At 42.5% G+C, this 53,801-nt stretch carries 47 protein-coding genes, 15 tRNA genes, 1 rRNA gene and 1 riboswitch (2 of these 64 only partly in view); of the genes, 5 read left to right on the forward strand and 58 right to left on the reverse strand.

Annotation, left to right across the window (positions count from 1 at the left end; genetic code table 11):
* The 4 genes from BIV16_RS10165 to BIV16_RS10180 form a co-directional block, all read right to left on the reverse strand.
* Positions 1-108 carry the start of a methionyl aminopeptidase gene (locus tag BIV16_RS10165; RefSeq protein WP_075680701.1) on the reverse strand. It extends 768 nt beyond the left edge of the window, so 108 of the gene's 876 nt are visible here — the first part of the coding sequence; its start codon is at positions 106-108; the stop codon falls past the left edge of the window.
* A 48-nt stretch (positions 109-156) separates the two neighbouring features.
* Positions 157-813 (reverse strand): hypothetical protein, encoded by a 657-nt coding sequence (locus BIV16_RS10170; protein ID WP_075680702.1) that lies wholly within the window; start codon positions 811-813, stop codon positions 157-159.
* 10 nt (positions 814-823) lie between these two features.
* Entirely contained in the window at positions 824-1,261 is a 438-nt protein-coding gene (locus BIV16_RS10175) for a GatB/YqeY domain-containing protein (RefSeq protein ID WP_075680703.1), read from the reverse strand.
* 157 nt (positions 1,262-1,418) lie between these two features.
* On the reverse strand, positions 1,419-2,690 hold the full coding sequence (locus tag BIV16_RS10180; RefSeq protein ID WP_075680704.1) for a C40 family peptidase: 1,272 nt from the start codon (positions 2,688-2,690) through the stop codon (positions 1,419-1,421).
* A gap of 175 nt (positions 2,691-2,865) precedes the next feature.
* Here BIV16_RS10180 and BIV16_RS10185 point away from each other — a divergent pair, with 175 nt between their 5' ends.
* On the forward strand, positions 2,866-4,440 hold the full coding sequence (locus BIV16_RS10185; RefSeq protein ID WP_075679506.1) for an IS1182 family transposase: 1,575 nt from the start codon (positions 2,866-2,868) through the stop codon (positions 4,438-4,440).
* A 131-nt stretch (positions 4,441-4,571) separates the two neighbouring features.
* Here the strand turns inward: BIV16_RS10185 and BIV16_RS10190 are convergent, their stop codons facing one another.
* The 4 genes from BIV16_RS10190 to BIV16_RS10205 all read right to left on the reverse strand — a co-directional run bounded on the left by BIV16_RS10190 (position 4,572) and on the right by BIV16_RS10205 (position 8,458).
* On the reverse strand, positions 4,572-5,834 hold the full coding sequence (locus BIV16_RS10190; protein WP_075680705.1) for a hypothetical protein: 1,263 nt from the start codon (positions 5,832-5,834) through the stop codon (positions 4,572-4,574).
* 170 nt (positions 5,835-6,004) lie between these two features.
* A complete protein-coding gene (locus tag BIV16_RS10195) occupies positions 6,005-7,564 on the reverse strand; it encodes a DUF3794 and LysM peptidoglycan-binding domain-containing protein (protein ID WP_242940386.1) in 1,560 nt (519 codons plus the stop codon).
* Between the two features lie 67 nt (positions 7,565-7,631).
* Entirely contained in the window at positions 7,632-7,874 is a 243-nt protein-coding gene (locus BIV16_RS10200) for a Veg family protein (protein WP_075680707.1), read from the reverse strand.
* Positions 7,875-7,996: 122 nt separating this feature from the next.
* Positions 7,997-8,458 carry a protease complex subunit PrcB family protein gene (locus BIV16_RS10205; RefSeq protein WP_143524752.1) on the reverse strand — a complete coding sequence of 154 codons (462 nt, stop codon included), beginning with the start codon at positions 8,456-8,458 and terminating at the stop codon, positions 7,997-7,999.
* A gap of 187 nt (positions 8,459-8,645) precedes the next feature.
* Here BIV16_RS10205 and BIV16_RS10210 point away from each other — a divergent pair, with 187 nt between their 5' ends.
* The gene (locus BIV16_RS10210; RefSeq protein ID WP_075680708.1) at positions 8,646-9,380 is read left to right on the forward strand and encodes a lysophospholipid acyltransferase family protein; all 735 of its coding nucleotides are present in this window, start codon (positions 8,646-8,648) and stop codon (positions 9,378-9,380) included.
* Between the two features lie 159 nt (positions 9,381-9,539).
* On the opposite strand, the gene BIV16_RS10215 is transcribed toward BIV16_RS10210, so the two are convergent.
* Positions 9,540-10,961 carry a UDP-N-acetylmuramoyl-tripeptide--D-alanyl-D-alanine ligase gene (locus BIV16_RS10215; protein WP_075680709.1) on the reverse strand — a complete coding sequence of 474 codons (1,422 nt, stop codon included), beginning with the start codon at positions 10,959-10,961 and terminating at the stop codon, positions 9,540-9,542.
* A 44-nt stretch (positions 10,962-11,005) separates the two neighbouring features.
* Positions 11,006-12,061, reverse strand: coding sequence for a D-alanine--D-alanine ligase family protein (locus tag BIV16_RS10220; protein WP_075680710.1), 1,056 nt, complete (start codon positions 12,059-12,061; stop codon positions 11,006-11,008).
* Between the two features lie 208 nt (positions 12,062-12,269).
* On the opposite strand from BIV16_RS10220, the gene BIV16_RS10225 reads away from it, so the two are divergent.
* Positions 12,270-13,202: a carbohydrate kinase family protein gene (locus BIV16_RS10225; protein ID WP_075680711.1), complete on the forward strand. Its 933-nt coding sequence runs from the start codon at positions 12,270-12,272 to the stop codon at positions 13,200-13,202.
* On the opposite strand, the gene BIV16_RS10230 is transcribed toward BIV16_RS10225, so the two are convergent.
* From BIV16_RS10230 to hisC, 13 genes are all read right to left on the reverse strand, one after another.
* Positions 13,199-14,338: an AI-2E family transporter gene (locus BIV16_RS10230; protein ID WP_242940387.1), complete on the reverse strand. Its 1,140-nt coding sequence runs from the start codon at positions 14,336-14,338 to the stop codon at positions 13,199-13,201. The genes BIV16_RS10225 and BIV16_RS10230 overlap by 4 nt on opposite strands.
* 88 nt (positions 14,339-14,426) lie before the next feature.
* Complete coding sequence (locus BIV16_RS10235; RefSeq protein WP_075680713.1) at positions 14,427-15,137, reverse strand: ion transporter; 711 nt, start codon at positions 15,135-15,137, stop codon at positions 14,427-14,429.
* Positions 15,138-15,245: 108 nt separating this feature from the next.
* Positions 15,246-15,326: transfer RNA gene (locus tag BIV16_RS10240), tRNA-Leu, on the reverse strand.
* A gap of 70 nt (positions 15,327-15,396) precedes the next feature.
* Positions 15,397-16,281: an ABC transporter permease gene (locus BIV16_RS10245; RefSeq protein ID WP_075680714.1), complete on the reverse strand. Its 885-nt coding sequence runs from the start codon at positions 16,279-16,281 to the stop codon at positions 15,397-15,399.
* Entirely contained in the window at positions 16,265-17,275 is a 1,011-nt protein-coding gene (locus tag BIV16_RS10250; protein WP_075680715.1) for an ABC transporter permease, read from the reverse strand. Before BIV16_RS10250 ends, BIV16_RS10245 begins: the two co-directional genes overlap by 17 nt.
* On the reverse strand, positions 17,262-18,269 hold the full coding sequence (locus BIV16_RS10255; RefSeq protein WP_075680716.1) for an ATP-binding cassette domain-containing protein: 1,008 nt from the start codon (positions 18,267-18,269) through the stop codon (positions 17,262-17,264). Before BIV16_RS10255 ends, BIV16_RS10250 begins: the two co-directional genes overlap by 14 nt.
* Positions 18,259-19,275, reverse strand: coding sequence for an ABC transporter ATP-binding protein (locus tag BIV16_RS10260; RefSeq protein WP_075680717.1), 1,017 nt, complete (start codon positions 19,273-19,275; stop codon positions 18,259-18,261). Before BIV16_RS10260 ends, BIV16_RS10255 begins: the two co-directional genes overlap by 11 nt.
* Before the next feature lie 78 nt (positions 19,276-19,353).
* Positions 19,354-20,928 carry an ABC transporter substrate-binding protein gene (locus BIV16_RS10265; RefSeq protein WP_075680718.1) on the reverse strand — a complete coding sequence of 525 codons (1,575 nt, stop codon included), beginning with the start codon at positions 20,926-20,928 and terminating at the stop codon, positions 19,354-19,356.
* Between the two features lie 196 nt (positions 20,929-21,124).
* Positions 21,125-22,021: an acetamidase/formamidase family protein gene (locus BIV16_RS10270; protein WP_075680719.1), complete on the reverse strand. Its 897-nt coding sequence runs from the start codon at positions 22,019-22,021 to the stop codon at positions 21,125-21,127.
* 53 nt (positions 22,022-22,074) lie between these two features.
* The gene (locus BIV16_RS10275) at positions 22,075-22,908 is read right to left on the reverse strand and encodes a dimethylarginine dimethylaminohydrolase family protein (protein WP_075680720.1); all 834 of its coding nucleotides are present in this window, start codon (positions 22,906-22,908) and stop codon (positions 22,075-22,077) included.
* 55 nt (positions 22,909-22,963) lie between these two features.
* A complete protein-coding gene (locus tag BIV16_RS10280) occupies positions 22,964-24,619 on the reverse strand; it encodes a M20/M25/M40 family metallo-hydrolase (RefSeq protein ID WP_330546280.1) in 1,656 nt (551 codons plus the stop codon).
* Positions 24,616-25,617 (reverse strand): NAD(P)-dependent oxidoreductase, encoded by a 1,002-nt coding sequence (locus tag BIV16_RS10285; RefSeq protein WP_075680721.1) that lies wholly within the window; start codon positions 25,615-25,617, stop codon positions 24,616-24,618. The genes BIV16_RS10280 and BIV16_RS10285 overlap by 4 nt, the downstream gene beginning before the upstream one ends.
* A gap of 12 nt (positions 25,618-25,629) precedes the next feature.
* Positions 25,630-26,700, reverse strand: a complete 1,071-nt coding sequence (gene hisC, locus BIV16_RS10290) for a histidinol-phosphate transaminase (RefSeq protein ID WP_075680722.1) — start codon at positions 26,698-26,700, stop codon at positions 25,630-25,632.
* Positions 26,701-27,141: 441 nt separating this feature from the next.
* Here hisC and BIV16_RS10295 point away from each other — a divergent pair, with 441 nt between their 5' ends.
* Complete coding sequence (locus BIV16_RS10295; RefSeq protein WP_075680723.1) at positions 27,142-28,317, forward strand: PucR family transcriptional regulator; 1,176 nt, start codon at positions 27,142-27,144, stop codon at positions 28,315-28,317.
* A gap of 2 nt (positions 28,318-28,319) precedes the next feature.
* Here BIV16_RS10295 and thiC read toward each other — a convergent pair whose 3' ends face one another.
* The 7 genes from thiC to BIV16_RS10330 form a co-directional block, all read right to left on the reverse strand.
* Positions 28,320-29,627: a phosphomethylpyrimidine synthase ThiC gene (gene thiC, locus BIV16_RS10300; protein WP_075680724.1), complete on the reverse strand. Its 1,308-nt coding sequence runs from the start codon at positions 29,625-29,627 to the stop codon at positions 28,320-28,322.
* A gap of 69 nt (positions 29,628-29,696) precedes the next feature.
* A riboswitch (TPP riboswitch) is annotated at positions 29,697-29,805 on the reverse strand.
* A 101-nt stretch (positions 29,806-29,906) separates the two neighbouring features.
* Entirely contained in the window at positions 29,907-31,103 is a 1,197-nt protein-coding gene (locus BIV16_RS10305) for a serine hydrolase domain-containing protein (protein ID WP_075680725.1), read from the reverse strand.
* A 135-nt stretch (positions 31,104-31,238) separates the two neighbouring features.
* Positions 31,239-31,592, reverse strand: a complete 354-nt coding sequence (locus BIV16_RS10310; protein WP_075680726.1) for a hypothetical protein — start codon at positions 31,590-31,592, stop codon at positions 31,239-31,241.
* Positions 31,593-31,712: 120 nt separating this feature from the next.
* Positions 31,713-33,299, reverse strand: a complete 1,587-nt coding sequence (locus tag BIV16_RS10315) for a potassium/proton antiporter (protein ID WP_075680727.1) — start codon at positions 33,297-33,299, stop codon at positions 31,713-31,715.
* 112 nt (positions 33,300-33,411) lie between these two features.
* A complete protein-coding gene (locus BIV16_RS10320) occupies positions 33,412-33,912 on the reverse strand; it encodes a gamma carbonic anhydrase family protein (RefSeq protein WP_075680728.1) in 501 nt (166 codons plus the stop codon).
* Positions 33,913-33,982: 70 nt separating this feature from the next.
* A complete protein-coding gene (locus tag BIV16_RS10325; RefSeq protein WP_075680729.1) occupies positions 33,983-34,504 on the reverse strand; it encodes a DinB family protein in 522 nt (173 codons plus the stop codon).
* Between the two features lie 66 nt (positions 34,505-34,570).
* Complete coding sequence (locus BIV16_RS10330) at positions 34,571-35,896, reverse strand: MATE family efflux transporter (protein WP_075680730.1); 1,326 nt, start codon at positions 35,894-35,896, stop codon at positions 34,571-34,573.
* Positions 35,897-36,529: 633 nt separating this feature from the next.
* Here BIV16_RS10330 and BIV16_RS10335 point away from each other — a divergent pair.
* Entirely contained in the window at positions 36,530-37,729 is a 1,200-nt protein-coding gene (locus tag BIV16_RS10335) for a tyrosine-type recombinase/integrase (RefSeq protein WP_075680731.1), read from the forward strand.
* Between the two features lie 56 nt (positions 37,730-37,785).
* Here BIV16_RS10335 and BIV16_RS10340 read toward each other — a convergent pair.
* The 28 genes from BIV16_RS10340 to BIV16_RS10475 all read right to left on the reverse strand — a co-directional run.
* Positions 37,786-37,858 (reverse strand) — tRNA-Lys (locus BIV16_RS10340).
* Between the two features lie 13 nt (positions 37,859-37,871).
* Positions 37,872-37,943, reverse strand: a tRNA-Gln gene (locus tag BIV16_RS10345).
* A gap of 30 nt (positions 37,944-37,973) precedes the next feature.
* Positions 37,974-38,047: transfer RNA gene (locus BIV16_RS10350), tRNA-His, on the reverse strand.
* A gap of 66 nt (positions 38,048-38,113) precedes the next feature.
* Positions 38,114-38,187, reverse strand: a tRNA-Arg gene (locus BIV16_RS10355).
* A gap of 51 nt (positions 38,188-38,238) precedes the next feature.
* Positions 38,239-38,309 (reverse strand) — tRNA-Gly (locus BIV16_RS10360).
* A gap of 6 nt (positions 38,310-38,315) precedes the next feature.
* Positions 38,316-38,390, reverse strand: a tRNA-Pro gene (locus BIV16_RS10365).
* Positions 38,391-38,537: 147 nt separating this feature from the next.
* On the reverse strand, positions 38,538-39,017 hold the full coding sequence (locus BIV16_RS10370) for a metallophosphoesterase family protein (protein ID WP_075680732.1): 480 nt from the start codon (positions 39,015-39,017) through the stop codon (positions 38,538-38,540).
* A 70-nt stretch (positions 39,018-39,087) separates the two neighbouring features.
* Entirely contained in the window at positions 39,088-39,708 is a 621-nt protein-coding gene (locus BIV16_RS10375; RefSeq protein ID WP_075680733.1) for an XTP/dITP diphosphatase, read from the reverse strand.
* Complete coding sequence (locus BIV16_RS10380) at positions 39,708-40,781, reverse strand: N-acetylmuramoyl-L-alanine amidase family protein (RefSeq protein WP_075680734.1); 1,074 nt, start codon at positions 40,779-40,781, stop codon at positions 39,708-39,710. Before BIV16_RS10380 ends, BIV16_RS10375 begins: the two co-directional genes overlap by 1 nt.
* Positions 40,782-40,800: 19 nt before the next feature.
* Positions 40,801-42,507 carry a lectin like domain-containing protein gene (locus BIV16_RS10385; RefSeq protein WP_075680735.1) on the reverse strand — a complete coding sequence of 569 codons (1,707 nt, stop codon included), beginning with the start codon at positions 42,505-42,507 and terminating at the stop codon, positions 40,801-40,803.
* 10 nt (positions 42,508-42,517) lie between these two features.
* The gene (locus tag BIV16_RS10390; RefSeq protein ID WP_075680736.1) at positions 42,518-43,675 is read right to left on the reverse strand and encodes a THUMP domain-containing class I SAM-dependent RNA methyltransferase; all 1,158 of its coding nucleotides are present in this window, start codon (positions 43,673-43,675) and stop codon (positions 42,518-42,520) included.
* Positions 43,676-43,758: 83 nt separating this feature from the next.
* Positions 43,759-44,073 (reverse strand): rhodanese-like domain-containing protein, encoded by a 315-nt coding sequence (locus BIV16_RS10395; protein WP_075680737.1) that lies wholly within the window; start codon positions 44,071-44,073, stop codon positions 43,759-43,761.
* A gap of 133 nt (positions 44,074-44,206) precedes the next feature.
* Positions 44,207-44,377 carry a hypothetical protein gene (locus BIV16_RS10400; protein ID WP_159435938.1) on the reverse strand — a complete coding sequence of 57 codons (171 nt, stop codon included), beginning with the start codon at positions 44,375-44,377 and terminating at the stop codon, positions 44,207-44,209.
* Between the two features lie 237 nt (positions 44,378-44,614).
* A complete protein-coding gene (locus BIV16_RS10405; RefSeq protein WP_075680738.1) occupies positions 44,615-46,924 on the reverse strand; it encodes a cyclic nucleotide-binding domain-containing protein in 2,310 nt (769 codons plus the stop codon).
* A gap of 225 nt (positions 46,925-47,149) precedes the next feature.
* The gene (coaBC, locus tag BIV16_RS10410) at positions 47,150-48,343 is read right to left on the reverse strand and encodes a bifunctional phosphopantothenoylcysteine decarboxylase/phosphopantothenate--cysteine ligase CoaBC (RefSeq protein WP_075680739.1); all 1,194 of its coding nucleotides are present in this window, start codon (positions 48,341-48,343) and stop codon (positions 47,150-47,152) included.
* Positions 48,344-48,420: 77 nt separating this feature from the next.
* Positions 48,421-49,044: an ECF transporter S component gene (locus tag BIV16_RS10415; RefSeq protein WP_075680740.1), complete on the reverse strand. Its 624-nt coding sequence runs from the start codon at positions 49,042-49,044 to the stop codon at positions 48,421-48,423.
* A gap of 212 nt (positions 49,045-49,256) precedes the next feature.
* Positions 49,257-49,442 carry an aminotransferase class-III gene (locus tag BIV16_RS10420; protein ID WP_075680741.1) on the reverse strand — a complete coding sequence of 62 codons (186 nt, stop codon included), beginning with the start codon at positions 49,440-49,442 and terminating at the stop codon, positions 49,257-49,259.
* Positions 49,443-49,677: 235 nt separating this feature from the next.
* Complete coding sequence (locus BIV16_RS10425; protein ID WP_075680742.1) at positions 49,678-50,487, reverse strand: motility protein A; 810 nt, start codon at positions 50,485-50,487, stop codon at positions 49,678-49,680.
* A gap of 107 nt (positions 50,488-50,594) precedes the next feature.
* Entirely contained in the window at positions 50,595-51,248 is a 654-nt protein-coding gene (locus BIV16_RS10430) for a helix-turn-helix domain-containing protein (protein ID WP_075680743.1), read from the reverse strand.
* Positions 51,249-51,371: 123 nt separating this feature from the next.
* Positions 51,372-51,445: transfer RNA gene (locus BIV16_RS10435), tRNA-Arg, on the reverse strand.
* A 25-nt stretch (positions 51,446-51,470) separates the two neighbouring features.
* Positions 51,471-51,554, reverse strand: a tRNA-Leu gene (locus tag BIV16_RS10440).
* A gap of 19 nt (positions 51,555-51,573) precedes the next feature.
* Positions 51,574-51,646: transfer RNA gene (locus BIV16_RS10445), tRNA-Val, on the reverse strand.
* Between the two features lie 36 nt (positions 51,647-51,682).
* A tRNA-Asp gene (locus tag BIV16_RS10450) sits at positions 51,683-51,756 on the reverse strand.
* A gap of 18 nt (positions 51,757-51,774) precedes the next feature.
* Positions 51,775-51,848: transfer RNA gene (locus tag BIV16_RS10455), tRNA-Ile, on the reverse strand.
* Positions 51,849-51,869: 21 nt separating this feature from the next.
* A tRNA-Thr gene (locus tag BIV16_RS10460) sits at positions 51,870-51,942 on the reverse strand.
* 49 nt (positions 51,943-51,991) lie between these two features.
* Positions 51,992-52,063 (reverse strand) — tRNA-Glu (locus tag BIV16_RS10465).
* A 19-nt stretch (positions 52,064-52,082) separates the two neighbouring features.
* Positions 52,083-52,155: transfer RNA gene (locus BIV16_RS10470), tRNA-Asn, on the reverse strand.
* Positions 52,156-52,231: 76 nt separating this feature from the next.
* Positions 52,232-53,801, reverse strand: a 23S ribosomal RNA gene (locus BIV16_RS10475); it runs 1,318 nt beyond the window's last position.

The following is a 53,801-nucleotide window of genomic DNA, read 5'->3' on the forward strand; positions in this document are numbered from 1 at the left end:
TTTTGACGCATACATTGCAATCTTTTCATCAAATGCCTGATGACACGCCTTATATTTTTTGCCACTTTTACACCAACATGGATCATTTCTTCCTAATTTTACTGACATAATACGCTCCGTTCTTGTGATGCCTCCTGTGCAGCACAAGTCTCTATTCTAATGATTTAATGTGATATTTCCAAAATCCAGACGGTCCCATACTTTTTCATTGATTACCACCTGGTGCTGTTCCTTCAGCTTTAAGTATGCGTCACCCTCAAAATCATAGTCCTCATAGCCTGCCCCTTGCATACCTGCATAAATATTCTGGTATTTCTGGGCAAGTGCCATGCGTCTCATAACCTCGTTGATTTCGTCTTCACTGACGGTAAGACGCTCCTTCGCCTCATCGGATAAATCCATCCAAAAATCCGACTGTTTCTGTTCTAATGTCGCTGTCTCTTCTTCGCTTAGGCTAATGCCCTCTGCCTGCGCCATCTCGTAAAAAATTTCATCGTGTACCGCCATGTTCATCGCTGCTTTTCTCGCCGTAACCTTCATAAATTCTCCGTTGATATGAAGGTTCCAATAAGCATTGGTATCCTCGTCATCGTAAATCTCCGCCTGGTCTTCTACCGTACGTTCCTCATACGCCACATAAAAAGCCATATCCCGAACCAAAAGTTCCTTAGAATCAACCGTTACGGCAGTCTCATCTAACACATCCTTGTATACAAGATTTTCTTTCATTTTGTTCGTATGATAACTGTAATAGCCTAAACCTGCGATTATACATATCACAATGACCACTATCAGGATGGATTTCTTTTTCATATGCCTCTCCCTACTGGCAAAGTCTTGCAACTACCTGGTTAATCACCTTACCGTCTGCTTTGCCCTTTAACTCTGGCATGACATTTTTCATAATCATACCTTTATTCTTGGTTGCAACTACATCTGCAAATTTCTCTTTGATAAATGCCTCAACTTCTTCCTCTGACATCATCGCTGGTGCATATTCCTCAAAAATCTTATATCTTGTCTGGTATTCCTCGATTAAGTCTGTACGGTCTGCCGGGCAGGTCTCAATCTGTTCTTTTACCGTCTTCATCTCTTTTAAAATAACACGATTAACTAATTCTTCCTTAATATCGTCTCTGCATCCTTCATCAATCGCAACTTTCTTTGCTGCTGAAATCAAAGATGAGATGGCATCCTTGCGTACTTTATCTCTCGCTTTCATCGCTGCTATCATATCTTTTTGTAATTGTTCTAACTGCATGTTTCATTTCCTCCTGAAATGTAATTCTTTTCACAAACACTCATGTGAATCCATCTTTTATTATAGCATTTTTGTAAAAAAAATACAAACATGACAGACCATCTATCACGTTTGTATTCCTTATAAAATAAATGAATATTCCAATTGAAAAATTTTATCAGAGCACGCGTCGTACACTTAAAATCGTACGGTACGTTGCGGTACCATATTTGATGCCCGTTGTCGGGGATGACGCATGTACAATCTGTCCATTTCCCATATAGATTGCAACATGTCCGGCATAACAGATAATATCGCCTGCCTGTGCATTCGCATAGCTTACTTCTTTTCCTGCACTTCTAAGCTCGCCGGATGTTCTTGGAAGGGAAATGCCAAAGTGCGCATAGACTGACTGGATAAAGCCGGAGCAGTCTGCCCCCTCCGTCAGGCTCGTCCCACCAAATACATAAGGGTTTCCTACGAACTGGCAGGCATAAGACACTACCTCACTTCCACTCACGCCGGAAGAAAAAGATGGATTAAGGCCGGTATCCGTAAGTCCTGCATCCGTATTTCCACTTCCTGTATTGCTCGTATTATCGGTTCCTCCGGTAGCAGCGGTTGTGGTAGATGCTGTTGTATTGCTTTTTGCGGATGTTGCCGCTGCGGCGGCTGCAGCTGCTTCACGGTCTTTCTTCTTTTGTTCCTCTTTTGCAATGATATCATTCTGCTCTTTGATGGTCTTGGCATACTGGCTCGCAAGCGTCTTTGCATTGGCAAGCTGGGTATCAAAATCACTAATCTGCGCACCTAAATCTGCAATCACGTTGTCAAGCTGGGTCTTTTGTTCCTCATAGCTAAGCTGGAGTTCCTCCATCTCATCCATCTCATTTTTCAGCTGTTCCGTTAAATCTGCTACCTGCTGCACGGTCTCCTGGTAAGCCGTCAGCTGCTTTCTGTCATAGTCGTAAACTTCCGAAACATACTCCACACGGTTCAGTAAATCCGTGATGCTTTTTGCCCCGATAATGGCTGTCCAGACAGAATCATTGCCTTGTTCATACATGTATTGGATACGGACCTTCATCGAATCATACTGCGTCTGCTCCTGCTGTTGGGCAGTCTCTAAATCTGCATTCGCGTGATCAATCTCATCCTGCTTATTTGCGATATCCTGCTCTAGGACATCCATATCCGTAAGCAGACTCATCAGCTGGGAATCGTACTGCGATTTCTCATTTTCCAGCTGGCTCTGTTCGCTCTTTAAATCTCCAATTGTGTTATTAATATCATCCAGATTGCTCTGTGCCTCATTCTTCTTATCCTGTGCATCCTTTAAACTGGTTGCAGACACCGTTGAAAAATCAACAATGCCAACTGCTGCTACAATTACGGCTGCAAGCAATCTTTTTTGCATTTGTTTTTTATGTAATGACTTTAACCGTTTCATAAGGTGTCTCCTTTGCATTTTCTATCCCTATTTTCTCACAAAACGAGACATTTTTCCACCGGTTTTTTTTCCCAAAAAAAGGGGCTGTGAAAAAAGAATAGTCCCGCATAAAAAAGAAAGACCAAGAGTTTTGCAATGAACTCAAGGTCTTTCTTTGTGTTATAATTAACTTACCATGAAAATTAATAACATAATCTATTCTAACCCAAAACAGGCAGTTTTGCCAATACTAATTCAAGATTATCTGGACATTTGTGATCCGGTGCTGACATTTGACAGATTTATGGGAGAAATCGAACTGGAGAAATATCTGAAAAATATTCCGCAACATCATACAGGAAGACTCAGATATGACCCGGTCAGCATGCTGAAGACAGTTTTGTTCGGATTTATGGAGAACGGCTATATATCATTGCGTGAGCTGGAGGATCAGTGCAAAGTCAATCTCCGCTTCATGTATCTCATGGATCATCAAACACCTTCTTACCGCACCTTCGGCTACTTCATTAACGAAGTAATTGCTGATTCCATTGAAGATATATTTCAGGACATAAACAAAAAAATCTTCGAGACAGAACATGTGGACCTCCAACATCTATATATCGATGGCTCCAAATTTGAAGCAAATGCGAATAAATACTCCTGGGTATGGAAAAAATCAACAGAAAAATCCAGATACCGCCTCTTTGATAAAATCACAACACTCTTTCAGGAAATCAATGAGGAACTGTCATGTACCGGTATAAAGTTTTGTATCAATAGTGAATATGCACCAGAGTATCTGAAAGAAGCCGCAGAACAGTATGCAAAAGCCTGGCAGATGGATAAAACGATGTTTGTTCATGGCAGGGGACATCGAAAAACCACGCAGCAGCGCCATTATGAGAAACTCAGTGAGTATGCTGCCAAGCTGGAAGAATACGTGGAAAAAATCAGGATCTGTGGAGAAGACCGCAACAGCTACTCAAAAACAGATCATTCGGCTACTTTTATGCGAATCAAGACAGACTACATGGGAAATGACCAGCTGCTTCCGGCTTATAATGTACAGGTCGGTGTTGCAGATGAGTACATTGCTGTTGTTGATGTAAATCAGTACCGCTCAGATATGGATTGTTTTGTTCCGCTGATGAACAAATTTTATACTACATATGGCTTCTATCCGAAGTATCCAGTAGCGGATGCCGGATATGGTTCTTACAACAATTACATCTTTTGTGAGCAGCATGGAATGGAAAAATATATGAAGTTTCCCATGTTCAAGAAAGAGACTACTGACAAAAAGTATCAAGAAGATCCATTTCGTGCAGTAAATTTCCCAATCGGGAAAGACGGAATCATGCGTTGCCCAAATGGGAAAAAATTTTATCTTCAGTACCGTAAAAACGTAAAGGGAAACAAGTATGGACGCCAGGAAGAAATATACCAGTGTGAAGACTGTTCTGGATGTCCATACGCTGAACACTGTAAAAAGACAGATAAAAACCGCACCGTTCGGATTAACCGTGAACTTACAGCGATGCATCAGGAAGTGATTGGAAATCTCGAAAGTATCCAGGGAGCACTTCTGAGGATGAACAGATCCATCCAGGCAGAGGGCACATTTGGTATCATAAAAAACGACCGTTGGTACAAAAGAATTGTCCGAAGAGGAATAAAATCTGTCCTGCTTGAAGTATTTCTTGTTTCTATTGGACACAATCTTTATAAATATCACAATAAACATGAAAAAAATGTAACAGCCGCATAGGATTCCATAATAGCCTTTCTTATGGGGTAAGGGGAATTATACACGTTTTATGAAATATAACTACTGTTGTATCCATAATAAAAAGGACGCATGAAAAAACTTTCGTTTTTTCACACGCCCCTTTTTAAATTTTATTCATCCCAGCCTATATAACGGATATCAATCTCATCAATTACGCCATCCCAATAGCTAATCTGTAAGGAATTGTTGTAATCATCATAGTAAGCATCGTTATGATAATACCATGTGTAATCCTGGGAATCATACTCTGCATCATCCGATTCATAAGAATCGTCTGGCTCTCCGTATGCTGTCATTACTTCATCTTTGGTAGAGGCTGCAGTCACACCGTTTGGTAACACGATATCACCAACTGCGTCATAATAATCTGCAAAATGAAGGGTTACACCATATACCATGCATTCGGATAATGCAGCCGGTGCATCTGTGTTATCATAGATGGCACAATAGCCAATATCATTTCCATTTGCATCATATAAAGTAATCGTGCTTGAATAATATCCTGGATTTAAAACATAAACCTCATCATCTGAGCTGATGGAGAAGCCTGCTGCCTTAAAGTCAGAATAACTAACCGGCAATGTAAATGTTGCTCCATTTAATGTGATTGTTGTATCTGTGATTCCGCTTCCTGCTGTTACGTTAGATGGTGTTACGGAAAGTGTTGTCTCTGTTTCTTCCGAATCCTCAGAATCTTCCTCATCATCGTAGTTATAATCGGAATCATAGTCATATTCGTAGTCGTAATTAGAATCGTTATAAAGTTCAGTTGCATCAGAGCCGATAAAAGAAGCTGCTGAGAATCCAACTACAACGATTAATACAATCCAGACGATGAATTCTACGATAAATCCGGCAAAACCAACCCATAAGCAGATTGCAGATGTCTTCGCTGCTGATTTAAAATCATCCCAACGTGATTCTTTGTATGCAGTATTGGCTTTTGCGGTAAATACACATGAGATAATACCTAAAATACCTGTTAAAAGGTTGCAGGAAAACAGTGTTAAAATCTCTAAAATAGAGAAGGTCAGTTTCATACCAAAGCGATTTTGCATTGGTTTGCCTTTCTTGTCAACCGGTGGCATACCATAGGCATTCTGTCCATACATATTCTGCTGACCGTTAAAATTGTTCTGACTATATGCATTCTGCTGACCATTAAAATTATTCTGTCCATACGCATTCTGCTGACGGTCAAAATTGTTCTGACCATACGCATTCTGCTGTGCCTCTGCTCCATCCTGAGGCTGTGCATTCTGCTGTGCTTCGTACTGTGGCTGGCTGTTCTGCTGTTCCTGTGCCTCGTACTGTGGCTGGTCATTTTGCTGTTGGTTTTGGTTTTCAAAACCAATGTTGTTGTCATTTTCCATAATTAATCTCCTTGCCCTTTCCATACATTTGGGTTTTTTTGTATAAAATTTTTCTTACAAAAAAATTCTATCAGACCTTTTTCCTAACTACAATTGTAGATAGTGCCAAAAAAGCGAGAGTCATTTTGCTCCCGCTTGTCAAAATTTTACAATTTTTGTCAATTTTTTGTTTATAGTACCTTTTTCACAACTAACAATTGGTCGCCCGCCGCAATTTTTTTGTCTTTTAATTGATTGGTCGCAACAATTTCGTCTACCGTGGTATGATTTTCCTTTGCAATCTTCCACAGCGTATCTCCCGGTCTTGCGAGGTAACCTACAATTCCAGGTGCATCCTGCAGTTCCTCCAGATTCCAGTCCGTCACTTCAACGTCTTTGATTTTCTTTTGTTTTTCTTCCTCAAATGCCATGAGATTCAGATTAATGACAACTTTTATCTCTGCCTTCGACTGATCTAGCAGTACCGCCGAAAGCTGTTCGATTCCGCTGTCAACCTCTGCTCTTGACTGTGGCGTCAGCCCCTGCGCTTCAATGAGCTGGTGGAATGGGAAAACACCTTTCATGACACCAAGCGGCATATCATCCTCCGTTGTCATATAAAGTACATCCACACTTAAAATTCCATCCACTTCCACACCATTTGGAACAAGTTTCTGCTCCTCTAAAAGCACCGTTCCCTCACATGCACAAATTTGTAAAATTTTCTCCTGGTTTTCCTCTAGCTGAAGCTGTTCTGATACTTTACTCTTTGCATCATTTTTCATCAAAAGGCGCTCTAATGTCGTATCCTCGCAAGTCAGATTTACCTCTTTTTTTAAGGAATATAAATCGGTCAGCAATTCCACCTGCGTCTCCCGCCAGACCTTTAAGCTGACATCAAACACCAGTTCCAGCACTAAAATTCTTTCTTCTCCATCATAATCCGGCTTTACCTCAAGGTCCGTCGTAAGCGGGGCAAGAGAAACCTGGAAAATTTCCTCACCGGAGAGTCCCGGACAGTCGATACTGCCGGAAATTGGCACCGAGGTTTCATTCCACTGAATCCTTCCCTCGTCCTCCTCACCATAATAAAATACCGTGACCAGTGCCTCCCCCGTCACTTTTATCTCCCCATCGCCGCCTGTATATTCGAGGTGACGCAGTTCTATGCTTTTCCACAAAATATCAGAGACATTTGGTTTGCTTGAGGGAATCACAATCTCGTTTCGCACCCGCAGGGTATCTCTTCTCGCTGTCACAAGCTCAAGCAGGTCTTTTTTCATCAGCTGCTGCTCGTATCCATCGTCCTCGGCGATTCCGCATGCCATCTCCTCTTCCCGGTTCTCCTCCACAATCGCTTTTAATACCACAACTGCCCGGATGCTTAATTTTCTAGAATTGATGGCACCAATCGTCAAATCCTCAATCTCTGCTTTCATACGGACACTGTCTGTCTCATTCAAACCGTCCATGCTGATTTTTTCCTGAAAAGGAAGTTCCCCACGAAGCGAACTCATCTTACGGTTTTCCTGATTACTCCGGTATAAGGCAGAAAAAACAAGGCTTCCTTTTATCCAAACTACGCCCGTAGTTACGTTTACCTCATCAAACCTTACCTCTCCTTTTTCCTTTACCATCTTTACAATATCCGGCTTGTAATCCGGTACATTATAATCATCATCCACCGTAATCTGATTTACGGCAATTCCTTTTTGACAGTTCTTATGTAATTGTATGGTCTTTAAATCCACAAAAAAAATCCCCCGTTTCGAATCTTTGTAATCATCTTATTCGAAACGGGGAACAATTATTCATTTCTTAACATAATTTCATTCTGATATCTCTTGTTATAATATCGGAATAACTAAAAGATAGTAACTGAGGAGGATTCTCTTCCCTCTCATCATTGACCAATATTGTGAAGACACTTGGATACGCATTCTGGATTACACCCTCCTGAATGTCGACCTTATTTCTTCCACGGTCCAGCTGGATTAACACTTTGCTACCACATTGTTGATGTACGGATGCACGTACTTTTTCGATGTCTGCTTGTTGCATTGTCTACCTCCTCTATCCGAGTTCTATTTTCGCCTGGATATACTACTAACCTGCTTTAGTATAGCACAGTATTAAACAATTGTCAACTGCAAATAACTACGTTTGTACTTTTTTCAGTTTATTTACTCAAAAACGACATTTTCTTCTCTCAATTCTGTCTTTATGACAAGATACGGGAAACTTGGATTCTGTGCTGTTTTTTCCCCTTTTCTCGGCCCAATCAGATCCGAATCAAAAAAAATGGCATTTCTTGTCAGATATAATTCTTTCACACTGATACTGTATCCACCCGTCTCCTGCTCACCGTATCCTCTTACTATGTATAACGAATCGTCCGTCTCATATGTCATTTTAAAATCAGAAGCTTTCTTTTCTTCAATCTGTGCAAGCAGTTCCTGCGGTATTTCTTCTTCCTTTAAAATGGTATAGGAAAGGTCACTGATTTTTGTTCCATCCGTCTGTTCAATGCTGCATCCGCCAAGCAGACAGCTAATTGTCACAACCACAATTACAAGTCCTAGCACACACAGTTCGTAAATTCCCGGCGGAAAGATGTCTGGCAGCTGTTTTCTTCGTTTCTCCATATTCGCTCCATTTCTATAAGAGTTTGCACACGATACCGCGCAAAACCTTTTCTTCTATCTATATGAAGGAACACGTCTTTTTATGACTACTTGTTTTTCCACTCATTTCCCCGTATAATAAAGGAATAACATTGATATAGGAAAAGAGCCTGGCAGCGCTTGCTTCTATGCTCTAGAAAGGAACTTTATGATTCGAGTTATTTTAGCTCTGCTTTTTGCAATTTTATATCTGATTCTGGGGATTCCGGTGCTGTTCGTAGAATGGCTGATTGGAAAAAGAAACCCGCACGCTGCTGATATCAGTCAGCTTCGCATGGTACAGTGGGCATTCCGCGTGATTTTATTTATCTGTGGAACCAAGGTTACCGTCATTGGCGAAGAAAATGTTCCAACCGACGAGCCGGTTCTTTACATTGGAAATCACCGCAGTTATTTTGATATTATTATTACCTATGCAAGATGTCCAAGACTGACCGGATACGTTGCCAAGAATTCTATGGAAAAAGTGCCGCTTTTAAGTCTGTGGATGAAGCGCCTTCACTGTCTTTTTATTGACCGTGAAAATGTAAAAGAAGCGTTAAAAACTATTCTTGCCGGAATTGATAACATTAAGCACGGTATTTCGATGTGTATTTTCCCTGAGGGAACCCGAAACAAGACGCCGGAAAACGGACTTCTTCCTTTTAAAGAAGGAAGCTTTAAGATGGCGGAAAAGACCGGTTGCGCCATCATTCCAATGGCAATTACCAATTCTGCAGATATTTTAGAAGATCATTTTCCAAAAGTAAAGGCAACACACGTTATTTTGCAATATGGTGCACCGATTTATCCGAACCAGTTAGAAAAGGAAGAAAAGAAACATTTAGGTGCACATTGCCAGAAGATTATCGAAGAAATGCTAGAAGAACATAAAAAAATGTAGCTTTCCTTATGCATGGTAAGAATTGCAATAGAGAACAAAAAAAGATTACACACACGGAATTTCCATGTTGTGTAATCTTTTTTTCTCTATTGCATGCACATAAAGTTGAACCTCTACGCCTCAGCTTTACATACCGTCAGCCTGAATCTTATCTAAAATTTATTTATCACAAGATTCTGTCAGGGCAGCTACAATCTCTTTAAACTTCATAAAGTTGGAAGCTTTTACCAAAATGGTATCCCCTGATTTTTTATATTGTTGCAATTGTTTAATTAATTGCGATTTTGTGTCAAAATGATACACTTCTGTATCTGAAACTTCTTTTACGCCTGCTGCAAGTTCTTTTGCAAGTTCTCCAACGCAGAACAGCGCATCAATTCCTTTTCCTTTGAAATAAGTACCGACGCCGTGATGAAGCTCTTTTTCATCGGCACCAAGTTCTCCCATGTCACCAAGTACGGCAATTTTCCTGCCCTGTGCCTTGGAAAGCACGTCGATGGAGGAGCGCATGGAAACCGGATTGGCGTTGTAGCAGTCATCAATGATAATCATTCCATCTTTATGAATCAGGTTGGTTCTTCCTCCAATCGTTGCAACCTGCTCGACTCCGCGTTTGATTTCATCTGCCGAGAGTCCAAGTTCTCTTGCCACACAAGCTGCTGCAAGCGCATTGTAAACATTATGTTCGCCCGCAATCGGAATCTCAACCGGGATTTCCTTGTTGTCAATGTGAAGTACTGCCTTTGTTCCCTGCAGACCGACTGCCTCGATGTCTGTCGCATAAACATTTTTCTTTGCCAGAACCTGCACACCCTGCTTAGTTTCAACCTGTTTTGGTGCCTCGCCGATTCCATAGAATATCGCCGGCTTTCCATTGACCACTTTTTGGGTGGAGAGTTTGTCATCATCCCCGTTTAAAATAACGGTTCCGTTTGGTCTCATATGTTCAAAACATTCGGTTTTTGCTTTTAAAATACCATCCCTTGTAATCAGGTTCTCCAAATGGCAAAGGCCAATATTGGTAATCACACAGATGTCTGGCTGCGCCATGGACGCAAGACGATGCATCTCCCCAAAATCAGAAATTCCCATCTCAAGCACAGCTACCTGGTGGCTCTCTCTGATTTTAAAAATGGTAAGTGGCAGACCAATCTCATTGTTGAAATTGCCTTCCGTCTTATGTACGTTGTATTTTTGTGAAAGTACAGACGCTATCATCTCTTTTGTACTTGTTTTACCAACACTTCCGGTAATTCCAACCACCTTGATATCCAAAGATTCACGATAGAATTTTGCAAGCTTTTTCATTGCCTCTAAAGTGGAATCCACCAAAATGTAAGGGCTTTTTGCATCCTCTAGCTTCTGCTCTGACAAAGCCGCCAGCGCACCTTTTTCCATAACATCCGGAATGAATTTGTGACCGTCCACTTTCTCGCCTTTTACTGCAATGAAAAGATAATCCTTTTCCACCTGACGGCTGTCAATGACAACCCCTGCAATTTCTTTTGTCTTATCTTCTTCTTTTCCAAAATAAACACCATCGCAAGCTTTTGCAATGTGTTCCAATGTCATATTTTTCATCTTTCTAACCATGACTTTCTGGAATAGTCTGAAACTATTTCACACTATTTCTCATATTTTTTAAGGGAAATCTCAATTAATTTCTCGCATAACTGATTGAAGTTAAGTCCGATTACGTTTGCCTCCTGTGGCAGCAGACTTGTCGGTGTCATACCTGGCAATGTATTTGCCTCCAAGCAAAAGATTTCATTTTTCTCACTCAATAAGAAATCGGTTCTGGAATAGGTGTCTAATCCAATTACTTTTGCAACTTTTTCTGCATAACGCTGCATCTTCTCGGTAATCTCATCCGGAAGCTCTGCAGGACAGGTTTCCACTGCACTTCCTGCTTTGTATTTGTTCTTAAAGTCATAGAAGCCTTTGATTGGTGCAATCTCAATGATTGGCAATGCCTTGTAGTCGATGACACCAACGGAGAACTCACGTCCCTTTACATATTCTTCGATGACTAGTTCATTCTCCCATTTAAATGCCTCGTCCAATGCAGCCTTAAATTCTTCGTCCTTGTATACAATCGAAACCCCGACACTAGAACCTCCACAACATGGTTTTACCACGCATGGAAGTGTCAGTCCTAATTTGCTGCAGGTATCGACACGGTTCTCTTTTGTCATGATAAAGCCTGCTGGTGTTGGAATCTCATGGCTGCGGAAAAACTGCTTGCTGAGTCCTTTATCCATCGCAATAGCACTGCTTAAGTAACCGGTTCCTGTATACTTGATTCCGAACAAATCAAAGGTTGCCTGAATCTTACCATTCTCTCCGTTTTCACCGTGAAGTGCCATAAAGACAATATCTGCCATCTGGCAAATCTCAATGACGTTTGGTCCAAAGAAACAGTCTGACTGATCTTTTCTGGACGCTTTTACTTTTGCAATATCCGGGGCGATTTCCGGGATATCAGAAACCTTGATGCTCGCTTCTTCGCTCTTTTCAAAGATATCTGTCACATCTTCCCTTTTATCACTGTATCCCATAAATACATCAAGCAAAATAACCTGATGTCCATTCTCTCTAAGTGCTTTTGAAACCATATCTCCTGTCTTAAAAGAGACATCTCTTTCGGTGCTTAATCCACCCGCTAAAACTACGATTTTCATTGTATCTTCCAAACCTTTCTTGTTATAACTATACCTTTATTATAGTAAACCCTTTGTCTCATTTTGACAACATATTGATTTATTTTTTGTGATGAAGAATGCGCTTTCATTCTGAAATCTTTCGGTGGATTTGTTGACGGAAGGGGCTTTAGATGCTACAATACAAGTCCATTTATGAATCGAATTTTACTTTAGGAGGAAATCACACATGGGTATTGTTGTTTTTGGCGCAGTATTTGTTGATATTAAGGGAAACCCTTTTAATATATTTATTCCACAGGGAAGAAATGAAGGTATGGTAGAGAATGTTCACGGCGGTGTGGCCCGTAATGTTGTGGAAGACATTGCTAATATCGAGCTTCGTCCAACTTTTGTCAGCCTTGTCGATGACAGTGCGATGGGCGAGGAAGTCATCAACAAATTAAAAAATCACAAGGTCAATACCGATTACATCCGCAAAACACCGGACGGAATGGGTACATGGCTTGCAATTTTTGATAACGATGGCGACGTTTACGCTTCTATTTCCAAACGTCCAAACCTTCATCCTATCACTGACATCTTAGATGAGCAGGGAGATGAAATTTTCAAAGATGCAGACAGCATCTGTGTTGAAATTGATATGGATAAAGACGTGATAAAACGTATTTTTAAGCTTGCAAAAAAATACAATAAACCGGTCTATGGCGTTGTCTCTAATATGAGTATCGCAGTAGAGCGTCGTGATTTTATCACCGACACCGACTGTTTTGTATGCAATATACAAGAAGCAGGTCTTTTATTCTCCGATGATTATTGTGAAAAAACATCGGAGGAGATGGAAACCATCCTGGCAAAGAAAATCTCCGGTGCAAAAATCAAACGAATGATTGTAACCATGGGCGATAAGGGTGCTGTCTATGCAACTCTCGACGGTGAACATGGCTTCTGTCCTGCTAAAAACGTCCATGTCAAAGATACCACCGGTGCCGGCGATTCTTTCTTTGCCGGCGTTGCGATTGGACAAACCTATGGAAAAACATTGGCAGAATCCTGTGAGATTGGCTCACGCCTTGCTGCTTCTGTTATCTGCAATTCAGAAAATGTCTGCCCTCGTTTCCAGCCGGAAGAGTTTGACTTAGATGTTGTAGTAGAAGATTAGGCTTTTTCTTTTTTCCGATTCCGTTCATTCACATCATCACGCAACAGCATATAAAGGGTGGAAACCAAAGGAATAAATACTAAGATTCCGAGTACTCCAAACAGGCTTCCACCTACGCTGACTGCGGCAAGTACCCAGATTGCCGGCAGACCAACCGATCCACCTACCACTCTTGGATAAATCAAATTCCCTTCTATCTGCTGAATCACAAGAAATAAAATTACAAACCAGATTGCCTTTTCAGGGGTATCCACTAAAATCAGAAACGTTCCCACAACACAGCCAATAAATGCACCCACAATTGGAATTAGAGCCGTAAATGCAATCAAAACTCCGACAAGGAATGCATAGGGCATTCGAAAAATACTCATTGCAACTACAAACATCGTTCCAAGAATAACCGCCTCAAGACATTGACCGGTAATAAAATTTGAAAAATTCCGGTATAACATATTGCACACCTTCAAAACCTTTTGATTTACTTTGGATGAGGTATATGCCGAAAGAATTCTTTTTCCCTGGTCTGCTAATTTTTCTTTCTGACCTAAAATGTAGAATGCAAAAATAAATGCAATCAACGCATCCACCACTCCACCAATGATACTGCTCGCCACAAGAACCGTAGAGGACAGCATGCTCGTCATCCCGTTTTTTGCAAATGCAATCGCATTATCCATGACGGCATCCCAGTTGAGATTCGACACATCTAACTTCACAAGATACTGCTGCACCTGTGGATAATTCACACTCAGTGTCTCCAGCTTCTTCATCGTCTCTTCTGCAAACGGAGGAATCTTATTCCCCAATTCTACAATTGTCTGTGTAATCTGTGGCACTACCGTTACAACTACAATCGTAATTATTATACACAGAAAAAGAATACTAAGCAGGATTCCAACCGGTCTTTTCCATCGTTTGGCGGATGCTCCCATCCACTTTACCAAAAGTTTTTCTTCTATCCCACGCAATGGAATATTTAAAACAAAAGCTATCATTCCACCATAGACAAATGGTTTTATAATGTTAAGTGCCACCGCAATCCCTTTTAGCACCTCTTTGCTGTACATCAGTAAAAATACCAATCCAGCAATAAGAAAAATTAGGTTTCTTATCTGTCTGAACTTTTCTTTTTCCATTTCAATAGGTCCTCCCTGTGTTGTGTATGACTTTTAGTAATAGAACTAATTTTAGCATACTTGTATGATACACGCAATGATGTGAAACCTAATCTTCCCTGCTCTTCTTAATCTCATCAATATATCCACCGGTAATCACACCAGCCGGAAGCGCAACGACTGCAATCCCAACAATAGAAGAAATCATGCTCACTAATTTTCCAAATACTGTTACCGGGTAAATATCGCCGTACCCTACCGTCGTCAGTGCCGTGGTTGACCAGTATATCGCATCAAACAAACTGTCAAAACTATCCGGCTCAACCTGGAACATAATCAGCCCCGCAACCACAATATATCCTAATGCGAGATACCCAACCGCCAGCAACACATCTTTTTCTTTCTTTAATACATTTAAGATAACGCGAATGCTCTTGGAATATCTGATAAATTTAAAAATCCGAAAGGTTCTTACCAACCGAAACAGCTTTAACAAACGAAATCCCGGATTTAAAATCGTGATCGATGGCAAAATTGAAAACAAGTCTATGATTGCCATTGGAGTAAATGGGTACATCAGAAATGCTCTGCTTTTGTATTTTTTTAATTTCAAATCTGCCGTCATCCATCGAAGGAAATAATCTAATATAAAAATCATTGCTGTAATGCGGTCGATATATAGGAAACCCGCACTCTGGCTTTTAAAGCAAAGTGGCACTATGCTGATAATTATGGTAACCAACATAAAGCCATCATAAAGAGAGCTTATGCTATCATTTTCATTTGCGACCTCAATAATTTCAAAAACTCTTTTTCTCATATGTAAAACTCCTGCCCTGGTATCTTTAAAATTTCTCCATGCAACACATATACAGCATACCTTATAAAATGGTACAAAAAAAGTACCGATTCTTCGGTACTTTTACAATGCGGGTGACAGGACTTGAACCTGCACGTCGGGGACACTAGAACCTAAATCTAGCGCGTCTGCCAATTCCGCCACACCCGCAAACGCTACTGTGAAATTATATCGTAGCGCAATAAAAAAAGCAACTACTTTTTTCTTTTTTATATCGTTTCTAAGAAAGATTACTCTCCTTCTGGTTCGACTGCTTCCTTAAATAATTCCCAATATTGGTGATACACATCAAAGTCGTCACCAGAAAAAGTCCCGGAATCAGAATCATCCACCAGAATTTTGACATCATCGCCTTGTCTGCGAGCGAGAGCATGCTGCCCCAGGATATTTTTTCAATCGGAAGACCGATTCCCATGAAGCTGAGTGTCGATTCTGCCACGATGGCGCTGCGAATGTTCATGACGACCATGAACATGATGGATGACATGAAGTTTGGCGTTAAGTGCTCCCATAAAATATGCCAAAAACTTCCACCCATGCATTTTGAGGCAATGACATAGTCGCTGTTTCGAATCTGTCTGACCTCCGTGCGCACAATTTTGGCAATGCTCGTCCAGCTTGTCACGCCGATGACAAACGAGATGCTCCATACATTTGGTGTTCCAAGAATCGCCTGAATCAAAATCACAAGCAAAAGATTTGGCACACTCAACAAAATTTCGGTAAGGCGCATCAGACCATCATCCAGCCATTTCGGTGCGCAGCCGCTGATGGAACCGAACACAATCGCAATCAACGTCGAAAGAAATGTTGCGAGGAATCCCACTAGAAGTGAAATTCTTCCGCCGTACCAGATCATCGAAAAAATATCCCGCCCCATCGTATCTGTTCCAAACCAAAACTCACGGTTTGGAGCTGTGGAATAATTTTTCAAATCAAGATAGGTCGGGTCCTTTGTCATAATCAGATTACAAAAAAGGCATCCCAACACAATGATGGACAATAAGGTAATGGAAAGAAACGGTATCTCTTTTCTTTTTTTCTTAATTTGAGGAACAGTTTGAACAGTTTCACGAATTCCTACAATTTCAAATTCCTGATTCATGACGCTCTCCTTCCACAACACTTGTATTTTCCTTCATCCTAGGGTCAATCCGCTCATTGATGGTCTGCGCTATCATGTTACTCAAAATCACAACAATTCCAGATAAAATACACAAAACCATCAACAGATTATAGTCCTTGTAGCGCGCACTCTCATAGGAAAGCGTTCCGAGGCCCGGATAGGAAAAAACAGTCTCCACAATATAGGTTCCGCCCAGAATATGCGGCACAGAAATTGCCATAATGCTAAAATACGTTGGCATCATGTTACGCAGACAATGACGAAACACAATCGTTTTCTTTGTCAGCCCTTTTGCTTTTGCAAGCAGCACATAATCAGCGCGCACTTCCTCAAGCATCTTATTTCGAATCATGTACGCGTAATACCACAGATGCCCCAGTACCACAACCGTCATCGGCAAAATCAGATGCACGATGCGGTCTCCAATCGAATCCTCATAAACACTCGTGTAGGCTCCCGAACTCGGCATCAAATGTAGTTGAATGGAAAAAATAAAAATCAACACCAGCGACATCCAAAACTCCGGAATACAACTGATAAGCGTTCCGACCTGACAGATAATTTTGTCCAACAGGCTGTCCTCAAACCAGGCACATAAAATGCCCAGCAGCAGAGCAAGCCCGAATATCAGAACAAATCCGATTCCACCTAAAATCAGTGTATTGACCATCCGCCCACCAATCACCTCTAAGACGTCCATCTTATATTTATAAGAAATTCCAAAATCGCCGTGAAATGCATTTCCCAGCCATTTGATATACTGCACGTAAATCGGCTCATTCAGCCCCAGCCTCTCCTCTGCCCAGGCGTGCTCCTCCGGACTCATTTTCTCCACGCGGTCTCCATAATAGGACACCAGCGGGTCTCCCGGTGCAAGCCTTGCAATGTAAAAAACAAGAAGGGAAAGCAAAAAGACGCTGACGAGAAACAATATGCATTTTTTCCCATAATAAAGAACTTTATTCTGTTTCATCCCGCATCTTCTCTCCTTCTTCTAATGTTGTATTCTGCTGTTGCAGCCTCTCCAGCCTGCTTTTATCATTCCTCTGCTGTCTCTCCAACATGCTCCTATCCTTCTGTTGTTGCAACACAAAATGACCTGCACTGACCTCCACCAGTTCTCCATCCCTGCAAAAATTCTCCTCATCAAACGAAATCAATTTTCTTGCACGTTCTTTTCTTGGGTCTGGAATCGGGATTGCCGAGAGAAGCGACTTCGTGTACGGGTGCAGCGGATGCTCAAATAATTCTTTTGTCGGTGCGACCTCCACCAGTTTTCCGTGATACATCACACCAATGCGGTCGCACAAAAACTCCACCATCGCAAGGTCATGCGCAATAAATAGAATTGAAAAACCGTGTTCCTGCTGCAAGTGTTTAAACAGATTCACAATCTGCGCCTGAATTGACACATCCAAAGACGCAATCGGTTCATCCGCAACCAGAAGAGACGGTTCCATCGAAAGTGCCCTTGCAATCGCCACCCTCTGTCGCTGTCCGCCGGACAGTTCCGACGGATACTTTTTCAAAAATCCTGCGTCTAAGCCGACATATTTCATCTGAAATTCCGCCTCCGCTAAGTAGGATTCCCGCAGCGTCTTTTTTTTGCTGATGCGAAGCGGCTCTGTGATAATCTCACTCACTTTTCTGCGCTGGTTCAAGCTGGAACTCGAATCCTGAAAAATAATCTGCCGGTCGGTCTGCAGGAGCTTGCGATTCGCACGAAACTGCTTTTTATCGCAGGTGTCAATTCCCTTGTATACAATTTTTCCGGCAGTCGGCTGGTATAAATTCATGATGCAGCGCGCAACCGTTGATTTTCCGGAGCCGGATTCCCCGACAAGCCCGAACACTTCCCCCTCTTTTATGGAAAAAGAGACATCCTCCACCGCTTTGATTACCATTTTTTTCTGCAATGGAAAATACTGTGACAAGTGCTGTATTTCTACTAAATTTTTATCCTTCATCTTCGTTTCCTCCTATCGGAGAAGCAATCTTTGGCGCCCGTTCATCGAGAAGCCATGTTGCCGCATAATGCGTGTCGGACACCTGAAACATCGGCGGCTGCTTTTCGTAATCGATTGCGAGCGCGTACTCATTTCGGCAGGCAAACGCATCGCCCTTTGGCGGGTCAATTAACGTCGGCGGCATGCCCGGTATCACGTGCAGTTTTTCCTTTCCCTTTGAAAAACCGGGGAGCGCCTGCATCAAGCCCCAGGTATAAGGATGCCTTGCATCGTAAAAAATTTCTTCCACCGTTCCGATTTCTACGATTTTTCCGGCATACATAACTGCAACGCGGTCTGCGACACGTGCCACTACGCCTAAGTCATGCGTGACAAAAACGGTCGCCGTCTGTAACTTCTGCTGTACTTCCCGAAGCAAATCCAAAATCTGCGCCTGAATTGTGACATCTAACGCTGTCGTTGGCTCATCTGCAAAGAGAATTTGCGGATTTCCAGCAAGCGCAATCGCCATCACACTTCTCTGACGCATTCCACCGGAAAAATGATGCGGATACAGATTTTTCCGCTCCTTCGCATTTTCAATGCCAACCAGCTCCATCAACTCGATGACTCTTTTTTCCAATTCCGCTTTTCCAATGCGTGGCTGCTGTTTTTTGACGGCTTCCGCAATCTGCGCCCCGATTGTCATCGTCGGATTTAGGGAGGTCATCGGGTCCTGAAACACCATGGAAAAAATGCTGCCGCGCAATTTTGCCATATCACGTTCCCTGTAATTCGTGATATCGACGCCATTGGCGAGAATAGTTCCTGATTTTATTTTTCCACTCTTTGGCAGCATCTTCATGATACTTTTGCAAAGGACACTTTTTCCACAGCCGGACTCGCCGACAATCGCCAGCACTTCGCCTTTTTTTAACGAAAAAGAAACGTCCCGCACTGCCTGCACCTCCCCCTGCGGGGTATCAAAGCTGACCGATAAATTTTTTACTTCTAATACGTTTTCCATACGATTCCTCACGCAAAACAAAGGGGCTGTCTCCAGTCCCTTGTTTCTGTCTCATTTCTGATTTCCAGTCTGTAATTTCTAGTTCGTAATTTCCCATTCGGTTACATTCCAAAAGATGCCAACGCCGTGATGTCCCATGACTGTATCGGCATTAATACCGGAAATATTGGATTTTGCAACATAATTGGCGTCAATGTAACAGATAAAAGTATAGGCAGGGTCTTTTGCAAGTTCCTCCTGGAATTTTGCATAAGCTTTTGCACGAACCTCGGTATCGTCCGATTCTCTCGCCTCTGTCAGATACTGATCCACAAGCGTATTCGAATACGAACTGTAATTCGCTCCTTTTCCGGTGCCAAACACTTTGTAGGTATGGTCGTCTGCATCAAATGGGCTTCCCCATCCAATCAGGTATGCCATCTGACCGCTCCAGTCCACTTCTGTCGGAACTTCCACCTTACACTCAATTCCAACCTCACCAAGCTGCTGTGCTGCTGCCTGCGCAATGTCAAGACGCACCTGGTCGCCCGCGCCGACGCTTAACACAAAGCTGATTTTTTCACCATCTCTATAATAGAAACCGTCGTCTCCCATCTCGCATCCAACGGACTCTAAAATCTCTTTTGATTTTTCCGGATTGTAATCATAATGTTCCACATCTTCATTATTATAAATATTTCGCTGCAGAGGACCATAAGCTGCCATGCCCTCTCCAAGCAGCACCGCCTCGACAATCGCCTCGCGGTCGATTGCGTAGTTGATTGCCGGAATGATGTCTTTATTTTCAGTCCAGTATTCGTTATTAAAATTATACATGATGCCCCGGTAATCAGAGGTTTTCATGTCATAGCAGGTATAGCCATCTTTGTCCGCAAAAGTTTTCGCATCCTTTGGCGTCAAAAGTGCAAGGTCAAGCTCGCCGGATTCCATCTGGATTGCTTTTGCATTATCGTCTGTCACAATTTTAAAAATAATCTGGTCGATGTTTGCGGCACCCTTGAAATAATCTTCATTTTTTTCCAGCGTGATTGCCTGTCCCTCGTCCCAGCTTGCCAGTTTATAAGGTCCTGTTCCGATTGGATGGCGGAAAAAATCAGATTCCTGCATATCTTCTCCCTCCAACAAATGCTGTGGAAGAATCGCCATCGTCATGTAATCCAAAAATGCAACGTTTGGCGCTGACAAGCGAAAAGACACTGTATAGTCATCTTCCACCGTAATCTCCTCGACGTCCTCAAAGTTTGGTGCATTTTCAGAACCATTTTCCGGATCCATAATCGCCTCGATGGTAAACTTCACGTCATTTGCGGTAAAAGGTTCGCCATCGTGCCATTTCACGCCCTCTTCCAGATGGAAGGTGTAGGTATTGGTCTCCTCGTCAAATTCCCAGCTTTTTGCGAGGGAAGGAATGACTTCGTTATCCCCATTGTGTGCGGTCAATCCGTTAAAAAGTAAAATATTGATTTCACCGTGTTCATCCATTGCCGGATTGATTCTGGTATAATCACCGCTTCCGTATACGAGCGTGGTCGTACCAGACGCCTGCTCGGTTCCGGTCTCCTGATTTGCATTGCCTTGTGTGTTTCCCTTTCCACACGCAGCCATGGAAACTGTCATTGCAGCCACCAATAAAACTGATATGATTTTTTTCATTGATACTCTCCATTCCTGTGCGTGAAACGTTCTGCTTCACGCCATTTCCTTTGTATTGTACTCGGACAGTTTATCATGGTCATACCAGTTACCACAAGCTACCCCGGGGGATATTTTTAAAGAAAATAGTCTTGACTTTGTGTCATTTGCCAGCAAAAAACTGTAAGCCAGCCTTTTGCCCCCGCATCTGTTAAATCTATAACTGTATTCCTATCTCTTTTAACCGCTCCAGCTCCACCGTCATGCGCGCCGCCTTTAACGGATCTACCACCTGGCTGATTTCCAGATTTGCATACAGACCGCAGAAGAAGCCTGCTTCATAGAAATCCATATTTCCCATGACAGCGACAAAATCGACTAATTTTTCCATGGCAAGCTGTAATGCTCCATCCGTTGTCTCTGACGTTGCAATGGAAGCAAGTTTTCCATCACAGCAGACAAACGGAATGTCGATGTGAAAATCTCTTCTGACGTTCACTTCAAGTTCAACTTCGCCGGATATCTCAAGTCCTGTGTAAAAGGATTCCCCATCACCCTGCACGGCATGCAAATCTCCCATGGAGAGAAGTCCGCCCTCGACCTGCACCGGAAGATACAGTGTCGCACCCTCGCAGATATAGCGGGTGTCCATGTTGCCACCGTGATTTCCCGGTATCATGGCAAGCGGCGTCCCTTCCGCCGGCGCAACTCCAATTACACCAATCATTGGATGAATCGGAAGTTCTTTTCCATCCCCAAAGGCAACCTTTCTGTTTTTCACCGGAAAAATCTTTGTCTTTGGTTCTTTGACAAGATGACCTAACAATCCCTCGCCCGGCACGCAGAGCGCAAAGCCTTCTTCTGCCACATCAATCCGATTGATTTTTATTTCCAGGACATCGCCCGGATGCACGTCTTCTAAGAAAACAGGTCCTGTGATGGGATTCATAATCGACATATCGACATTTTCAAGTACATCTGTCGTTTTTCTTATCTGTCCATTGAACGCATCCTGCGTCTCAAACAGAAGATGCGCCGGAAGCGTTGCCCTTTCCACCGGTGTCTCCGCTTTATCAAATGCATACGCATGATGCTCTTTTCCTATTTTTGTCATTTATATTCTACTCCTTTTTTCTTCTCCTGTCTGCGCAGGCATCCACATATTTCCTACTCTCTGACTAACGGAAATGTCATACAGTGAGGTCCGCCGCCCGCTTTTAAAATCTCGGTGATGTCAAGTTCCACGACCTCCATGCCATGCTGCTCTAGCTGGCGGTTCACTTTTGTATTCTGGCTTAAAGACATGACACGATGATTTCCGAGTGCCTGCAGGTTACATCCATGCCGGAAAATTGCTTCTTCCTCCACCTTGATTAATTCAATTTCGTGTGCTTTTAACCAGCCGCGGAACTCCTCCGGCAGCCCTTCTTCATAGGTGACCGCAAGATGGTCGTCCACCAGATTAAACATCATATCCAGATGCAGATATGCCGGATTCGACGGCACTCCGATGACTTCATAGCCGAAAGGTGCTAACTGCTCTCTGATTTCTCTTACTCCTGTTTCGTTCGTGCGGTCCAACATTCCAACTGCAATTGTTTTTTCATTTAAAAACATGAAGTCGCCGCCCTCAAAAAGTCCTTCTTTCACTTCCGCAATCTTTGGCACTCCAAGCTCTGCCATTTTTGCTTCATAATCGGTATGTTCTTTGTAGCGCAGTGGCAGCCGGAAATTGCCAAGAATATAACCTTCTTTCACACATCCACCGAAATCTCTTGCGAAAACACCGTTTGGTCTTCCCGCATCTGCCGGAAGAATCTCGACTTCCACTCCGTTCTCGCGGTAAGCCTTCACGAATGCCTCGTGCTCTGCCATCATTTTTTCGACATTTAACTCATAGTCCCATTTTTTTGCAATCTCGTTGATTTTTGCTGCTTTTAAATAATAAGGTGTGGAAATTAAAACTTTCTTTAACACACCTGTTCCATTCTTTACATACATCTCTCGTTCCTCCTGTATTCAAAATATGCTTCTGCATTGACCACCTGACGACTTGTTACTTTAAAAACTCATCCACTGCCTCAATAATCAGCTCCGGCAGCACCTCAAACGAATACGGCAGATAGAGCCGCTCCGTCCACTTGTGTGCATCTTTTCCATATACCCCGAAATTGACCGCCGGAATGTTTAATCTCTTTATCTTTTTCAGCGGAATCGGATACAAGGTATCGTATGCCGGGAAATTTTTCATCAGGCACTCGATAGATGCTTCGTCGTCATCAATCTTTAAATAACTGCTGTCGGATAGACTTGGAAAAAACTGTTTCACCTCGTAAGTCTCCCCGGTCTTTTCGCCTACACGCTCCGCAAGCTTCACAAGGTGCTCCTTCAGCGCCCACTCTTTTTCATCCTCTTTTTTCAATGTGTTGTGCGGGCAGTATGGCGGGGCAAAATAGAGCACGACAACCGGCTGTTTGAACCCGATTTTATTTAAAAGATGACGAATCAGCGCAATCCCTATCTCACGCTGGTCTGTCCCCTTTTCCACTTCTGTTTCCAGAATATGCTGCAATTCCCCATCCGCTTTTGCATGTGCAAGCAATTCTTCGTACGTCATAATCTTCGGCTCATAATCGACATCCTGATAAAGGTCGCCGGAACACGCACAATACCTGCGGTCCTGCTCTTTTCTATATTTCTCTGTCTCCGAAAAAGCCTCCGCAGCCGCCTTTTTCAACGCTTTCACAATCTCCTCCACGGAACGATTGTGCACAAACAAATTGAAATAAACCAATGCGTCATATGCGGTCTGCACATTGTATGCCGTCTTTAGGTCTTTCATTTTCAAAACACTCGGCGGCAGCGTGCTCTCTCCCTCGTAGCAGTCACAAAATTCCGTATTCAGGCTGATTTTTCGAACCAGTTCTGCGGCAAGATAAGAGGCGTCAAAGCCTTCGAAACACTGCCCCACATGCGTCTCTTTTCCCTGAATATAAAAGCACGGAAGCAATTTTCCAACCGCACCGGCATAGATGTAACGCTTCGTGTCACCCTCATACAATGGACAAATGTAGTCATTATTGATTGCCAGTTCATAGGAGAATCCCTGCTCCTCCTGCAGCTGCTCTAACACCTCAAGTCCATGAACGATTCCGGTATGCAGGTTCTCCTCCACCGGATTTGCGGAAAAAAGTAGATTTCCCTTTAACGCATCCGCGTGCTCTGAAAAATAGTTCATCAGCACGGCAAAAACAGCCACGCCGCTTTTCATATCGCAGGCACCACGTCCCACCATCCAGTCCCCGGTTTCTAAATCCGCGCGCACCGTCTCCGGCAAATCAAGCTTTTTCATCTCCTCCAGCAATTTATCCGGTGAAAAAGCATACGGCTCTAACACACCAAAATCATCCACGCCGACCGTATCGATATGTCCGTGAAAAAGCAGCGTCCTTCCATTACTTTTCCCGCCCTTGATATAGGCAAACACATTTTTTCGATGCAGCGCATCTCCCTTTAATTCCTGTAGGAAAACCTGCTTTGGGTGTTCCTTAAAATACGGAATTTTCCTAAAATAGGATTCTAATTTTTCCGCCACTTTCCGCTCGCCAACCGAACCATTTACACTTGAAATCTCTACCAGTTCTTTGGTAAGCCGTTCCATTTCCGTCCGAAATTCTTTCATACGATTCCCCTTTCCTTTTCTTGCAATCACAGATGAATCTCTTTTTCATTCGCAATCCAGTTCACTTTGTCGTATTCTTTTTTACAAAAATGAATCAGGTTCTCGCAGGAAATCCGCTGTAACTCCCTCATGGATGTATCCGAGTAAAATGCCGCATGTGGCGTAAGCACAACGTTTTCCCGATGCGCAAGCGGATGATGTCCGATGTCCGGATTCTCTGTTTCTAACACGTCAAGCCCGGCTGCCCGAACCTGCCCGCTTTCTAGTGCCTCCGCAAGCGCCGTCTCATCCACACAGCTTCCTCTTCCTGCATTGATAAAAACAGGATGTTTTTCCATCCGGGCAAATTCTTTTCTGGAAAAATAGTGTCCGTTTTCCGTCGTCTGGTTCATGTGATTCGTGATGACATCCGCCTGCTGCAGTGCTTCCTCTTTTTCCACCAGCGAAACGCCTGCTGCCTGCGCCACTTCCTTTGGCAGATACGGGTCAACCGCTAAAATCTTCATCCCAAACGCCTGCGCGCGCTTTGCGACCGCCTGTCCGATTCTGCCGAATCCAAAAATCGCAAGCGTCTGTCCCTCGATTCTTCTTAAACCGGTCACGTCCAAATAGTTCCAGCTTTTTTTCTGCTCTATCGCATGTTCGTAGGCACGGATTCCACGCTGCAGGCAAAGCATCAACGCCATCGTATGCTCTGCAACTTCCTGTGTACAGTATTCACGGATAGGGCATACGGCAATGTTTTTCTCATTTGCTTTTTTCAAATCGATGGTGCCGTAACCGGTTGCATTTACCACAATAAGCTTTAACTTTTCTGCGGATGCAAGCACTTCCGCCGTCACCGGCAAAAACGCGGTCAGAAGAACCTCCGCTTCACGCAGTTTTTCCATGAACTCTTTCTGATTCCGGTAAGAATACACTTCCACCTTATACTCCCCACCTAACGATTCACGTAGTTTTTTCTTTTCCCATTCCAAATCGCGTTTCAATTCTTCCGGGTAATCGCTGATTAAAATGACATGTTCCATTTTCTTTCCCTTCTATGCCGCAAGCTTTTGCAAAATCTCTCTGGTTGCTTCCACAACCGCCTCCATCTCTTCCCTGGTTCCAATCGTGATGCGCAGGAAATTGTCGATTCGCGGCGCATCATAATAGCGCGCTAAGATGCCGTGCTCTCTTAGCTTCTGGTTATATTCTTTTGCATACATCGATGGATTGGTCACAAAAATAAAATTCGTGTGCGACTCTAATACCTGAAAACCTAATTTTCTTAGTTCTTCACTTAAAAATTCTCTGTTTGCAATAATCTCTTTTGCACACTTTTCATAATAAGCACTGTCTTTCACTGCCGCCGTTCCGATGGCAAGGGAAATATCGCTCATATTAAACGGATTAAAGGAAAACTTGATGCCGTTCAAATCATCAATCAGGCTCTTGTCTGCAACGCAGTAGCCGATGTGCGCGCCCGCAAGATTTTTGGATTTTGACATCGTATGAACTACAATCAGATTTTTATATTTGTGAATCAGTGGAATACACGTCTCATTGCCATAATCCACATACGCCTCATCAATCAGTACAAGGCGGTCCGGGTCCGATGCCGCCATACGCTCAATCTCTGAAATTGGCAGCACATAGCCGGTCGGCGCATTGGGATTCGCTAAAATAATATGGCGTCCGCTCTCGATAAAGGCATCCACATCCACCGTAAAATCCTCTTTCAACGGAATTGCCTTCCCGTCAATCGCAAAGGATTTTGCAAATCCCTCATAGAATCCATAGGTAATATCCGGGTAGGCAATCTTGGCCGTCTCATCAAAAAATGCAAGAAAAATCATACCAAGCACTTCATCGGAGCCGTTTCCCACAAAAACCTCCTCCATCTTCACCTGATATTTTTCCGCCACCGCAAGACGGAGTTCCTTCGCATCCGGGTCTGCATAAAAACCAAGACGCTCCATGCGCTCACTTTTCAAGACCTCTAACACTTTCGGTGATGGCTTCATCGAAGTCTCATTTGCATTTAACTTGATATATTTCCGGTCCTTTGGCTGTTCCCCTGGAACGTATTTCTCTAAATTCTCGTATCGCTTACATAAAAATCTGCTCATCTTTTCTGCTCCAATTCTTTTCATTCATAACGTTGATGTTTTTGTTATATGGGTTCGGGTGTCAAAAGATAGTTCATAACTTAGGGGGTGACAAATTACACAAGGCCAAGACTATTTTGTGACTTTGGGAGAATATTAATCTTGTTCAGGCATGCTAAGACTTTTCTTATATTCGTACAACGGAACAAAATGGGCCTGGCTTTGTGCAATTTGTCAATCCATAAACGATAAGCTATCTTTTGACACCCGAACTCTATATAACGAAAAAAGGTGCCGAAACGATTTTCATCGTCTCAGCACCTTCGCTTTCATGCTATCGAGTATATTCCCGAATCTATTCTTTTTCAATCTAATTTTTATTTACTTTTCTACAATAAAATGATAGTATTTTTATAAAATTCACAAAAATATTGTATGAAAGTAGAGAAAAAGGAGTGTCCTATGGTATCGGTTGCAGAATTGTTAGAGTTGACCTTGTTTGATGATTTTGAATTGGTGAGTGGCAAAAATGGTTTACATAATGATGTCAATACAGTTGCAATTTTAGAATATGAAAGCTACCAGAAAAATTATGATGTGTTCAGTCCGGGAGATTTCATCCTGACCTCACTCTTTTTTGCAAAAGACAATCCTGACCTCATCACCGAAGCACTGCTTGCCCTGATGCAAAAACCGGTCTCTGCGATTGCCGTCAAAACCATGTTTTTCCATGAGCTGCCGCAGCCTGTTCTCGATGCTGCCGAGCGCCTTAACATTCCGATTTTCTTTTTTCATAAGGCATACATGGAAGATTTGATTATCAGCGCCAACGAACTTTTAAAATCAAAACTGCAATATCTTATTTTCGAGGAAAAAGTAACCGCACTGATTGAGACAAGCCCAACTGCACACACCGTGACTGCTGCCGCCAGAGAAATCAACTATCACTTTCTGCCGTACGTCACGGCGGTCTACCTAACTCCGAAAAAGCTGAGTTCCCGCAATTCGATTTCAAATTACTTCAACCGTCTTAACTACAAACGTTATCGTTCCAAATCATTTCCGAGACAGTATTCCTATGTCAAATACCGTCAGGGCATGCTTCTGCTTTTATCCTTCGGGGAATCCATGTCTTTTTCAAAAGAGACACTTCTAGACATTATCGAGGAACAGCTTGCACTCGTGGACGTCTCCCCGGCGGACTTTTTCATCGGCATCGCCGACTCGCTTCATCCGCTTGCACAGTTAAACATTGCCATCTCGCAGGCTTTGACCGCGAACCGTATCTGCCAGCTTCAGAAAAGCGGCGTCCTTCTCTTTTCCGAAAGCGGCATTTACCGGCTCGTCACGCCACTGCTTTTTGATGCAGCCTTTTTAGAGGATTATCAGGAAAAAATTGCCATTCTCTCGCACTATGATGAAAAATACACCTCAAACCTGCTCCAGACCTTAGCAGACTTCGTCTCCTGCAACGGTGAAATTGCTGCCACCGCCGCAAAAATTTATCAGCACCCGAATACCGTGCGCTACCGGCTCAAAAAAATAAGTTCTCTCTGGTCGATTGACCAGGAGAACTTATATAACTACGCTTTTTCATATATGCATGCCTACGAGCTGCTTACGCATACTAATATCTGATTTTATTCATCAAAAATAGAAACAATTTCTCCGTCTAAGATGCGGTTCATGTTCTTCACGGCACAGAAGTTACCGCACATACTGCAGGTGTCTTCTTTTTCCGGCTTGGATTCTGCACGGTAACGGCGTGCTTTTTCCGGGTCGATTGCAACGTCGAACATTGCTTCCCAGTCTAATTTCTTTCTTGCCACATCCATCTTGTGATCCCAGTCCATCGCTCCCGGAAGTCCTTTTGCGATGTCTGCTGCATGAGCTGCAATACGGGTTGCAATGATTCCTTCTTTTACATCATCAACATCCGGAAGACGTAAATGCTCTGCCGGTGTCACATAGCATAAGAAAGATGCGCCGCTCATCGCTGCGATTGCTCCACCGATTGCAGATGTAATGTGGTCGTATCCAGGCGCAATATCGGTTACGATAGGTCCTAGCACATAGAATGGTGCGCCGTGGCAAAGTGTTTTCTGAATCTCCATATTCGCTGCAATCTGATTCATCGGCATATGTCCCGGTCCTTCAATCATAACCTGAACGTCTTTTTCCCATGCACGTTTGGTCAGCTCACCTAAGGTGATTAATTCCTCAATCTGGGAAGCATCTGTTGCATCCTCTAAACATCCCGGACGACAGGCATCTCCAAGACTTAATGTCACGTCATACTCACGGCAGATGTCTAAGATTTCATCGAAATGCTCATAGAATGGATTTTCCTCACCGGTCATCTCCATCCATGCAAAAATGATGGAACCTCCACGGGAAACAATGTTCATCAGACGTTTATTTTTCTTGAATTTCTTTGCTGTTTCTTTGTTGATTCCGCAGTGAATCGTCATGAAATCCACACCGTCTTCTGCGTGCATTCTTACGATATCAAGCCACTCCTGTGATGTAATTTTGCCAAGTGCCTTGTGATAGTAAACAACTGCGTCATAGATTGGAACCGTTCCAATCATCGCCGGGCACTGCTCTGTCAGCATGCGGCGGAATTTTCTGGTATCACCATAGGAACTTAAGTCCATGATAGCCTCTGCTCCCATGTCAACCGCGTTTTTCACCTTTTCCATCTCCATGTCAAGGTCTTTCATATCTCTGGATGTACCAAGGTTTACATTTATCTTTGTAGTCAATGCAGAACCTACTCCGCTCGGAGAAATTGCTTTATGTACTTTATTGCAAGGAATAATTGCCTTTCCTTCCGCAATCAAACCACGTAATTTTTCCACATCCATATGTTCTTTTTCTGCAACCTGCTGCATTTCCGGCGTTACAATGCCCTGTCTGGCAGCATCCATCTGTGTTGTGTAACTCATTCTTTTTCCTCTTTTCTGTTTTCTAACAACGCAAAAACGGAGGACACCAAATGGTATCCTCCGCATTATAAGCATTCTCTTCTTACTTCCTACGATGGCATTATCCATATCAGGTGTAAGGGTCGAAGTTCGATTACTTCCTCTCAGCCTGCATGAACAAGCTCCCCCGTATTTATTCTTTTTATGCTGATTATCAGCTAGATTATTATAACGAATTTTTTTCCATTTTGCAAGCCTTTCGCACTATTACTCCACACGCTGTTTTTGCACTGTAAACTGTTAGCAGAATTCGCTCCACACAATATTTTTTAATTTGCGTGTCAGCGGCATCGTTCCGGCATCTTTTCTCTGACAGGAAAGCAGCATTGTAAGGTTGTCCTTCGGGCTGTTGATAAAATAAAATCCAAGCCAGCCATCCCAGCCGTATTCCCCTTTTGTGCCGAACATATTGGCTTTCTCCGGTTCTTTTAAAATGCGCAGGAAATTCCCATACGTGTAACCGTTTAAGCTTTCCCATGCACGGTTCATACTCTCCTGCTGCCACGGCATGAGCGCTGCCTGCGTCATGTATTCGACGGTGCGCTCCGAGAGAATCCGCTTTCCATGATAACTTCCTTTTTGTAAAAGCATCTGCGCAAATTTGGCATAATCATCGATTGTGGATACCAGACCTGCTCCGCCCGATTCAAATGCCGGTGGAACATCCTGCGTGTAGCGGATGGCAAGATTATTCGTCTGGCATTCCCTAATGCTGCATTCCTTCATGCCGCCTTCCACACGTTCATAGACTTTTGCAAGGCGGTGCTGCTTCTCCTTTGGCACATAAAATGCGGTATCATGCATGCCAAGCGGCTCAAAGATTTCTTTCTGTAAAAATTCGCCAAACTTTATCCCTGTTATCGCTTCAACAACCGCTCCCATGATGTCTGCCGATGTTCCATACATCCATCTGCTGCCCGGCTCAAATGCAAGCGGGCAGTCTGAAAGCTTCCGTGCGACTTCACGGGTTGTTCTTTTATTCTCCGTATAAAGCTGCCGGTCTAATTCTTCAAATACTTTTTCAGCTGCCACGGAACCGGCATTGCTGTTATCCCCGCCGTACGCCAGTCCCGACGTCATGTTTAACACTTCTTTGATTAAAATATTCCGGCCGCACGGTATGACGTTTGCTCCATCGACGCAGGTCATGTCTGCGTATTCCGGTAAATAATCACAAAGCCACGCCCCCGCATCGAGAAGCCCCCGCTCCATCAGAATCATTGCCGCTACGGATGTAATCGGTTTTGTTGCAGAATACAGACGGACAATGGTATCTCTCCCATAATCTCTGCCCGTCTCACAGTCTGCCTTTCCTCGTTCGACATAAAGTTCTTCTTTTCCATCTTTTATTACCAAAAGCGATGCGCCTGCCACCTCATGTTCTGCAATTGCACGCTCTATGCACGCCTCTACAAGCTTTTTTTTCTGCTCTGTCATTCCTTTTCCCCCATTTGATTATACTTATTATAAAATCTTTTTCGTAACCGCACTAGCGATAGAATTCCACTTTTTTTACCTAAAAAAATAGAGCAAAGCCCCCTATTACTTTGCCCTATCTTCTCTTTCTATCGTTTATTTTATCACTAATTTACAGGTTCCTCTCATATTCAATGGACATTCATAAACACGATCCGTTCCACTTTGACCGATGAAGGAAATTGGGCATCTGCGGCAATCACCTGCAACGAAATCTCTTGGAACCTCGAATTCCAAAGTCGCTTTTTTCAATCCCTGTTCTGCTTCTTCCTGTTTGATATGATCCCAGCTTAACATCTGTTCACAGCCCTTGCACTTGTCCATTCCTCTTGATACCGGGCGTCCACAGCATGGACAAGAATAATAGGTCTCTGCCATCTCTCCCTGTACCTCAATCACGTCAACCGGAAACTGCTTAATCAACTGTGATCTAATTTCATCACTTACCATATTTATCTCTCCTTCTATCCTTGTCATTTCCTGACTACTACCCTTTATTATATCATGATTCCCTAATCTTTTACGACCATTTTCGCCATAATCCGTTCTTTCTTAGATTCATTTTCATACTTAACGGCAAAATACAACTTTATCGTGTTCTAAAATTTTTGTTTTTCCATCCGGGATAATCGTTGTATTACCACGCACAATCATGATAATCAGCTCATCTGTGGAAAGTTTGAGCGACGAGATGACCTGATTGCACCACGGATGACCTTTTTCAATCGCTTCCTCCTGCAATTCTTCCCCATCCGGCTCGTAAGGCGGCACACTTAAAATGACACTGTCACCTGCCAAAATTTTGGTATCCCCTTTTGTAATAATGGTTTCATCTTTCCGCTTAATCATCAGAGCAAGTGCTCCGGTTGGCATTGTAACCTCGCGAATACATTTGTTCTCCCAGTTATGCCCTTTTGGTATGTACATGCGCATCATTGTAAAAGAAGTTTCATCCTGATAATCATTGAACGTTTTCCGTACATCAGCATTGTCATCGCGCATCTTTAAGCGCTGCACCATCCACGGAAGCGCACCGCCTTGTACCGATACGGAAAAAAGGGATACCAGAAACACAATATGAAACAAATCGTAGGACATCGACATCCCACTTGCAACTGCCATAATTGCAAATACGGACGAGGATGCTCCTCGAAGCCCTGCCCAGGCAATTAACAGACATTGCCTGGTACTGCATCCAAACGGTTTTAGCAGGGAAAATACAGCAATCGGACGTGCAATCAGAGTCAAAATAACGGTCACACAAAGAGCCGTCGGAATAATTTGTGGCATCTTATGTGGAAATGTCAATAATCCTAATAAGAAGAAAATCAAAATCTGTGCCAATCCGGTAACTCCATCAAAAAAAGGAATTAACACCTGTTTGGACTTTATTTTGCTGTTACCGATTAAGATTCCCATCAGGTAAACACTCAGGTAAGGATTTCCCCACGCAACTTTTGTAACACCATAACATAGTAAAATAAAGGAAATCAGAAAAATGGTTTCCAATCCTTCTGAAATTAATCTTGTTTTTCTCATCAGCCAGATAGACACTGCTGCAAATCCGACACCAAACAATGTTCCAACTACAAGTTGTAATAGAATCAAAAGCCACACGGTATTGGTTCCATCCTGTTTCATCAGACTGATTCCCACAAGGGTAAGCAGATATGCAACCGGATCATTGCTACCACTCTCTAATTCCAGAATAGACGCTGTACCATCCTTTAGATTCAGCTTTTGCTTTCGTAAAATTGCGAACACGCTCGCCGCATCCGTTGCCGATAACACCGCACCGATTAGAAAACTCTCTGAAAAAGAAAATTTTAACACAAAATAACAAAGTACTGCTGTAATCCCCGCCGTAAGCACGACGCCTGCTGTTGACAGCAAAATGGATTTTCCCACCACCGGTTTTGCAGCCTTCCATTTGGTATTAAAGCCACCGTAAAACATGATAAAAATAAGGGCAATGGAACAGATTTCCTCTGTCAGTTTATAATTATCAAACTGAATTTTTGCGATACCATCACTGCCAAATAGCATGCCAATAAACATAAACAAAATCAGTGCCGGCATCCCAAACTTATCGGAACACTTCTCCGCCATCACACAAAGCAACAATACAATTGATACAATCAAAATTCCGGTTGTCATAAATCAGCTCCTATCTTTCATCTGGTTTCATTCTATTTGCTCTAATTTGTTCTGTTCCCCTTTGTTTCTATTTCTTTATTTTATCTGCTTCGCTATCTCTTCCTGTACTTTTTTATATTTCTCCCTGCTCACTTTCTTTTGTAAGCTGTTCTTTCAACAGGTTTACATAATGTTTTGCATTCTCACGGTTCGCTTCCACTTCCTCCTCACGCAAAGGACGAATGACCTTTGCCGGATTTCCGAATGCCATTGAATTGTCTGGAATTTTCGTTTTTCCAGTAACAAGTGCGCCTGCACCAATGATACAATTTTTTCCAATCACAGCGCCATTTAACAGAATACTGCCCATGCCGATGACGGAATTGTCTCCGATGGTACAGCCGTGCACAATCGCATTATGTCCGATGGTGACACCTTTTCCAATCACAACCTTATGTCCCGGGTCGGTATGAATCGTGCAATTATCCTGCACGTTGGATTCATCCCCAATTTCAATTGGACCGGAATCCCCGCGAACCACGGCATTGTACCAGATTCCAATCTGATTTCCTAAGGTTACATCTCCGCCGACATAAGCGCCCGGCGCAAGAAAAATCTGTTTTTCCTGTGACATACTCGCTCACAACCTTTCTCTTTGCTAAAAAATATCTTCACACTTTTTTCCGAAATTAGGGTGACAAAAATTAGTCATCATAAAAATTCGGCATCGGCTTTGTTGGATATGCTCCGCACATATTTAAAACATACGGCCATTTTCCTGTATCTTCCACCAGAAATCCATAAACCACACCCATGTGCCTGTGCCAGTGACGAAACTGTCCTAAAATCAGACGAAATCTTGTCATTTCGCAATTCTTTGGCATTTCAAGCAATTCCTCGTCCTTTAACACTTTTAAATAGGAACGAATCTTACGCTCAATCGAATCCAAATAACGCAACAATTGTTGTCTGGTAAGCTTTTCATCGCCTGGAACCACATTCAAGTCTGCGAGTCCCTCCTGATAAAAGTCTGGATTTTGATAGTGTTCATCCTTTGGATTGATATACCATCGGTCCATCGAATAAAGCATATGAAAAATATATTTCCACATCGGAATCTCATCATAACGCTTTTCCCACAACTCGTCTGGCACACATTCCATCAGATTTCTTGTCTCCCATAATGCCCGCTCTGTTAGAAAATGAATTTCTTCACAAAAACTCATATTACCCCTGCCTTCCTCTTTTTATATTACCAATAATTTATCGCAATCCCAATATCCTCTTTTTATCTATTTTGTAGATAGCACATTCTTTTTCAAAAACTGTATATAAAATCCCACTCCAACCAGACTTGTCACCAGCTCCGTGATTGGAAATGTCAGCCAAAACCAGGTTAATCCAAATCTGGAAAACAAAAATCCAAGTGGCACAAACAACACCACCGTGCGTATTACCGTTAACATAGAACTTTTCAAACTGGAGCCAACCGCCTGGAAAAAGACCGGAAATATTAAAGATGTAACCATTGTTAAAAAACTGGTTCCGATAAACCGGAATGCAACTTTTCCTATGTCAATCACAACCGGGTCTGAACTGAATACGCTTAACATCTGCCCCGGAATTGTACTAAAGCAAACCGTTCCAATTGACATTAATAACATTCCAAATAAGACGGACGTTGACAATGTCTTTTTACATCGCTCTATGTTTTTTGCCGCATAATTAAAACTGATGACCGGAACGATACAGGTCTGCATTGCGCCTAGCGGAATAAAAAAGAAAGTCTGCCACTTATAATATAACCCTAACGTCGTGACTGCCTGGTCAGAAAAAACCGATAAAATCAGATTTAATCCAAAAATATAAAATGTATATGCTGACTGCATTAAAATGTTTGGGGTTCCTATCCGAAATATTTTTGCAATATGCCCCGGATATACTGCTTTCCCTGGAGACTTCCGAAAACCTTTTCTTCCTACAATAATGGCTGCCACAATCTGACCTGCCACTGTTGCCACTGCCGCACCGCCAATTCCCATCTCCGGCAAGCCAATTTTGCCAAAAATAAGAAGCGGATCTAGAATAATATTGGTAACGGCTCCCATAATCTGCGCAAACATCGGTGTTTTCATGTCACCTTCTGCCTGCAAAACCTTTGTCCAGATACTTTCCAAAAACAGTCCTATACTAAACACACAGACAATTCTTCCATATAAAACAACATCGCCAATTACAGTTTGTGAATTTGTTGACAATCTTGCATAGAAAGGCATCATAAACCAGCAAACAAACGCAAACAAAAACCATAATCCCAAGGCAAGCGGGGTTCCAATTCCAGCATATTCATTTGCCTTTTCCTTCTTCCCCTGCCCAAGTCTTGCCGCCATAATCGTATTGATGCCCACACCGGTTCCTACTGCTAACGCAATCATCAAAAGCTGTATCGGATATATAATGGATAACGCGGTCAGTCCTTCCTCGGAATAGCGCCCTATAAAAAGACTATCAATAATATTATACAATGCCTGTATTAACTGCGCCAGCATAACAGGTGGTGCCAGTTTTAATAAAATTTTGCTTATCTTCTCTTTTCCGTAAAATTCTGTTGTTTCCATCTTTTTTCTACCCTAAATGTTTTTTAATAAATTATGCCACAAATCTTTATTTTTTCAAGAGTTTCTATTTTCCTGTCTGCCTCTTTTTTATTTTATAGCACTCCTGCTCTCCACTCTTTTTCCTCTACTATTTTAGGGTCTTCCTGTTTACCACTCTTTTTCTTCTCACATTTTATAGCCTGGCTGTCGTCTCTTCACTTTATATTCTCTAATATACATGCCTTCCTTCTATTTTTAGCTATTTGACACGCGCGTTCTTTTTTCATTTTGTTCATGATGACATGCCTATTGTCATTTTTTCATTGATAGGCATGTAAAAATAAGGTAATACAACGATGGTTTTACATGCCATCTTTCCCATTTTCAAACATAGGCATGTTATCTTACCGTCAAGAATACATGCCTATCATACTTTTTTCCTTTGTAGGCACGCAATATTTCCATTTCTTTTACTCATTTTTGCATGCCTATTTCATTTATTTTGCCTAAAGGCACGCATTTTCTGGCATATTCTAGATTAAGCATGCATTTTGTGGCAGTTTGAAAGATATGTACTTAGGCAGACTCTAAAAAAATTAAATGTTTTTTTACATAAAAATATGCTATTCTATGTTCTTTACGGAGGACAAACAAATGAATCATATTTTAAAACAAGTGCATCCCTATTCTATCTTTTATTCCAATTCTGATAACAGATGGCACACTACCATTGTTGATGAATCAAATATACATGGTAGAAGGCAGATTGCACGAAAGAAGAAATGCGACTTAGAACACTTTTTACTGGAACACTATTATTTACCAGAAACAGACCATGTACAAACCCAAAAGACCTTTGAGGATATCTTTTATCTGGTTCAGGAACGGAAGTTACGACTTATTAAAAATCCCGAAAAAATTCCTAGCGCCCAAAATACACATCTCAAAGCAAAATCCGATTTCAAACGATATTTTGCAGATACAAATTTTATAACCATGCCAATTGATGAAATTACGAAAAAAGATATTGAGGATATTTGCCTTTATAATCTTGAACGCTATGACCTTAAGAAAAAAGCTTTCGCCTCCTTGCGTGGAATTTTAAAATCAGTCTTTGACATGGCATATTCCGAATATTGGGTATCTGATAATGTATATCAACGTGTAGATTTTTCTCTTTTTAAAAATATGTATATTCCAGAAACACCGATTGACAATCGAATGCACCCAACGGATGAAGTTTATGCTATTATCCAGGAGCTTCACCGCAAGGAAAAAACACGTCCTATGTATAGCTCTATATGGGCACTCGAAATGCAAATATTGATGGGGGCAAGACGCGGTGAACTCCCCCCGCTTACCTGGGATGATATTTCTGACACCTGTATTTGCATCTCAAAAGAACAACTTACATCTGGGAACAATTTTGTTATTGTAAACCATACTAAAAATTATAAGCCAAGATACTTTCCCCTAACCAATGATCTCAAAGATTTTCTGGTACGGCTAAAATCCATGCATAGCAAGTACTATCCCGATAGCGTATATTTATTTCCCGCTAATGCTGCAAATGGAACCATCACAAATCGGGCAGTCTATCTAGTCTATCGTGGCATTTGTCGTAAACTTGGAATCGATAAACCAAAGAATGTGATTCGAGGACCACATTCATTTCGAAGAAACGCTATTACAGACGTTGTAAATGAAACAAATGGAAATATTGTCATGGCATCTGAACTATTTGGCAACACACCCGAAGTTGCCAAACAACATTATTTTGCTGGAATTGATTTATCAGTTGCAACTACCATCCTAGACAAAAGATCATTGCTTACCAAAAGTAAACAATCGTAAACATTTTTGCAAAAGAAAAGACGCCGTTCTTTCGAACGACGTCATTCTTTTCGGAATGAGACATCGGGGATTCGAACCCCGGACAACTTGATTAAAAGTCAAGTGCTCTACCAACTGAGCTAATATCCCATATTTAATTAAGCTGGGCTAGTTGGATTCGAACCAACGAATGCAGGAATCAAAATCCTGTGCCTTACCGCTTGGCGATAGCCCAACAATTGATTGCTGCACATACCGCAACAAGGGTGGATACAGGGATTCGAACCCTGGGCCTCCAGAGCCACAATCTGGCGCGCTAACCAACTGCGCTATACCCACCATAAAAGACTATAGGCAGCTTCTTGTCAGATGCTTCTTGTCTTTCTTCTTCCTTAGAAAGGAAAATGTGCTCGAAGGGATTCGAACCCCCGACCCTCGGCTTAGAAGGCCGATGCTCTATCCAGCTGAGCTACGAACACATGTAGCAACTTTATGAAATTGCTTCATATCTGCCTCTAGGGCAAATATAAAGCGGGTGATGGGAATCGAACCCACGTATCCAGCTTGGAAGGCTGGTGTTCTACCATTGAACTACACCCGCATAGAGTCGGGGTGACAGGATTCGAACCTGCGACCTCCTGGTCCCAAACCAGGCGCTCTAGCCAAGCTGAGCCACACCCCGAGGAGTTATTTGGTCTTGTCTGTTTCGCAAGACAAGAGTTATTATATCTCAACCAAAAGAATATGTCAACACTTTTTTTCATGTTTTTTTAATTTTTTTCAATTGTAGAAAAAATATATGTAATGAGCACAATTTAAGCCCCTTTTTCTAGAGATAACGGATTTCAAAATGTGCCTTTCTATCTGCGTCTATGTCCATCACGATATAGGATGGCTGCTTTCCTTCCTGCCTTGGGTAAGACAGACTTCCTGGATTTATTGCAATAATATCTTTTCCATAATCAATAACCGGACGGTGTGTGTGCCCAAACATTACAATGTCAAAATTTCTGGCGGATGCCTCTTTTTTGATATCTTCAATCCCTGCCGATACATAATAGTAGTGTCCGTGTGTAATCAGAATTTTATACGCACCAATCCTTAATTCCTTCTCCCTTGGGAGCGCAGAAAAGAAGTCATTATTCCCTGCAACAACTTCTAGGGGACATCCGGCAAGTTCCTGTATATAGTCCTCCTGCCCCTCTGCATCCCCTAAATGAATCATCAAATCAAACGGTGTTTCCCGTTCTACTACTTTTTCAAGATTGCTATGTTTTCCATGTGTATCACTGACAACTAAAATTTTCATCATCTTTTTCCTCTGAACGTAGTTTCTTCTAATTTTCATTAGAATCTAATCCCCATTAGACTCGCTCACATCAAAGATCTTTTGGCTGTCTTAAATCTTCATAGGTGTCGGCAAGCAGCGCTTTCATTTTGCGCAGTGCCTTTCCTCTATGACTGATTTCATTTTTCTGCTCCTCGGAAAGTTCCGCTGTGGAACACTGATATTCCTCTACCATAAAAATCGGATCATATCCAAATCCATTTTCTCCGGCCGGTTTTTCTCCAATATAGCCCTCAATTGTTGCCTGAGTCGTTAAAACCTTTCCATCCGGCAATGCTGCTGCAATCGCACAGACAAATCGTGCTGTTCTTTTTTCCTTTGGAACACCCGAAAGACAATCCAAAATCGCCTGGTTTTTCACCTCATATGGGGTATCCTCTCCTAAATAGCGGGCGGAATAGACCCCTGGCTCTTTGTTTAAATAATCGACCTCAAGCCCGGAATCATCCGCAAGTACAATATCCTTTGTCTGTTTCGCAATCTCTGTCGCTTTGATTTTGGCATTCTCTACAAATGTAGTTCCATTTTCCTCTATATCGGCCAAAATCCCTGCCTCTTTCATCGAGACAACCTCCACCGGCATATCTGCCATAATTTCTCTGATTTCTCTCATCTTACCGGCATTTCCGGTTGCAAAAATAATTCGTCTCATTAATATCCTTCCTCCAAAGCACGGTGGATTGCCTGATAAATTCCCTGTGCTGTTTTTTTCTGGTATTCTTCTGAATTCAGGTTGTCAAGTTCTGCCTGGTTTGTCATAAAACCAACCTCAATCAACGCCACCGGCACCTCACTGGTACGAATAATATAAATGCTGTCTCCTTCCACAAGACCTTTATCCGTACTTCCGGTTGCTCCTGTGACTTCGTCCAGGCACAACTGTGCCAGATGCCTGCTGCCTAAGTCCTTGGTATCTGATTCGCTGTACATAACCTGTGTACCATTAATTTTTGACATTCTTCCACTTCTTGTAGAGTTGTTATGAACGCTGATAAACAAATCCGCATTCGACTTGTTGGCAAGCTGAACCCTCTGATCAAACGTCGGGTTGCTGTCATCTGTTCTTGTATAGTAGACTCCGATATTTTCATCGGATGCATCGAACAGCGCTTTCAATTGCAGCACGATTGCCAAATCGATGTCTTTTTCATTGCTTCCTTGTATCGTTGCTCCCGGTGCCCGGCCGCCATGACCGGCATCAATGACGACAACTTTGTCATAGATATCGTGCGGGTCTATAAAATCCATATAAAAATAGGAATCATCGTAAGATGTCTCTAACTCATAAACGCGGTCTAACACAATCTCGACTTCACCAGCTCCATTTTCCAACGCATAGGAAAGATTGTCAATGTGATTGCTGCTTCCCGTCAGCGGGTCCTGGTCAAAATAAGTTGCATCCACCGCCGGAATTTCCATTGTCACCGTCTGTGTCACATAATCCTCATGAAAAGAAATCTGCTCCCCGGTTACTCCCTCTGGAAGCTGCAGCTGAAGCTGCCTTTTTTCTCCGGAAGCATCTTTCACTTCCCCTGTGGATGCCGCTAACGTCAACTCCGTCATCTTCGCCTGATTTTCGGACGCAAGCTCCGCAAGTGCCTGTCTCTCATCCGCCCATTCCACTGCTTTTACGTGCAATGCTGGAAAAAAGTATAACGACACACCAACTACAATTGTCAATACAACAAAAAAACCTGCTGCAAACTTTATAATCCTTTCTTCCACTCATTGCCTCCAAACTACTTTATCGATTGTTACTAAATGCCTTAATGCAAAGGTTACATTTCTGAATGGTATTTACATCCACCCATTTCGAACCACTCGCACTGATATATCCTTCTCCATCGGTAAGGTCTACCGACGCTGTCGTCTTATCCGCCGCATACTCGATTGCCAGCGGGTGCACGGCATTCGGGGTCTTGATACGCAGGCATACCGCATATCTTTCCCCTGCTTCAACAGGGATTTCTTCTGAAAAATCTATCGTATAATAGCCTGCATTTTTCAGGCTTCCCTCTGCCACTTTTTTCATATTTTTAAAAGAATTTTCATCTTCAAAGTTGTTTACCACATATAGTTCATACTCGGAATCTTTTCCGGTTGCATAAAAACTTGCAGCGGTCAGATTTTCTTTTCCCTGTGCGGTAAACACGTTCGCTCCATAAATGCTTTCCTTATTATAGCCTAACTGTCCTACCCAGCCACAGATGTCGCTTTGGTAAATATGGTCATAATTATCGACATCCTCAATTCCGGTATATACCACGTTGTGTGTACCAATATTGGTGTCGTAATAGGAAACATAAAAGATTCCCTGATCGCCAAAGGAAGTTCCCCAGCTGTTCTGACAAATGAAAGCTCCGTCGCCTTCTAAATCCACAGAAAAATTATCTTTCGAATAGTTATCGTCCCATCCAATGATTACCACATCGTGGTTTGGTTTTTCTGTACCAATATAGCAGTATGCATTGGTATTCGAATTGTAAAAGGCTGACTTGCTTTGTGAACTTTTTAACGCACTGTACAGAGATGACTGCACACCGCCATATTTAAAGACTGCCTCTTTGATTTTCTCGTAATCTTTTCCATCAATGACCTGAATTTCCTGCACATGTTTGACCGGCTTTAACGTATCGTCCGTCACACCGTCTCCATACGGGTCATCCTTTTCATAGACAGGCCCTTCCCATGCCGCTAAATATGCCATTCCCATTGTATACTCGCCGCCATCGTCCTGTGTCAGATTAAAATGGTTGTTTAACGTCATATGGTCAACCGAAAACTGTTCGGACTCCTCCGGCAAAAGCACAGACTCCATCGCACTAAGTCCAGCAAATGCCCAGCAGGTTCCATACGTTCCCTGGTCTTTTATCACAGATACGCGCTCTTTGCTCCTCAAATCATACGATGCCGGAATCACAGAGGTTGTCTCTGCCTGATCTGCCGTGGACGCCGTGTTTTCCTCTATATTCCAACTATAACTGTAATCTAAATATTTTGACAAGTCGGAAAGGCTGACATAATATTCTCCGTCCTTTTGCACCAGCGGAGATTCAATCTTTTCTTTTGTTCCGTTTACTCTGGCGAAATCTTCCTCCATCTTAAAGGAAATCTCACTCGTATGCTTTTCCACAAAAAGCGTATTATCATTATAAATATGGGCACTGCAATTGAGCGCATCACGCAAAAGAGAGACCGGCGCCATGATGTTCAGATTATCATCCATGAAAAATCCGTTATCCGTATTGCTGTACTCTTTGTTATCAATCACGACAGACAGTCGATTGTCATTAACACTCTCTGCAATCAAAGGATTCCACACCGTTTTCTCCAGATTTGCGCCACGGAACTCATCCACTTCCTCGTAATTTTTCCCAATGGTATTAAATTTTACAAAAAAGGCAATTGCCAAAAAAATATAAAAAACAATATATCGTTTGGAATACCTCATATATACTCCTTTACTGCTCTGCTTTTGGTCTTCTCGGTGGTTTTGGACCTAAAAACTGGTAAAAATATGTCTTTAACATTCCATTGTAAATTTTACGGTTCTTGTCCGCTTTTCTACCAATATATTTCTCGGTATCTTCATAACTTGTAATCAAAAACATCGACCAGGAATCCAAGCCCTGATATGCCTGTCCAATCTGTGTGTAAAGCGCTGGCAGCGCTTCTTTTTCTTCCAGACGCTCTCCATAAGGTGGATTGGAAATCACAAAACCATATTTTTTCGGATGGTGTAAGTCTGCCACCTCACGCTGCTGAAAATGAATCAGATGATCCACACCTGCGCGCTTCGCATTTTCCCTGGCTGCCTTTACAATCTCGCCATCAATGTCATAGCCCTGAATGTCCGTCTTCACGTCCGTATCAATCATCTCCTGCGCTTCCTTGACACACTCATACCAGGTCTTTTTCGCAATCAGATTCGTCCACGCCTCCGCCGTGAATGAACGATTCATTCCAGGTGCAATGTTGGCTGCAATCATTGCTGCCTCAATCGGAAATGTTCCACTTCCGCAGAACGGGTCCACCAGGATTCGGTCCGGTCTCCATGGGGTTAACATAATAAGTGCTGCTGCCAGTGTCTCTGTAATCGGTGCCTTACTCGTTAACGTACGATAACCTCTCTTATGTAAAGATTCTCCGGAAGTATCAAGTGCAACCGTTACTTCATCTTTATTTAAAAAGATACGGATTGGATACGAAGCACCTGTTTCCTCAAACCAGTCCACATGATACTCCCGCTTTAACCGCTCTACAATCGCCTTTTTGGAAATTGACTGGATATCCGACGGGCTAAACAGTTTACTCTTAATCGAGGACGCCTTTGTCACCCAGAACTTGCCATCTGCCGGAATATAATCCTCCCACGGAAGTGCTTTGATTGCCTCAAACAGTTCATCAAATGTCGTTGCCTTAAACCGTCCTACCTGAAGTAGTACACGTTCCGCCGTGCGAAGAAAAATGTTTGCGCGGCAGATTGCTTCCTCATCTCCGACAAACGTAATTCTTCCATCTTCCACCTTGCTAATCTCATATCCTAAATCATAAATTTCCCTTTTTAAGACTGCTTCCAGTCCAAAATGACAGGGAACCACTAATTCAAATTTTCTCATTGATACTCCTATATCTTTCCTCTTCATTGTAACTTCATATAAGTTATATTATCTGTTCCAAAAGAGCATGTCAATTGTTAAAATCATGAAAATGGTCCCATTTTCTGATACTTTTGAATTGCCTCAATTCCACCGACAATCGTATAAACCTCAAATCCCTGATGGCTCATTCTGCGCGCTGCCATCAGACTTGTACTTCCATACTGACAGTACAGAATATAGGTGCGTCCTTTTTTCAACTGGAACATCCAGCGTTCCATCTCGTCATACGGGCAATTGATGGCTCCTCTAAGGTGAAATTTCCGGTAATCCTCCCGTTCCCTGACATCGATGATGACCGCCCTTTTTTTCAAAAAAATATCTTCGAACTCCCTTGGATGCAAAAGATAAAATGCCATGTTATTTTCCTCCAACTGCAAGAAACATGCTTTTCTCACTGAAATGAAAAACAGATTACAAAATTGTTCTGTAATCTGTTTTTCGAAAAGAATTTACTTCTTTACACTCTATGCAGTTTTCAAAAAAATGTTCCTACTGCTCGTAGCTGTTAGAGCCGGACTTGTTAGAGGATTTGTTAGAAGATTTGTTTTTAGAACTGTTCTGTTCGTTATTGTTCTGTCCGTTGCTGTTCTGTCCGTTGCTGTCCTCATAGCTGTTTCTGCTGTTTGTACTTTTGTTCTTCGTATCTACGTTTTTTGCCATTTCTTTTTACCTCCTGTTTTTTACTGCAATTTTATTATTTGAAAAATGGCAAAAAATATACATCAAATCTAATTGCTTTTTATTTTTGAATACGTTATACTTATCTTGTAGCGTATTTATTATGTTACAGTTATACCCCTTATTAATTATTTATACTCCCCTCAAAAAACGCCGGTGCGTTGTCTTTTGACAAGGTACCCGGCGTTTTTTCCTATCTTCCTATTCACTTTTTGAAATCTACAATTTATAGAATTCCAGATTGTCCTCGAGCTCTCTGGTAATCTCTCCACCAGCCTTCTGATACTTATCGAGGAACATTTCCACACGATGAAGCTTTCTCTCATTTAAAATCTCATAACGTGAGAACATATCATGATACATTGGATTTGCCACCAGTTCTTCCCGAATCGACTTCGCAAACGGGCAGTAACGGAAAATAATATCCCGCGCCACTTTATTCAAACGGAAGCTTCCAACGGATTCATATTTAATCCAGTTCTGGTAATCTTTGACAAAAACTTCACGATAATTGTTTTTCGCACGTGTTAATGCATTCTTAATCTTCTCTTTTGCATCCGTAGATAAATCACGGTTCTTACGATAAAACTGAATGTAATCGCAGTATTCCGATGTCAGTGATTTCTCACGTACATCGTTCCAACGCATACCCTGAATCTTACGACAGATTTCCCAGCGATAACGTCCTGCCGTCTCCACCATCATATCCCCAATGTCTGCTACCGTTAAGATTGGGAAAATAAAACGTCCCGGTGTATCTCGTTTTGCTCCTGCTGTCTCCTGCCACATCATCGCTCTGCTGCCTGCATTCGGCATTAAAATGATATCCGGCAGAATTTCCTTCATGATGTTATCACGGTTTACATCATGTGCAGGGTCTGAGAATACCACTTCCCGGTAAAAGATGGAAAAGTCAATCTCCCGGACAGCATCCAGCGCATTTTCAATCTTCTGCGCTGTCACAAGCATATTGTTAAGAGAGTTCATAATATCATGCTCACAAAGAATCGGGCAGAATGTGGAAATTTTTCCGTAAGTTGCACGGTTCGTCGATTTAAACATGTTATCAATCTCGTACTGTACCCGTTTTGTCGTGTCATTTAATAACTGTTTTTCTTCTGCCTCTGTAATCTTCTTGGTCTTTCGCATCTCATGCAGACTCTCGATGTAATTTAAGTCGAACTCATTCTTCGATGGGTCTTTTTCTCCGTCATAGATTGCTTTTAACCAGTCATACATGGTGTATACATGCGCAGACTTACACTGATAAATGCGCTCCATCAAATCATAGAGTGCAGTCGCATTTTCCTCTCCAAGCACCGATACATCCATAAATCCAAAGTGGAAAAACATCTGCATAATCGGTGGAACCTTCGGTTCCTTCATCGAACGGAAAAATGCCTTTGTGTAAACCTCATAGTAAGCATTTCCAATCTGCTTTCTCAAACGTCTGACCTCATCATCCGTAGAAAGCTTGTCCGGCAAAAGATTAAACTGCTTGATATAACCTTTTATCTCGGCAGCCTGCTCTTTGGAACACTGCGCATAATCCAAAATATACTGTAAACAGTCTTCCTCCAAAATATTGGTATCATCATCCGGCAAATCCAGCTTCAAGGTCTCCTTCGGCAGCTCTTCGCCCTCAGGTTCTGCCTCGACCTCTTTCGCATAATTATCAAAGTCAAAAATCTTATACTCCTGGAAACGCTCCGTCACATCCTTTTTGGCAAACAATTCTGATTTTTCCGCATACTCCTGCATCTCCTGTACTTTCTGATGCACCGGAATAATGTCTTTTCCTTTTGCAGCACCTTGTTTTGCCAGGTCAAAAAAGAGTTCCAGCAAGTCTGCGCGTTTCTCATTTAAAAGAATATCCTGGTTGTTCTGAAGATATTCAATCATTGTCTCCATATTAGAAACCGCTGTGCACATCAGTTTTGACGCATGAAGAATCTCCCCGATACAAAGCTCCGGCTTGGATTCGTAAAAGTTGCGGAGTGCCTCCGGCTGTCTTTGTGCAATGCTTAAATTGTACTCAATCTCCCACTGATTGATTTTATCTTTTAATGTCATAGGGTTGAAAAATTCAATACGGCTAAAGTTCTTCTGTTCGATTCCCAGATCGGTACACATAGTCTGGTAATCCTGATATTTTTCCATGCAAAACAGATAAAAATCCCGAACAGACTGTCGAATCTTAAGATAACGGTTCAAAAGATTCTGACACTGAATAATTGCAGCATGCACAAACGCATAGGCATACTGCGGCTGCGAATAAAAAATAACCTTATAATCCTCTGGTTTTCGATATGGATATGACACTAAAATCGTATCTTCTTTTGCCACATAATCGCAAAGAAACGATCCTGCATCACTCTCCATCATTCCAATAATACATCCATTTTCCAGGATAAATTCATCATTTCTTGTAATCTGTCTGACCGATCCTTTTAAAATGATATATACTTCTTTCATCTTATCGCCGCGCTTGATAAAACGCTGCTTCGCTTTCAATTCTACTACTGCCATATTTTTTCCACCTGACCATTCGTTCTTTCCTAAAGGATACTAGGATTATTTTACCATATATTTGCAAAAGCCGCAATTGTGATTAAAGATACCTTTTCGCCCGATTCCACCCAAAATAAAAAATGTGTACGCTTACTTTTCCATTAAAAAAATCTGCTTTCTTATCGAAGCCCTTGTTTTCCCAAACAAAAGCTTTTTCTAAAAAAACAGATTTCATTTTCTTTCTTATTTGGTTTTTAATTCCATGATTGCATCTAACACACGGTCTGCCGCATCCTCTTTACTCATCAAAGAAAGCTGCGTCTCCTTCTCTTTTGAAATGATGGTGAGTACATTGGTATCGGTTCCAAAACCGGCGCCCTCCACCTTTAAGTTATTTGCAACAATCAGATCCAGATTTTTCTTTTCGAGCTTTGCTCTGGAATTCTCCAGCATATGCTCGGTCTCCATCGAAAATCCACAAAGAATTGTGTTTCCTTTTTGTGCACCGAGTGCTGCTAAAATATCATCGGTGCGCTCTAATTCAATCTTTGCTGCACCTTCTTTTTTCTTTACTTTCTCTGTTGCAACGGTTGCCGGACGATAATCGGCAACTGCGGCTGCCTTGATAATCACATCCTGCTCTTTCGCTGCACCTGTTACTTTTTCATACATTTCTTTTGCAGTGACAATCGGTTCCACCTGCACAAACATCGGAGGTTCAAGCGCAGTCGGTCCGGTTACCAATGTAACGTCAGCCCCGCGAAGCATTGCCATCTTCGCAAGTGCGTAACCCATTTTTCCAGTGGAATGGTTGGTAAGATAACGAACCGGGTCGATTGCTTCCTGTGTTGGTCCTGCTGTGACTAACACCTTCATTCCCGCCATGTCCTTTGGTTTTGCAAGCTCTCTTACAACATATTCTACCAGAGTCTCTTCCGAAGGCATCTTCCCATTTCCAATATCTCCGTTTGCGAGCATACCGGTTACCGGTGGAATCATCTCATAACCGAACCGTTTTAATTTTTCCAGATTATCCTGAACAATTGGATTCTCATACATATTGTGGTTCATTGCCGGTGCTATGAGCGTCTTGCAGGTACATGCCATCACCGTTGTCGTCAACATATCATCCGCAATCCCATTTGCAATTTTTCCAATTACATTTGCAGTTGCAGGCGCTATTAACACAATGTCTGCCTGTTTTGCCAGTGCAACATGCTCCACAGAAAATTCAAAATTCCGGTCAAACGTATCAATCAGACATTTATTTCCGGTTAATGTCTCAAATGTTGTTGCGGTAATAAAATTGGTTGCGTTCTGTGTCATAAGCACATGGACGTTGCAATGCATCTTTTTTAACATTCTGGCCACGTTTGGCATTTTATATGCGGCAATTCCTCCTGTAACTCCAAGCAATACCGTCTTTCCCTGTAACATTTCTTTCTTCCTTTCCAACTGTTGAACTCTAACTATTTTGGGTAGTCATCTGAACTACATCCCTTTTCTATCATCTGCTATTTTCGTAATTTAAATAATGCTTTGCAAATTGCTGTTGCAAGCACCGCTGCTACAATTGCTTCCGGAATTCCGTTTGCAGCGATGATTGATAAAATCACACCATATACGGCGTCAATCGCAATCCCTTTTGCACTTGCAAGCTCCTGGCTGAAACAGACATAAATCAGGTTCATGACAAGAAGTGTGTTGGTCAGTGCACCTAACGCGCCCGCAACCGGCAATGCAACCCAGTCTGCAGCTTTACTTTTTTTCAAAAGTTTCTTGATTCCTTTGTATACAAAAAATGGAACAATTCCTGCTAATATTCTAGGCACAAAACAAATTACAAGACTGAAAAAATTGCCTCCGATATCTCCAATGGAATAAAACGGTGAAAATGCAAATGATAAAAGACTTGGATTAAACGTATTGTTAATCAGGCTGGTACAGCCGAACACAAAACCTAAAAATCCGCCCTTCTTTGGTCCTAACATAATAGACCCGATGATAACCGGTACATGAATTAAAGTTGCCTTGATGACAACCAGATTGATATAACCTAAAAATGGCACAAATGCCATAATAATGATGATTGCTGTAAATAATGCAGTCAATACCATTTCATTTGTTTTTTTTGACATAAATCCTCCTGCTCTCGTTTGATTGTGACTTTTGGCGCACGATTCAATACGATGCTATTTTATTTTGTATCTATTTCATCATAAGACCACGCATTGATAACAGGTGATTCTCCTTGGTGCTTTCCAGTCATCCGGCACCTGCTATCTGCAGTCTATTGTATATTTGCTTCCTAATTCTTGCTTCTGCTGTCAGACTTTGCTATCTTAGCTTCTTACTCTCTTGCCTGTACAAGTTGAAGCTGCTTTGTAATCTGCTCTATCTCTAACATCAGAGCCGTATACATTTCCTGTTCCAAGCTTACCGGCGACATATGTGGGTGCTCAATTCGCATACGATATGTCTGTCTTAATAAAGCTGCTTTGGTATTCTCTAATTCCAAAATCTGTTCTCTTTCCATTTCAAACTATCCTCCAAATATGTGCCTGTTTTCCGGTTCAAACCCACAGATAATCATAGCATATTTGATAGAATTTAAAAGTGTAAATCTATGTACATTTTTGATAAAAAAAAGAGAAAATCTTTGCCATTTTGTCTATTTACAAATGGCTCTTTATTTGCTTGTTAGAATTTTAACACATACAGTTCCATATGCAATATGTAAAATTATACAAAGTTTTTCCAGAACGTTTTCTCTATGCCGCAGTTGTCTCTTTTGTGGCATTATCCAATCGCTCCAATGCGCCTTCTTTTAGGATTGCTTTTAATTTTTCCTTGATAATTCGCGAATTTTCGCCTGCCTGAATGGATAACACGCCCTCAATCACAAGCTCCATCTCCAAATGTTCCGCAGCGCAATTCTTATCCAATTTTCTTGCGATTGGAATACAAAGCCAGTTTGCAATAACCGAACCATATAAGGTTGTAATCAGGGCAAGTGACATTCCAGAACCAATGGAGGTTGCATCTGTCCCCATGGTTTTCATCATATTAATTAAGCCAATCAAGGTTCCTATCATTCCCCATGCAGGTGCATACGCTCCAAAATCTTCCCAGAACTTCACACGTTTTCTTTCGTTTTCTTCTTTGTGATCCATCTCGGTTTCCAAAATATCTCTGGCTAGTTCCGGCTCTGTTCCGTCCACAATAAGATTGATTCCTTTTTTCAAAAGCGGGTGCGTCAGGGAATCTGCTTTTTCTTCCAGACTTAATAAGCCTTCTCTTCTTGCAATATCCGACAAATCCAAAATCAGTTCCGAAATTTCTTCCAGATGATTTCCTTTTCGCTCAAAAGCAATTCCAATTCCCTTTAACCCATTCCAAAAATCTTCAAACGAATCCGCCGTCGCTAAAACGGCACATAAAGCTCCACCGACGGTAAGAATAAACGATGGAATATGTAAATAGTTGATTACCGTCTGAATGCCTCCATTGGTTGATATTCCAAACAGGATTGCTAAAAAACACATGAAAAACCCAGTCATGCCTGCTTTATTTAATTTCATTGCGAATTCCTCCTAAATCTTTTCTCTCTCTATCTTTATCTTTTGATTTAGGCGAGCAAAATGCAACCTACTTATCGTAGAATCCCAATCGGAACATCCATAGAGTCCTATTTTCTCATTCTTTGCTCAATTACTGCTAAAATGACATAAGTAATCAATGCATATAAAATCGGGAGTGCCAGTACTGCAAGTTCTACATACAACATGCTCATATCCTCAATGACTGACATGACACAGACAAATGCAACGATACTCACGCAGACACCAATTGGAATCACAATCGTTTTGAGCAGCCTTACCACATCCTGTTTTGCCGTCCTTGTTGACAATAACACGCATGCAATACAAAGGCAGGCTCCAATCAAAAATGCCGGTACATCTATATACCACGACATGTGATAATAGGTGTAAAAGAACATCATGGCAAATCCTGATATTAGAAACAGAAATCCAATCATCATGGATATCACATTTTTCTTTTTGTTTTCCCGGTTCTCTTTTAATAAGGTTAAAATATGATTTTCTGCCTGTCTGGCATATTCCGTGTTCTGCAATTTCTCTCCAGATAAAAGTTCATTGATGTTAATCTGCAATATGGAACATAAGGGAACCAGCAAACTTACCTCCGGTAATCCTTTTCCAGTCTCCCATTTTGAAACTGTTTTGTCACTGATATGAAGCTTTTCTGCCAGGTCTTTCTGCGTCAAGCCATTCTCTTTTCGCATCTGTTGGATAAAAAGTCCTATTTTCTCTTGCTCCATGCTATTCATCTCCTTACAAAGAAGTCTTTTGTTTCACCGCTACTCATATCTTCCCGGTATAAATATTAAAATGTAACAAAAACCCTAGGAACATTTTGCAATGTTTCTAGGGCTTCTTATAAGCGTGCGTGAGAAGATTCGAACTCCCGACACCTTGGTCCGTAGCCAAGTGCTCTATCCAGCTGAGCTACACACACATATTCAATTTGTACATCTGTACAATGCCGGCGACCGGAATCGAACCGGTACGATGTCGCCACCACAGGATTTTAAGTCCTGCGCGTCTGCCAGTTCCGCCACGCCGGCATACAACTTACGTTGTAAATGGGACCTACAGGGCTCGAACCTGTGACCCTCTGCTTGTAAGGCAGATGCTCTCCCAGCTGAGCTAAGATCCCATGCGATACTTGCAGTAAGTGTCAACCTACTACGAACGACCCAAGCGGGACTCGAACCCGCGACCTCCGCCGTGACAGGGCGGCGCTCTAACCAACTGAGCCATTGGGCCATATTATTTTGTAACTAGTGGACCATCGGGGACTCGAACCCAGGACCGACCGGTTATGAGCCGGTTGCTCTAACCAACTGAGCTAATGGTCCATAGAACCTGAGGTTCTTTAAAGCCGATGATCGGACTCGAACCGATAACCTGCTGATTACAAATCAGCTGCTCTGCCAATTGAGCCACATCGGCATAATGCCTCTTTACAGTCGACTAGTTATGAACACATTAAAGTGTTAAGTGACTCCGACGGGAATCGAACCCGTGTTACCGCCGTGAAAGGGCGATGTCTTAACCGCTTGACCACGGAGCCATACTATTGCGAAAAAAAGCTCCCCGAGTAGGACTCGAACCTACGACAGCGCGGTTAACAGCCGCGTGCTCTACCAACTGAGCTATCGAGGAATATGTTGAAAGTAAAATCAACAGTGATATTATACCTTCAAAACTTCATACAGTCAATACCGAATTTACAAACTTTTTGGTCAAGCCCTCGACCTATTAGTGACAGTCAACTGCACATGTTGCCATGCTTCCATCTCTGCCCTATCTACCTTGTAGTCTTCAAGGGGTCTTACTCCCGAAGGAGGGATATCTCATCTTGAGGGGGGCTTCACGCTTAGATGCCTTCAGCGTTTATCCCTTCCGAACTTGGCTACTCTGCCATGCCGTTGGTCGACAGCAGATACACCAGTGGTTCGTCCATCCCGGTCCTCTCGTACTAAGGACAGCTCCTCTCAAATATCCTCCGCCCGCGCCGGATAGGGACCGAACTGTCTCACGACGTTCTGAACCCAGCTCGCGTACCGCTTTAATGGGCGAACAGCCCAACCCTTGGGACCTGCTACAGCCCCAGGATGCGATGAGCCGACATCGAGGTGCCAAACCACTCCGTCGATGTGAACTCTTGGGAGTGATAAGCCTGTTATCCCCAGGGTAGCTTTTATCCGTTGAGCGATGGCAATCCCACTTTATGCCACCGGATCACTAAGTCCTAGTTTCCTACCTGCTCCACCCGTCGGTGTCGCAGTCAAGCTCCCTTCTGCCTTTGCACTCTTAAAATGGTTTCCGACCATTCTGAGGGAACCTTTGAGCGCCTCCGATACCCTTTCGGAGGCGACCGCCCCAGTCAAACTCCCCGCCTGGCATTGTCCCTTCACCGGATCACGGTGACAGGTTAGAAACCCAATACTGCAAGGGTGGTATCCCAACAGCGACTCCACTCAAACTGGCGTTCAAGTTTCTTAGTCTCCCACCTATCCTGTACATGCAGTACCGAATCCCAGTACCAAACTGGAGTAAAGCTCCATGGGGTCTTTCCGTCCTGGCGCGGGTAACCAGCATCTTCACTGGTACTTCAATTTCACCGGATGTATTGTCGAGACAGTGCTCAAATCATTACGCCTTTCGTGCGGGTCGGAACTTACCCGACAAGGAATTTCGCTACCTTAGGACCGTTATAGTTACGGCCGCCGTTTACTGGGGCTTAAATTCAAAGCTTCGATTGCTCTAACCTCTCCTCTTAACCTTCCAGCACCGGGCAGGCGTCAGCCCATATACATCACCTTTCGGTTTCGCATAGACCTGTGTTTTTGCTAAACAGTTGCTTGAGCCTATTCTCTGCGGCCCACTCTCGTGGGCTCCCCTTCTCCCGAAGTTACGGGGACATTTTGCCGAATTCCTTAACAATACTTCTTCCGTCGGCCTTAGGATTCTCTCCTCATCTACCTGTGTCGGTTTGCGGTACGGGTACATATCACACAATAGCGGCTTTTCTCGGCACATGGCTCACACGCTTCGCTACTTTTATTTCGCTCCACTTCACGCTTTTGGCTTATACGGCGGATTTGCCAGCCGTACACCTCCCTCGCTTGTACCGGTCTTTCCATTCCCGGCTCGTGCTTTCCACATGCGTCCCCACATTTCTGATGATACGCAGTACAGGAATCTAAACCTGTTATCCATCGACTACGTCTTTCGACCTCGCCTTAGGCCCCGACTTACCCAGAGCAGATCAGCTTTACTCTGGAAACCTTAGATATTCGGCCGGA

The sequence above is a fragment of the Roseburia sp. 831b genome (assembly GCF_001940165.2).
GTDB lineage: Bacteria > Bacillota > Clostridia > Lachnospirales > Lachnospiraceae > Roseburia.

What these genes read in the sequence shown, in the direction of transcription:
- BIV16_RS10170 (WP_075680702.1), bottom strand. Translation starts at nt 813, where the DNA reads ATGAAAAAGAAATCCATCCTGATAGTGGTCATTGTGATATGTATAATC.
- BIV16_RS10175 (WP_075680703.1), bottom strand. Translation starts at nt 1,261, where the DNA reads ATGCAGTTAGAACAATTACAAAAAGATATGATAGCAGCGATGAAAGCG.
- BIV16_RS10180 (WP_075680704.1), bottom strand. Translation starts at nt 2,690, where the DNA reads ATGAAACGGTTAAAGTCATTACATAAAAAACAAATGCAAAAAAGATTG.
- BIV16_RS10185 (WP_075679506.1), top strand. Translation starts at nt 2,866, where the DNA reads ATGAAAATTAATAACATAATCTATTCTAACCCAAAACAGGCAGTTTTG.
- BIV16_RS10190 (WP_075680705.1), bottom strand. Translation starts at nt 5,834, where the DNA reads ATGGAAAATGACAACAACATTGGTTTTGAAAACCAAAACCAACAGCAA.
- BIV16_RS10200 (WP_075680707.1), bottom strand. Translation starts at nt 7,874, where the DNA reads ATGCAACAAGCAGACATCGAAAAAGTACGTGCATCCGTACATCAACAA.
- BIV16_RS10205 (WP_143524752.1), bottom strand. Translation starts at nt 8,458, where the DNA reads ATGGAGAAACGAAGAAAACAGCTGCCAGACATCTTTCCGCCGGGAATT.
- BIV16_RS10210 (WP_075680708.1), top strand. Translation starts at nt 8,646, where the DNA reads ATGATTCGAGTTATTTTAGCTCTGCTTTTTGCAATTTTATATCTGATT.
- BIV16_RS10215 (WP_075680709.1), bottom strand. Translation starts at nt 10,961, where the DNA reads ATGAAAAATATGACATTGGAACACATTGCAAAAGCTTGCGATGGTGTT.
- BIV16_RS10220 (WP_075680710.1), bottom strand. Translation starts at nt 12,061, where the DNA reads ATGAAAATCGTAGTTTTAGCGGGTGGATTAAGCACCGAAAGAGATGTC.
- BIV16_RS10225 (WP_075680711.1), top strand. Translation starts at nt 12,270, where the DNA reads ATGGGTATTGTTGTTTTTGGCGCAGTATTTGTTGATATTAAGGGAAAC.
- BIV16_RS10230 (WP_242940387.1), bottom strand. Translation starts at nt 14,338, where the DNA reads ATGGAAAAAGAAAAGTTCAGACAGATAAGAAACCTAATTTTTCTTATT.
- BIV16_RS10235 (WP_075680713.1), bottom strand. Translation starts at nt 15,137, where the DNA reads ATGAGAAAAAGAGTTTTTGAAATTATTGAGGTCGCAAATGAAAATGAT.
- BIV16_RS10245 (WP_075680714.1), bottom strand. Translation starts at nt 16,281, where the DNA reads ATGAATCAGGAATTTGAAATTGTAGGAATTCGTGAAACTGTTCAAACT.
- BIV16_RS10250 (WP_075680715.1), bottom strand. Translation starts at nt 17,275, where the DNA reads ATGAAACAGAATAAAGTTCTTTATTATGGGAAAAAATGCATATTGTTT.
- BIV16_RS10255 (WP_075680716.1), bottom strand. Translation starts at nt 18,269, where the DNA reads ATGAAGGATAAAAATTTAGTAGAAATACAGCACTTGTCACAGTATTTT.
- BIV16_RS10260 (WP_075680717.1), bottom strand. Translation starts at nt 19,275, where the DNA reads ATGGAAAACGTATTAGAAGTAAAAAATTTATCGGTCAGCTTTGATACC.
- BIV16_RS10265 (WP_075680718.1), bottom strand. Translation starts at nt 20,928, where the DNA reads ATGAAAAAAATCATATCAGTTTTATTGGTGGCTGCAATGACAGTTTCC.
- BIV16_RS10270 (WP_075680719.1), bottom strand. Translation starts at nt 22,021, where the DNA reads ATGACAAAAATAGGAAAAGAGCATCATGCGTATGCATTTGATAAAGCG.
- BIV16_RS10275 (WP_075680720.1), bottom strand. Translation starts at nt 22,908, where the DNA reads ATGTATGTAAAGAATGGAACAGGTGTGTTAAAGAAAGTTTTAATTTCC.
- BIV16_RS10285 (WP_075680721.1), bottom strand. Translation starts at nt 25,617, where the DNA reads ATGGAACATGTCATTTTAATCAGCGATTACCCGGAAGAATTGAAACGC.
- hisC (WP_075680722.1), bottom strand. Translation starts at nt 26,700, where the DNA reads ATGAGCAGATTTTTATGTAAGCGATACGAGAATTTAGAGAAATACGTT.
- BIV16_RS10295 (WP_075680723.1), top strand. Translation starts at nt 27,142, where the DNA reads ATGGTATCGGTTGCAGAATTGTTAGAGTTGACCTTGTTTGATGATTTT.
- thiC (WP_075680724.1), bottom strand. Translation starts at nt 29,627, where the DNA reads ATGAGTTACACAACACAGATGGATGCTGCCAGACAGGGCATTGTAACG.
- BIV16_RS10305 (WP_075680725.1), bottom strand. Translation starts at nt 31,103, where the DNA reads ATGACAGAGCAGAAAAAAAAGCTTGTAGAGGCGTGCATAGAGCGTGCA.
- BIV16_RS10310 (WP_075680726.1), bottom strand. Translation starts at nt 31,592, where the DNA reads ATGGTAAGTGATGAAATTAGATCACAGTTGATTAAGCAGTTTCCGGTT.
- BIV16_RS10315 (WP_075680727.1), bottom strand. Translation starts at nt 33,299, where the DNA reads ATGACAACCGGAATTTTGATTGTATCAATTGTATTGTTGCTTTGTGTG.
- BIV16_RS10320 (WP_075680728.1), bottom strand. Translation starts at nt 33,912, where the DNA reads ATGTCACAGGAAAAACAGATTTTTCTTGCGCCGGGCGCTTATGTCGGC.
- BIV16_RS10325 (WP_075680729.1), bottom strand. Translation starts at nt 34,504, where the DNA reads ATGAGTTTTTGTGAAGAAATTCATTTTCTAACAGAGCGGGCATTATGG.
- BIV16_RS10330 (WP_075680730.1), bottom strand. Translation starts at nt 35,896, where the DNA reads ATGGAAACAACAGAATTTTACGGAAAAGAGAAGATAAGCAAAATTTTA.
- BIV16_RS10335 (WP_075680731.1), top strand. Translation starts at nt 36,530, where the DNA reads ATGAATCATATTTTAAAACAAGTGCATCCCTATTCTATCTTTTATTCC.
- BIV16_RS10370 (WP_075680732.1), bottom strand. Translation starts at nt 39,017, where the DNA reads ATGAAAATTTTAGTTGTCAGTGATACACATGGAAAACATAGCAATCTT.
- BIV16_RS10375 (WP_075680733.1), bottom strand. Translation starts at nt 39,708, where the DNA reads ATGAGACGAATTATTTTTGCAACCGGAAATGCCGGTAAGATGAGAGAA.
- BIV16_RS10385 (WP_075680735.1), bottom strand. Translation starts at nt 42,507, where the DNA reads ATGAGGTATTCCAAACGATATATTGTTTTTTATATTTTTTTGGCAATT.
- BIV16_RS10390 (WP_075680736.1), bottom strand. Translation starts at nt 43,675, where the DNA reads ATGAGAAAATTTGAATTAGTGGTTCCCTGTCATTTTGGACTGGAAGCA.
- BIV16_RS10395 (WP_075680737.1), bottom strand. Translation starts at nt 44,073, where the DNA reads ATGGCATTTTATCTTTTGCATCCAAGGGAGTTCGAAGATATTTTTTTG.
- BIV16_RS10400 (WP_159435938.1), bottom strand. Translation starts at nt 44,377, where the DNA reads ATGGCAAAAAACGTAGATACGAAGAACAAAAGTACAAACAGCAGAAAC.
- BIV16_RS10405 (WP_075680738.1), bottom strand. Translation starts at nt 46,924, where the DNA reads ATGGCAGTAGTAGAATTGAAAGCGAAGCAGCGTTTTATCAAGCGCGGC.
- coaBC (WP_075680739.1), bottom strand. Translation starts at nt 48,343, where the DNA reads ATGTTACAGGGAAAGACGGTATTGCTTGGAGTTACAGGAGGAATTGCC.
- BIV16_RS10415 (WP_075680740.1), bottom strand. Translation starts at nt 49,044, where the DNA reads ATGTCAAAAAAAACAAATGAAATGGTATTGACTGCATTATTTACAGCA.
- BIV16_RS10420 (WP_075680741.1), bottom strand. Translation starts at nt 49,442, where the DNA reads ATGGAAAGAGAACAGATTTTGGAATTAGAGAATACCAAAGCAGCTTTA.
- BIV16_RS10425 (WP_075680742.1), bottom strand. Translation starts at nt 50,487, where the DNA reads ATGAAATTAAATAAAGCAGGCATGACTGGGTTTTTCATGTGTTTTTTA.
- BIV16_RS10430 (WP_075680743.1), bottom strand. Translation starts at nt 51,248, where the DNA reads ATGGAGCAAGAGAAAATAGGACTTTTTATCCAACAGATGCGAAAAGAG.